The organism is Pseudonocardia sp. ICBG601 (assembly GCF_020496245.1).
Genome location: NZ_JAHLJA010000175.1, coordinates 1 through 57,671 on the forward strand (window position 1 = coordinate 1; position 57,671 = coordinate 57,671).

The 57,671-nt window shown below is 67.7% G+C and carries 47 protein-coding genes and 1 pseudogene (1 of these 48 running past the window's edge); 25 read left to right on the plus strand and 23 right to left on the minus strand.

Annotation, left to right across the window (positions count from 1 at the left end):
• Positions 1–278, plus strand: a 278-nt coding sequence (locus tag KPL57_RS57100) for a DUF3631 domain-containing protein (RefSeq protein ID WP_226358495.1), incomplete at its 5' end; no start/stop codon positions are given.
• Positions 279–476: 198 nt separating this feature from the next.
• Here the strand turns inward: KPL57_RS57100 and KPL57_RS57105 are convergent.
• The 3 genes from KPL57_RS57105 to KPL57_RS57115 all read right to left on the minus strand — a co-directional run bounded on the left by KPL57_RS57105 (position 477) and on the right by KPL57_RS57115 (position 1,695).
• Entirely contained in the window at positions 477–776 is a 300-nt protein-coding gene (locus KPL57_RS57105) for a sigma factor-like helix-turn-helix DNA-binding protein (protein ID WP_226358491.1), read from the minus strand.
• Positions 773–1,231, minus strand: coding sequence for a hypothetical protein (locus KPL57_RS57110; RefSeq protein ID WP_226358496.1), 459 nt, complete (start codon positions 1,229–1,231; stop codon positions 773–775). Before KPL57_RS57110 ends, KPL57_RS57105 begins: the two co-directional genes overlap by 4 nt.
• Before the next feature lie 98 nt (positions 1,232–1,329).
• On the minus strand, positions 1,330–1,695 hold the full coding sequence (locus KPL57_RS57115) for a replication initiation protein (protein WP_226358497.1): 366 nt from the start codon (positions 1,693–1,695) through the stop codon (positions 1,330–1,332).
• A gap of 118 nt (positions 1,696–1,813) precedes the next feature.
• On the opposite strand from KPL57_RS57115, the gene KPL57_RS57120 reads away from it, so the two are divergent.
• The 3 genes from KPL57_RS57120 to KPL57_RS57130 all read left to right on the plus strand — a co-directional run bounded on the left by KPL57_RS57120 (position 1,814) and on the right by KPL57_RS57130 (position 6,674).
• A complete protein-coding gene (locus KPL57_RS57120; RefSeq protein WP_226351132.1) occupies positions 1,814–4,783 on the plus strand; it encodes a Tn3 family transposase in 2,970 nt (989 codons plus the stop codon).
• Positions 4,784–5,029: 246 nt separating this feature from the next.
• A complete protein-coding gene (locus tag KPL57_RS57125) occupies positions 5,030–5,614 on the plus strand; it encodes a recombinase family protein (protein ID WP_226351775.1) in 585 nt (194 codons plus the stop codon).
• 115 nt (positions 5,615–5,729) lie between these two features.
• Positions 5,730–6,674, plus strand: coding sequence for a ParA family protein (locus KPL57_RS57130; protein ID WP_226358493.1), 945 nt, complete (start codon positions 5,730–5,732; stop codon positions 6,672–6,674).
• Here the strand turns inward: KPL57_RS57130 and KPL57_RS57135 are convergent.
• Complete coding sequence (locus KPL57_RS57135) at positions 6,649–7,368, minus strand: hypothetical protein (RefSeq protein ID WP_226358498.1); 720 nt, start codon at positions 7,366–7,368, stop codon at positions 6,649–6,651. The genes KPL57_RS57130 and KPL57_RS57135 overlap by 26 nt on opposite strands.
• 226 nt (positions 7,369–7,594) lie before the next feature.
• Positions 7,595–7,996: a hypothetical protein gene (locus KPL57_RS57140; RefSeq protein ID WP_226358499.1), complete on the minus strand. Its 402-nt coding sequence runs from the start codon at positions 7,994–7,996 to the stop codon at positions 7,595–7,597.
• Between the two features lie 275 nt (positions 7,997–8,271).
• Between KPL57_RS57140 and KPL57_RS57145 the strand changes: the two genes are divergently transcribed.
• The 8 genes from KPL57_RS57145 to KPL57_RS71110 all read left to right on the plus strand — a co-directional run bounded on the left by KPL57_RS57145 (position 8,272) and on the right by KPL57_RS71110 (position 17,152).
• Complete coding sequence (locus KPL57_RS57145) at positions 8,272–8,733, plus strand: hypothetical protein (protein WP_226358500.1); 462 nt, start codon at positions 8,272–8,274, stop codon at positions 8,731–8,733.
• A 38-nt stretch (positions 8,734–8,771) separates the two neighbouring features.
• Positions 8,772–9,095, plus strand: a complete 324-nt coding sequence (locus tag KPL57_RS57150; protein ID WP_226358501.1) for a hypothetical protein — start codon at positions 8,772–8,774, stop codon at positions 9,093–9,095.
• A gap of 66 nt (positions 9,096–9,161) precedes the next feature.
• Entirely contained in the window at positions 9,162–10,415 is a 1,254-nt protein-coding gene (locus tag KPL57_RS57155) for a hypothetical protein (RefSeq protein ID WP_226358502.1), read from the plus strand.
• Entirely contained in the window at positions 10,412–11,914 is a 1,503-nt protein-coding gene (locus KPL57_RS57160; protein ID WP_226358503.1) for an SCO6880 family protein, read from the plus strand. Before KPL57_RS57155 ends, KPL57_RS57160 begins: the two co-directional genes overlap by 4 nt.
• Before the next feature lie 115 nt (positions 11,915–12,029).
• Positions 12,030–13,460 (plus strand): hypothetical protein, encoded by a 1,431-nt coding sequence (locus KPL57_RS57165; protein WP_226358504.1) that lies wholly within the window; start codon positions 12,030–12,032, stop codon positions 13,458–13,460.
• Complete coding sequence (locus KPL57_RS57170; protein WP_226358505.1) at positions 13,460–15,412, plus strand: TraM recognition domain-containing protein; 1,953 nt, start codon at positions 13,460–13,462, stop codon at positions 15,410–15,412. The genes KPL57_RS57165 and KPL57_RS57170 overlap by 1 nt, the downstream gene beginning before the upstream one ends.
• Positions 15,396–16,097 (plus strand): DUF4913 domain-containing protein, encoded by a 702-nt coding sequence (locus tag KPL57_RS57175; RefSeq protein ID WP_226358506.1) that lies wholly within the window; start codon positions 15,396–15,398, stop codon positions 16,095–16,097. Before KPL57_RS57170 ends, KPL57_RS57175 begins: the two co-directional genes overlap by 17 nt.
• A complete protein-coding gene (locus KPL57_RS71110) occupies positions 16,094–17,152 on the plus strand; it encodes a C40 family peptidase (RefSeq protein ID WP_226358507.1) in 1,059 nt (352 codons plus the stop codon). The genes KPL57_RS57175 and KPL57_RS71110 overlap by 4 nt, the downstream gene beginning before the upstream one ends.
• A 969-nt stretch (positions 17,153–18,121) precedes the next feature.
• Here KPL57_RS71110 and KPL57_RS57185 read toward each other — a convergent pair.
• Genes KPL57_RS57185 through KPL57_RS57195 form a run of 3 tightly spaced genes read right to left on the minus strand, consistent with a single transcriptional unit; the run spans position 18,122 to position 21,935 of the window.
• Positions 18,122–19,948 (minus strand): hypothetical protein, encoded by a 1,827-nt coding sequence (locus KPL57_RS57185; RefSeq protein ID WP_226358508.1) that lies wholly within the window; start codon positions 19,946–19,948, stop codon positions 18,122–18,124.
• Positions 19,945–21,522: a relaxase/mobilization nuclease domain-containing protein gene (locus KPL57_RS57190; RefSeq protein ID WP_226358509.1), complete on the minus strand. Its 1,578-nt coding sequence runs from the start codon at positions 21,520–21,522 to the stop codon at positions 19,945–19,947. Before KPL57_RS57190 ends, KPL57_RS57185 begins: the two co-directional genes overlap by 4 nt.
• Positions 21,519–21,935, minus strand: a complete 417-nt coding sequence (locus KPL57_RS57195) for a MobC family plasmid mobilization relaxosome protein (protein WP_226358510.1) — start codon at positions 21,933–21,935, stop codon at positions 21,519–21,521. Before KPL57_RS57195 ends, KPL57_RS57190 begins: the two co-directional genes overlap by 4 nt.
• 351 nt (positions 21,936–22,286) lie before the next feature.
• Between KPL57_RS57195 and KPL57_RS57200 the strand changes: the two genes are divergently transcribed.
• Positions 22,287–22,739 (plus strand): hypothetical protein, encoded by a 453-nt coding sequence (locus KPL57_RS57200; RefSeq protein WP_226358511.1) that lies wholly within the window; start codon positions 22,287–22,289, stop codon positions 22,737–22,739.
• On the plus strand, positions 22,736–23,605 hold the full coding sequence (locus KPL57_RS57205; RefSeq protein ID WP_226358512.1) for a hypothetical protein: 870 nt from the start codon (positions 22,736–22,738) through the stop codon (positions 23,603–23,605). The genes KPL57_RS57200 and KPL57_RS57205 overlap by 4 nt, the downstream gene beginning before the upstream one ends.
• Positions 23,606–23,724: 119 nt before the next feature.
• Here the strand turns inward: KPL57_RS57205 and KPL57_RS57210 are convergent, their stop codons facing one another.
• The 10 genes from KPL57_RS57210 to KPL57_RS57255 form a co-directional block, all read right to left on the minus strand.
• Complete coding sequence (locus KPL57_RS57210; protein WP_226358513.1) at positions 23,725–24,924, minus strand: hypothetical protein; 1,200 nt, start codon at positions 24,922–24,924, stop codon at positions 23,725–23,727.
• A gap of 148 nt (positions 24,925–25,072) precedes the next feature.
• A complete protein-coding gene (locus tag KPL57_RS57215; RefSeq protein ID WP_226358514.1) occupies positions 25,073–27,217 on the minus strand; it encodes an FtsK/SpoIIIE domain-containing protein in 2,145 nt (714 codons plus the stop codon).
• Between the two features lie 183 nt (positions 27,218–27,400).
• The gene (locus KPL57_RS57220; RefSeq protein ID WP_226358515.1) at positions 27,401–27,958 is read right to left on the minus strand and encodes a hypothetical protein; all 558 of its coding nucleotides are present in this window, start codon (positions 27,956–27,958) and stop codon (positions 27,401–27,403) included.
• Positions 27,959–28,463: 505 nt separating this feature from the next.
• A complete protein-coding gene (locus KPL57_RS57225) occupies positions 28,464–28,910 on the minus strand; it encodes a hypothetical protein (RefSeq protein WP_226358516.1) in 447 nt (148 codons plus the stop codon).
• Positions 28,907–29,365: a hypothetical protein gene (locus KPL57_RS57230; RefSeq protein ID WP_226358517.1), complete on the minus strand. Its 459-nt coding sequence runs from the start codon at positions 29,363–29,365 to the stop codon at positions 28,907–28,909. Before KPL57_RS57230 ends, KPL57_RS57225 begins: the two co-directional genes overlap by 4 nt.
• Before the next feature lie 44 nt (positions 29,366–29,409).
• On the minus strand, positions 29,410–29,709 hold the full coding sequence (locus tag KPL57_RS57235; protein WP_226358518.1) for a hypothetical protein: 300 nt from the start codon (positions 29,707–29,709) through the stop codon (positions 29,410–29,412).
• On the minus strand, positions 29,706–29,981 hold the full coding sequence (locus KPL57_RS57240; RefSeq protein WP_226358519.1) for a hypothetical protein: 276 nt from the start codon (positions 29,979–29,981) through the stop codon (positions 29,706–29,708). Before KPL57_RS57240 ends, KPL57_RS57235 begins: the two co-directional genes overlap by 4 nt.
• A 316-nt stretch (positions 29,982–30,297) precedes the next feature.
• Entirely contained in the window at positions 30,298–31,425 is a 1,128-nt protein-coding gene (locus tag KPL57_RS57245) for a hypothetical protein (protein ID WP_226358520.1), read from the minus strand.
• Between the two features lie 2,742 nt (positions 31,426–34,167).
• Positions 34,168–35,595, minus strand: coding sequence for a hypothetical protein (locus KPL57_RS57250; RefSeq protein WP_226358521.1), 1,428 nt, complete (start codon positions 35,593–35,595; stop codon positions 34,168–34,170).
• A gap of 532 nt (positions 35,596–36,127) precedes the next feature.
• Entirely contained in the window at positions 36,128–36,340 is a 213-nt protein-coding gene (locus KPL57_RS57255; protein ID WP_226358522.1) for a hypothetical protein, read from the minus strand.
• An 817-nt stretch (positions 36,341–37,157) separates the two neighbouring features.
• Between KPL57_RS57255 and KPL57_RS57260 the strand changes: the two genes are divergently transcribed.
• From KPL57_RS57260 to KPL57_RS57275, 4 genes are all read left to right on the plus strand, one after another.
• On the plus strand, positions 37,158–37,547 hold the full coding sequence (locus KPL57_RS57260) for a hypothetical protein (RefSeq protein WP_226358523.1): 390 nt from the start codon (positions 37,158–37,160) through the stop codon (positions 37,545–37,547).
• Positions 37,547–38,803, plus strand: a complete 1,257-nt coding sequence (locus tag KPL57_RS57265) for an MAB_1171c family putative transporter (RefSeq protein WP_308253171.1) — start codon at positions 37,547–37,549, stop codon at positions 38,801–38,803. Before KPL57_RS57260 ends, KPL57_RS57265 begins: the two co-directional genes overlap by 1 nt.
• 71 nt (positions 38,804–38,874) lie before the next feature.
• The gene (locus KPL57_RS71115; RefSeq protein WP_226358525.1) at positions 38,875–40,080 is read left to right on the plus strand and encodes a cytochrome P450; all 1,206 of its coding nucleotides are present in this window, start codon (positions 38,875–38,877) and stop codon (positions 40,078–40,080) included.
• Between the two features lie 261 nt (positions 40,081–40,341).
• Positions 40,342–42,018, plus strand: a complete 1,677-nt coding sequence (locus tag KPL57_RS57275) for an IS1634 family transposase (RefSeq protein ID WP_226350710.1) — start codon at positions 40,342–40,344, stop codon at positions 42,016–42,018.
• Positions 42,019–42,141: 123 nt separating this feature from the next.
• Here KPL57_RS57275 and KPL57_RS57280 read toward each other — a convergent pair whose 3' ends face one another.
• The gene (locus KPL57_RS57280; RefSeq protein WP_226358526.1) at positions 42,142–42,909 is read right to left on the minus strand and encodes a hypothetical protein; all 768 of its coding nucleotides are present in this window, start codon (positions 42,907–42,909) and stop codon (positions 42,142–42,144) included.
• A gap of 327 nt (positions 42,910–43,236) precedes the next feature.
• Between KPL57_RS57280 and KPL57_RS71120 the strand changes: the two genes are divergently transcribed.
• The 5 genes and pseudogenes from KPL57_RS71120 to KPL57_RS57305 form a co-directional block, all read left to right on the plus strand.
• Positions 43,237–43,443, plus strand: a complete 207-nt coding sequence (locus tag KPL57_RS71120) for a DUF4333 domain-containing protein (RefSeq protein WP_226358527.1) — start codon at positions 43,237–43,239, stop codon at positions 43,441–43,443.
• Between the two features lie 632 nt (positions 43,444–44,075).
• Complete coding sequence (locus KPL57_RS57290; RefSeq protein ID WP_226358528.1) at positions 44,076–44,549, plus strand: hypothetical protein; 474 nt, start codon at positions 44,076–44,078, stop codon at positions 44,547–44,549.
• Positions 44,550–44,954: 405 nt separating this feature from the next.
• Positions 44,955–45,878, plus strand: coding sequence for a MinD/ParA family protein (locus KPL57_RS57295; RefSeq protein ID WP_226358529.1), 924 nt, complete (start codon positions 44,955–44,957; stop codon positions 45,876–45,878).
• 379 nt (positions 45,879–46,257) lie between these two features.
• A complete protein-coding gene (locus tag KPL57_RS71125) occupies positions 46,258–46,986 on the plus strand; it encodes a glycoside hydrolase family 16 protein (protein ID WP_226358530.1) in 729 nt (242 codons plus the stop codon).
• Between the two features lie 1,717 nt (positions 46,987–48,703).
• Positions 48,704–48,925: pseudogene (locus KPL57_RS57305) on the plus strand (transglycosylase family protein); the annotation flags it as partial.
• Positions 48,926–49,154: 229 nt separating this feature from the next.
• Here KPL57_RS57305 and KPL57_RS57310 read toward each other — a convergent pair.
• Both KPL57_RS57310 and KPL57_RS57315 read right to left on the minus strand, forming a co-directional pair.
• Positions 49,155–49,562, minus strand: coding sequence for a hypothetical protein (locus KPL57_RS57310; protein WP_226358531.1), 408 nt, complete (start codon positions 49,560–49,562; stop codon positions 49,155–49,157).
• Positions 49,563–51,002: 1,440 nt separating this feature from the next.
• A complete protein-coding gene (locus tag KPL57_RS57315) occupies positions 51,003–51,578 on the minus strand; it encodes a hypothetical protein (RefSeq protein WP_226358532.1) in 576 nt (191 codons plus the stop codon).
• A 1,163-nt stretch (positions 51,579–52,741) separates the two neighbouring features.
• Between KPL57_RS57315 and KPL57_RS57320 the strand changes: the two genes are divergently transcribed.
• A complete protein-coding gene (locus KPL57_RS57320) occupies positions 52,742–53,563 on the plus strand; it encodes a DUF3631 domain-containing protein (RefSeq protein ID WP_226358490.1) in 822 nt (273 codons plus the stop codon).
• 198 nt (positions 53,564–53,761) lie between these two features.
• Here the strand turns inward: KPL57_RS57320 and KPL57_RS57325 are convergent, their stop codons facing one another.
• Positions 53,762–54,061: a sigma factor-like helix-turn-helix DNA-binding protein gene (locus KPL57_RS57325; RefSeq protein ID WP_226358491.1), complete on the minus strand. Its 300-nt coding sequence runs from the start codon at positions 54,059–54,061 to the stop codon at positions 53,762–53,764.
• Complete coding sequence (locus KPL57_RS57330) at positions 54,058–54,981, minus strand: replication initiation protein (protein ID WP_226358492.1); 924 nt, start codon at positions 54,979–54,981, stop codon at positions 54,058–54,060. Before KPL57_RS57330 ends, KPL57_RS57325 begins: the two co-directional genes overlap by 4 nt.
• A gap of 118 nt (positions 54,982–55,099) precedes the next feature.
• Between KPL57_RS57330 and KPL57_RS57335 the strand changes: the two genes are divergently transcribed.
• Positions 55,100–57,671, plus strand: partial view of a Tn3 family transposase gene (locus KPL57_RS57335; protein WP_226351132.1) — the 5' portion only. 398 nt of this gene lie beyond the right edge of the window; 2,572 of the gene's 2,970 nt are visible here — the first part of the coding sequence; its start codon is at positions 55,100–55,102; the stop codon falls past the right edge of the window.

A 57,671-nucleotide genomic window follows, 5' to 3' on the forward strand; every position in this document is an offset into this window, starting at 1 on the left:
GCCGCGTTGCCGACCATGCGACTCCTCCAGCAACTCCGCGCCGACCCGAAGCGCCGTGGGCGGACTACGGACCACGCGGCGAGGGACTCACCGCCCGACGCCTCGGCGTCCTGCTGAGCGAGTACGACATCCGCCCGGCGACCATCCGGTTCGCCGGGCTCGGACAGACCAAGGGATATCGCCGCGAGGCTTTCGCCGATGCCTGGCGGCGCTACACGCCTGATCTCGTCACCAACAGTGACGATCGTGCCCAGGTGTCCACCGGATCAGCAGAATAGCTGGTCAGGCTGCCTTCAGGGCGATCTTCGGCGCGCGTGAGCGCGCTGTCCGCTGAGGGGGTGGTACGGATTGATCCGTACCACCCCCTCAATCCGTACCACCCATAATCAGAGCCTGACCTGCACAGTTAGCATTGCTGTTACGGATGGTACGGATTGGTACGGATTGAGGGCCGTTTTGGGACATCCTTCGAAATCTCACTCTGCGTGATCAGCGGTATGGCGAGCCACAGCAGCAGCCCAGTCGCCGTTGCGGCGGGCGGTATAAAGCACGTGCCCGACGGACCCGATGCTGGTGCCGAGCCGTTCCGCGATCTCGCGGTAGGTGAGTCCCTGGAGGCGGAGCTGCACCGCAGCGGCACGGCGTTGTCGCGCCCGCCGTTCGTAGTCGTCTCGCGGTTCGGCCATCATGCGCACGACAGTGGCGCGAGTGACGCCGAACTGTTCAGCGAGGTCGCGAGCAGACTTGGTTCGCCGCTTCGGAATTTGCGCAGTCATGAGTAGGCCACCTTCGCCATCATCTCTCGAATCTGCTGCGACGCCTCAGCCTGGTCTCCGCCGCGCGCGAGTCCTCCGGGTCGGCTGTTTCCGGCGAGTCCTCCGTTGCGTCCGGAGCCTACTCGGCCTCCTTTGCGTCCGCGGGCGGCTTGGATGGCGGAGAATGCTGCGTCGTAGGCGGCGGGGCCGTCGTTCCACATGCGGGAGTAGTTGATGGTCCAGTCGGAGATGGACTGGGAGATGTGGCCGAGTTCGTTCCCGCCGAGGGGGATCGGGAAGTCGGCGTTGAGGATGGCGACGTGTTTGGCGACGGCGGCGCGGTAGCCGTCGGCGTCGCCCCAGTGGTGCCGCATTTCCCGGTAGGCGAAGCGGCGGACCATGTGGAACAGGGTTTCGTTGCGGGAGTAGCCGACGGGTTCACGCCGCCGCTGGTTGTGCCAGCCGCGTCCGGGCATGTGTCCGGCGGCGGTCAGGATCGCCCCGTATTGGTTGAGGGTGGAGGTTTTGTCGTGGAGGAAGTGGGTGATCCAGCGGGAGTGGAACGGGTTTTTGATCAGCCGCCGGGATAGGACGGGTCCCCGCCGACGGCGCGCCGTAGTGCTTCTTCGATGGAGAGGCCGTAGCGGACCGCGCGGCGTGATCCGTAGTTGGTGACGTTGATCGGTGTCGTGATGCCGAATCCGGCGTGGGCGTGGCCGTTGACGGGGTTCTCGATGATCACGTTCGGCATCGGGTGGCTGTCGACGGTGGAGACCATCCGTAGGACCGCGTCGGCGCTGTCGCCGTCGATGCCGATCAACCCCCACACCTGCTTGGGGTGCAGCTCGACGTGCATCCGGGTCATCGCCTCCTCCCGGGTCTGCCGCCACACGCCGTCGTCGAACTTGTCCGCGGCGAGTGGGTACCGCGACGTCCACAAACGCCCCCAGATCGGGGTGCCGGTAAGGATCGTGTCATCAGCCGCAAACGAGCGCTGGGGGCTTGACCCTGAATCTCTGGTCGCGGCGGTGTCCGGGGGGTGGGAGTAGCGTCCGTGCGTGGCGCGTGAGCTGGGTCAGGACGAACTGATCGATCGGTGGACGCTGGTCGAGGCCGAGCTGGCGATGGTGGCCGGCAAGCGTGGCGCGACGCGGCTCGGGTTCGCGGTGTTGCTGCGCTTTTACACCGAGCACGGCCGGTTTCCCCGCAGCCGGAGCGAGATCCCCGACGCCGCTGTGGACTACGTGGCCCGGCAGGTCGGTGTGCCGGTGACCGAGCTGGCGTTCTACGACTGGTCCGGCCGCACGATCGAGTTCCATCGCAGCCAGATTCGCCGGACACTGGGGTTCCGGGAGTGCAGCGTCGCCGACGCCGACAAGCTCACCGAGTGGCTGGTCACCACCGTCACCCAGACCGAGCGCGGCGCTGAACGTGTCCGTGACCAGCTGCTGGACCGGTGCCGGGAGGAACGTATCGAGCCGCCCACCGGCGGCCGCGTCGACCGGATCGTGCGCTCGGCGCTGCACCGCGGCGAGGAGCTGCTGTTCGCACGGGTGGCGATCCGCTTATCCGAGGCGGTGCGCGTTCGGCTGTTCGCCTTGGTCGCGGCCGGTGCCGATGACGACGGCCAACCCGGCGGGGACGGTGACGGGCCGGCGGTGCTGGCCTCGATCCGGTCCGATCCGGGCAACGTCAGCCTGAACACGATGTTGACCGAGATCGCCAAGCTGGAAGCGGTACGGGCGGTCGGCCTGTCAGCCGGCGTGTTCGCCGACATCGCCCCGAAGGTGGTCGCCGCCTGGCGGGCGCGGGCGGCGGTCGAGGCGCCCAGCCACCTGCGCGGACACGCGCCTGAGGTGACGCTGGCCCTGCTGGCGGCGTTGTTGCACTGCCGGGAACGGGAGATCACCGACACGCTGGTCGAGCTGCTGATCTCCACCGTGCACCGGATCAACGCCCGCGCCGAGGTCCGGGTGACCAAGGAGCTGATCAAGGAGTTCAAGCGGGTCACCGGCAAGGAGAACTTGCTGTTCCGGGTCGCCGAGGCGACCGTGAACGCCGGCGACCAGCTCGTGCGCGACACCGTGTTCCCGGTCGCGCCGCAGGCCGTGCTGGCCGACCTGATCGCGGAGTTCAAGTCCTCCGGGCCGACCTACCAGCGCACCGTGAAGGCCACGCTGAAGGGCTCCTACACCAACCACTACCGGACTGGGCTGATCAAGCTGCTGGACGTGCTGGAGTTCCGCAGCAACAACACCACCCACCGGCCGGTGCTCGACGCGCTGGAGCTGATCACCCGCTACGCCAGCGCCGGGAACCTGCACTACTACCCGGCCGGCGAGCACATCCCGGTCCATCGCGGCCTGAGCGAGGACTGGGAGGCGCTGGTTTACAAGGACGACAAGCGCCGCCGGCAACGGGTCGTGCGCATGGTCTACGAGGTGTGCACCTTCCAGGCGCTACGCGAGCAGTTGCGGTGCAAGGAAATCTGGGTCGTCGGCGCGGACACCTGGCGCAACCCGGCCGAAGACCTTCCGACCGATTTCGAGGACCATCGCGTCGAGCACTACCAGGCGCTGCGCAAGCCGCTGGACCCCAGCCAGTTCATCGCCGACCTGCAAGCCGAGATGCGCGCCGAGCTGGAGGCCCTGCACACCGCCCTGCCGGGCTGCGATTGGTTGTCGATTAGCGACCGCGCGGCTGGCGCGGTCAAGCTGGCCCCGCTGGAGGCCTCGCCGGAGCCGCGCAACCTGCGCCGGCTCAAGCAGGCTGTGCAGGCCCGGTGGGGCACGGTGCCGCTGATCGACATGCTCAAGGAGGCGGTGCTGCGCACCGGCTGCCTGTCGGCGGTGACCTCGGTCGCCGACCGCGGCACCTTGCCCGAGCACGTGCTGGCCGAGCGGTTGCTGCTGGCTATCTACGGGTACGGCACCAACACCGGCATCCGTGCGGTCGCCGGCGGCGAGCACGGGCATTCCGAGGACGAGATTCGCTACGCCCGGCGCCGCTACCTGAGCACCGAGGCCGCGCGGCAGATCGCGATCGAGATCGCCAACGCCACCTTCGCCGCCCGCCAGCAGACACTGTGGGGCGACGGATCCACCGCCGTGGCCAGCGACTCGACTCACTTCGGCGCGTTCGACCAGAACATCTTCACCGAGTGGCACTCCCGCTACGGCGGCCGAGGGGTGCTGATCTACTGGCACGTCGAGCGCGGCTCCGTGGTGATCCACTCGCAGCGGCTGAACTGCTCGGCCTCCGAGGTGCACGCGATGGTCGACGGCGCGATCCGGCATGGCACCGACATGCAGGTCGAGGCCAATTACGTGGACACGCATGGTCAGTCCGAGATCGGGTTCGGCATCACGAAGCTGCTCGGGTTCGACCTGCTGCCGAGGATCAAGCGGATCAACAAGGTCAAGCTGTACCGCCCGGCTGCTGGCGAGCCAGACGCCTGGCCGGGTCTGGCACCGGCGATGACCCGCCCGGTCCGGTGGGACCGCATCGCTGAGCAGTACGACCAGATGCTCAAGTACGCCACCGCGATCCGCGTGGGCACCGCCTCGACCGAGGCGATCCTGCGGCGATTCATGAAGGCCAACGCAGCGCACCCGACCTACCAGGCGATGATCGAGCTGGGCCGGGCGCAAAAGACCATCTTCTTGGCCCGTTACCTGCACAGCCGGGCACTCCAGCGAGAGATCCACGAGGGCCTGAACGTGGTCGAGTCGTGGAATCGGGCCAACGCGGTCATCTTCTACGGCAAGGGCGGGGACCTGGCCACCAACCGGCGCGACGAGCAGGAGATGAGCGTGCTGTGCCTGCGGATCTTGCAGGCCGCCCTGGTGTACGTGAACACCCTGATGATCCAGGACCTGCTCGCTGGCTCCGAGTGGGACGACGCGCTCACCGCTGAGGATCGGCGCGGGCTGACGCCGCTGTTCTGGGCGCACGTGCTGCCCTACGGCGAGGTGCGGCTGAACATGGACGCCCGTCTTCGCCTGGCCGCCGCCGCCTCCAGCGGCTGACTGGCCGGTCTCGAAACCAAGGTTCCGCGACAGCGTGCAGGCGAGTTCGGACATCGACATCACCCCAGGTCACGCTGTCTCACAATCTAACGTCGAAACACCGCCTCGAAACACGGCCACATGGTAAACTTATGAGACAGTTGCGGGAGGAAACGAGACGATCATGACCGGCGAGTCCGCCATTACCGACCCGCGGATCGCCGCCGCCCTGGATGCCGACCGGGACCAGGCCAGGACGGTGACGTGATGGAACTGGGCTACGCCCGCGTCTCGACCACACACCAGGACCTCGAACGACAGCTCGACGCCCTGGGCCACCACGGCATACCCGACGAGCGGATCTACACCGACAAGAAGACCGGCGCCACCATCGACCGGCCCGGCTTCACCGAGCTGCGCCGCTACGCCCGCTCCGGCGACACGATCATCGCGACCAACCTCGACCGACTCGGCCGCAATCTGCGCGAATGCCTCAACGTCGTGCACGAGCTGCGCGAGCAGGGCATCGGGATCAAGACCCTGAAGGACCCGATCCCGATCGACACCACCGACGACTCGCCGATGGCCGAACTCGCCGTCGCGCTACTGGCGCTGTTCGCACACATGGAACGAGTGTTCATGCGCGAACGCGCCGCCCACGCCCGCGAGGCCACCGCAGCCACGGGCAAACTGCCCGGCCGACCCCGCAAACTCGACCCCAACCAGCTCGCCGCGGCCCAGGCCGCCCTCGACACCGGCCAGACCGCCGACCAGATCGCAGCCGCGTTCGGCGTCAGCCGCGCCACCCTCTACCGCAACCTCACCGAAAATAAACCCGCTGACCAGCAATGATCGACTCGTTTGCGGCTGGTGACAACTCCCTTACCGGCGCCCCTACTTGGGGACGACGTAGAGGTCGGCGGTGCCGTCGGGGCGTGTAGACCACCCAAAATTACCGTAATCGATCATGCTGACACTGCAGCTTGCGTATATGCTTGCGTATATGCTTGCCGAATCGACGAGGACTGCCTGGGCGGTACTGGAGCGTCAGCAGAACCAGGGGACGGTTCAGCTTCATTGGCCGGATGAGCTTGACACGGTGCTGCTGGCCATCGACAGCGAGAAAGGTGGGGTCGGCAAATCCTCGCTGGCCGGTGGCTTGGTTGCTGTCATGGCGGCTGCTGGGCATGAGGTCCTGGCCGTCGACCTCGACCCGCGCGCCACTCTGACCGCTGAACTCGACGCAGTAGCCCCAGAGGGCGTCACAGAGATGCCTAGCCTCAACGACCTACTTCACGAGGACCAGGGGATCGATCCCAGCGAGCTACCGGAGCTGCGTGGTTTAGCTAGCCAAGCCGTGCGGCCTGCTGGGGCACACTGGGGGGACCGGGTCCGAGTTCTTGCCGCTGAACGGGCACTGGCGCACCGCGAGTCCGACTTGACGACACCGAACATCGAGCACCGCCTTGCTCTATCCCTAGAGGGCTTCAAAAGACAGTTCCGGCTGGTAGTCATCGACCTGCCACCGCGGGCCGGGGGCAAACTCGTCGGGGCCGGCCTGCTCGCGGCCACGCATGTGTTGTTTCCCGGCACTCTCGACGAAGACGGTTTGATCGGAGTCCGGGACGCCCGCAAGACCGCTCGGCGGGTCTCTCGCGCACATCCGGCGGCGCTGCGCCAGGTAGGGGTTCTGCGGACCATCGTCGAGCCCCGAACGCGACTCGCGGAGCTGAGCGATCGGCGCTTCACCGAGGAATTCGACGACGTCCTCGACGTGGTCATCCCCAAACGCATCGTGCGCCGTGAAGCCCGCACGGCGTGCGTGCCGATCACCACCGCCACAACGCGGGACGCGCAAGATCTGGTAAGCGCCTACACGGCGGTGCTCAACACGATTGCGGAGGCCCCCTGATGGCTGGGCTCATCGACAAAGCAGTCCAGCGGCCCCGTCTCCGCAAGGCCACGGACGCCCACCAGGACCCTGCCGATATCCAAGGTCCCCCACTGCGGCTGAGCGGCTCCGCCAGCGAGAAGACCAGCGGCTCCGCCAGCGAGAAGACCAGCGGCTCCGCCAGCGAGAAGACCAGCGGCTCCGCCAGCGAGAAGACCAGCGGCTCCGCCAGCGAGAAGACCAGCGGCTCCGCCAGCGAGAAGACCAGCGGCTCCGCCAGCGAGAAGACCAGCGGCTCCGCCAGCGAGAAGACCAGCGGCTCCGCCAGCGAGAAGACCAGCGGCTCCGCCAGCGAGAAGACCAGCGGCTCCGCCAGCGAGAAGACCAGCGGCTCCGCCAGCGAGAAGACCAGCGGCTCCGCCAGCGAGAAGACCAGCGGCTCCGCCAGCGAGAAGACCAGCGGCTCCGCCAGCGAGAAGACCAGCGGCTCCGCCAGCGAGAAGACCAGCGGCTCCGCCAGCCAGCGGCTCCGCCAGCGAGAAGACCAGCGGCTCCGCCAGCGAGAAGACCAGCGGCTCCGCCAGCGAGAAGACCAGCGGCTCCGCCAGCGAGAAGACCAGCGGCTCCGCCAGCGAGAAGACCAGCGGCTCCGCCAGCGAGAAGACCAGCGGCTTGCTGCGACTTTCAGAACCAGGGCAGACTGAAACAACACCACGCAGACAGCGGAGACCCCGCCGCACAGGCCGTCCGCGCGGCCCGGAAAGAGTCCCGCTTTCCAGCCGGATCCTTGTCGAACTTGATCAGGCAATGGACGCGGCAGTCGAGGCCAGCGGGTTGTCTCCTCAGCCCATTATCGAGGAAGCTCTGCGAGACTGGTTCGTGGCTCACGGCTACCTGGAGCGGTGAAACGACAACTGAGGCTCGGTTGTCGCGCCCGCCATTCAGAACAGCTGCTCGGTGACCCGCCAGGCCCCGTCTGTGCCATGCTGCACGGCTACGGTCGCCGCCACGCGCTCCGGCGGTATTGGCGGTGCGCCAGCGGCGTGACAGCTGGTTCGTACGGTACCTACGACCTGTATGTAGACCTGCTGGTCAGTGCGTGGTGCTTCTCGCGGGATGATGGCGTCGATGTCGCTGACCTTGACGGCGCAGCGTCCTTGAATCAGCTGGCCCCAGCCTGCACCGGAAGCGTCGTCATGGGTGAGTGCCGCGTTGGCCTGCGCTACCGCTCCGGTCACGAGCGGCGCGACGCGTTCAGTCCAGGTCAGCGGCCCCGGATCCGTATAGCTGATAGTCCGCGACGCTTCCAGCCAGAGGCGGGCGCTGACCAGCGGATCCGTCACGGCGCCAGGAGGCAGCGGGGCCCCGTTAGCTGCGGTGGATTCGGAAGATGCATCTGGTGTCGTGGTGGATGTGCATGCTGCCCAGAGCCCACCGCCTAGGGCTCCGACGGCCAGCCCTGCGCTGAGCCAGCGAGTAACACCTCGCAAGGGCCCATTCCCCGACCGTCTTACCTCTGACTCGATCAACGACACCACACCAGGGTATCGTCTCAGATTTTCTAACGATACGATCTGTATCGGCGTCAGAGTCAGAGCATGACAGTAGGGGGTGGGCGGTGGAGCCGCCGATCGTTGCGGGAGTTGCCGGAGGTGTCGGCACGACCCTGGTCGCCCAGGCACTACGTGGTGCCGACCACGGCATCTACGGATGCTCGACCGCAGTGGATGTCCTCGTCTGTCGATCCACGCTGTACTCGGTCAGCGCGGCCCAGAGGGCGCTGCAGACCACTCCTGCGCCGCCGATCCTGGCGATCGTCGACGATGTCCCGCACGCGACCTGGGGCACGAACACCACCAACAAGATCCGCCTGACTGAGCCGTACGTGTATCGCTATATCCGCATTCCGATGGTCGCCGAGTGGCGCGACAATCCCCATCCACACGCAGTGGCTGGCAACGTTCTAGTCGACGACGAACGGAGTTTACCGAAAGGTATCCGCTCTTTCGCTGAGGCTCTTCGAGAACTTGTCGACGTCGTTACTGAAGCTGCGACTGCACATTGTCCCCAGAGCGCTTGATTCACCCCTTTTCCTGTTGAGTTGTTATGGAGTGTCAAGTGTTAAATATTGTCGCTGCTGCTATGGATTTGCTGCCATTGCAAGCCCCGTCGCCCCCAGGGGCCGAACCCCTCATTCCTGACGCCGATCCCCGCAACCTTCCCGGCACCCTCGGTGAGTCAGTGAAAACAGTCATAGGCACCGTCAAGGCAGCCCTGCTGGCGGTGGCTGTCGTGGCAGGATTGATCGGTACGGGGTTCATCATGGCCGGAGCGCGCGGCCGCAGCGGCTTGGCGGTAACCGGTTTAGAAAAGGTCGGGTACGTGGTTCTTGGCCTCGCAGTCATGGGTGCTCTTCCAAGTATTCTCGAGCTGTTCGTCTGATGTGCCAATTCAGTATTGGCAATGAGGTGGTGTAGGGTGTTTAACCCTCTTGACCCTCTCGGATCGTTGGGCGCACAGTTCGGTGAGACCGCCGGGGAGCTGCTTGGCTACCTGATGGCCTGGTGGCTCATTTCCCCTTCGCCTATCGACAGGGTCACTCAGAACCCCAGTATCGCGACGCTGGTCGGCCCGATCGCGGTCACAATTGTAGCTGTCGCCGTGCTCGCCCAGCTCGCCCGCGTCATGATTTCCGGACGACGTGAAACACTGGTAGAGATTGCGCTCGGCCTGGTGAAGTTCGGGCTCATCAACGCGACCGCGCTGGCGGCGATCAACCTCGGCATCGAGGGGGCTGATGCTGCATCTGCACATCTGGTAACCAGCCAGGTCAAGCTGTTCGGGGAGCAGGTCAACGCTGCCCTTCAAGGGGATATAACTGGAACACTGCGCCTCTTTCTCGCAGCAGTCGTCATTCCGCTCGCGGGCCTGCAGTGGTTGTTTCTGTTCGTGCGCCAAGCGGGTATCCTTGTGCTTGTTGCGATGCTGCCGCTGGCAGCGGCAGGGGTGATCTCAAAGGGCACTAGTCGCTGGTTTCCGACGATCACTACTTGGCTGATTGGGTTGATCATCTACAAGCCGCTCGCAGCGGGGATTTATGCGATCGGAATGGCGTTGTTCTCCGATAAGGAGAAAGATATCGCGACCGTCTTGACGGGGATCATGGTGCTGACCCTGGCGATCATTGCGCTCCCCGCGATCTTGACCTTCTTCAACTGGGTAGGAACTAACGTCAGCGGCGGTGCATCGATCGGCGGCGTTGCCGCAGGTGCGGCCACCGGCGCAGTGGCGCTGGGCTCGCTGAGCAACTTCCGCCGTCAGGAGACCACCGGCCCCCGCAGCGCCCCTGGTGCAGCGCCACCGGGCGCGTCGGGAGCGACCCCGTCCCCAACAACGCCTCCGGCCACCGGGCCCGGACGTTCCAGCCCAGAGCCGCAGGCCGGACCGTCCACCCCCGGCTCTGCTGGAACATCGTCCTCCGGAACGGCGGCGGGGACACGTGGGGGAGGCGCTGCAGCGGCTAGGGGATCGGCTCCCGGCGGTGCCGCGGCCACGAGCGGCGGTACTACCGGGACGGCTGCAGCCGCTGCGGGCCCCGCTGGCGCTGCTGCTGTTGCGGCAGGGGAGGTCGCGGGCCGCGCGGTCCAGGCGAGCCGGGCGGCGGCAGACCAATTCACTCCGCCCTCTGACAGCGGTAGCGAGATACCGCCGAGCCGGGGCCCCAGCGGCGCCGATCCTGCGAGAGAGGAGACCACGAGGTGAATGCGCCGCGCACCTACGGCCACTGGCGCCCGCCGCGCGGATTCGGGATCGGGCAGCTCAGCACCGGGCAGACCCTGACTGTGTTCCTCGCCGTCACCATCCCGGTCATCCTGCTCAACTTCTCCGGCCTGTCCGGAGCCATCGCGCTAGCGATCGGCGCACTCGTCTTCACCGCTGTAGTCGTCAAGATCGGCGGCAGCTCCGTCTCCGACGTGCTCCTGCGCCGGATCCGTTTCACCCGTGCCCGCGCCGCAGACTGGACCGAGCTGACCGGCGGTATGGTGACCGATCACCCGCGCCGCCACGACCTCCCCGGTGTGCTGGGAACAGTGGTGCCGTTATCGACCGACGACGGCCGCGGCGGCCACCAGGGTCTGCTGTGGGACCGCCGCACCGGCACCCTGACTGCGGTCCTACGGGTCTCCCCAGTCGGGCTGGACCTGGCCGACCGCGGCCAAGCCGATGCGTGGGTCGCGAACTGGGGAGCGTTCCTGGGCGATCTGGGGTACAGGCCGATGGTGGCTCACATCGCTGTCAGCATCGATACCTCCCCGACGGGCGGGACGACACTGCGTGACCATGTCACCGCCCATGTCGATCCCCAGACCCCGGCTCCCGCCCGGGCGGTGATGGCTGAGCTTGCCGCATCCGCACCGGCGTCGAGCGCTGAAGTCGACGCCCGGGTCTCGGTCACCTTCGACCCGAGCCGTGCGACACCTCGACCAGCAGATCTGGCCGCTGGGGTCGCCGAGGTGACCCGGTGGCTACCCGGTTTGGAATCCCAGCTCGGGATGGCCGGCGTCGCGGTGCGGCGCCGCGCCAGCGCAGCCTGGCTGACCGGGCGGCTCCGCGTCGCGTTCGACCCGGCCACTCGCTCGGACCTGACCGGCTACGGCGACCACCCCACAGAACAGACTGCCAACCACATCGGCGATCATCCCGACGAGTTGCTGGACTGGGCCGAGGCCGGCCCGATCGCCGCCCGGGAGCTGTGGGATCACTACCGGCACGACTCGGGGATCTCAGTGACCTGGGCGATGGTCGAAGCCCCACGCCAGGCAGTCATGGACAAGGTCCTCGTGCCGTTGCTGGCGCCGGGTCCGTTCCCCCGCCGGTTCACTCTGCTCTACACCCCGTTGTCCGCTGGGGAAGCAGCCGATGAAGTCGAGCGCGAGATCACCAACACCCAGGTTCGGCGGGCATGGTCGCGCCGGACCCGCCGGGACGAGACCCAACGCGACCGCGACGACCTCGCCCGCGCCACCCAGAGCGCCCGCGAAGAAGCCGAAGGCGCCGGAGTCGGCCGTTTCACCCTGTATGTGACCACCACCGTCACCGACGAGACCCTGCTGCCCGCCGCGACCGCAGACGTCGAACAACGCGCCGGGCAGGCCAAGATCCGGCTCCGACGCCTGTGCGGCTCCCAGGCCGCCGGATTCGCCGCCTCGCTCGGGTTCGGAATCAACCCGACCGAACTCGCCCGGCGGCCCCGCCGATGACCCCACCCCACCACGTTGCCGCAGGCGACGACCTGATCTGGAAGACCCGGTGAACGCCATGTCTCCGCCTACAACTCCCGTCGCTGATCCTGGCGCGCGCTACCGGGGTCGGCCGGTGCCCCGCCCGTTGGGCTGGCCCGTCACGGGCGCGGGGCGCGCGGCGAACGTCGAGGGCGGGGTGATGTGGCAGGGCACAACCACCCAGCTGTGTGGGCTCTTTCCGTTCGCGGTGTCCTCCGGGGCGGCACCGCCCGGTGTGCCGATCGGGCACCACCTGCACACCGCCGAGCCGATCGGGCTCGATCCGGCCGAGTGGCTCCGCCAGGGCCTGATCACCAACACCGGCATGTGGATCCAAGGCCAGCCCGGGATCGGGAAGTCGACCATCGTCAAACGACTGATGACCGGGCTGGTCGCGTTCGGCTACACCGCTGTCGTGCCCGGGGATGTCAAAGGCGAATACACCGCTCTGGTCGAACACCTCGGCGGCCGCGTGGTGCGCATCGGCCGAGGACACCACGCGCTCAATCCGCTCGACCCCGGACCGCTACGCGATGCTCTCGCCTGCACGACTGGCACCGAACGCGAGCGGCTGCAGGAGACGATCCGCGCACGGCGTCTGACACTGCTCGAAGCGCTTGCGGTGATCGTGCGGCGCGCTGAGGTCACCGTCACCGAGCGCCGCCTGCTCGGCGCCGCCCTCGATCTGACCGTCGAGGGCACACGACACGCCAGCAGCACCGACCCGCGCGCCGAGCCCACGATCCCCGACGTCGTCAAAGTCCTCACCACGCCCCCGGCACCGTTGCTCGACATCGCCGCCGTCGACACCATCCTCGGGTTCCGCCGTGACACCCGCGAGCTGATCAACACCTTGCAGCTGTTGTGTGACGGCGCGATCCGCGGCCTGTTCGACCGGGCCTCCACGGTCACCGCTGACCTCGACGCGCCCGCGCTGTCGCTCGACATCTCCGAACTCGACAACGACGAGGACGACGTCGTCGCCGCGGCGATGCTGTCGTCCTGGGCGTGGGCCGCGGCCGTCATCGACGGATCAGCCACGCTCGGGCACCGCCGCCGGATCTTCCGGATCCAGGACGAGCTGTGGCGGGCCCTGCGTGTCGCGCCCGGCCTGGTGGAACGCTCGGATCGGATCACTCGCCTGGGACGGTCCCGCGGCGAGATATCCGCGCAGGTCACCCACTCACTCGACGACCTCGAAGCGCTGCCCACCGAAGCTGACCGCGCCAAAGCCCGCGGGATGGCCGCCCGCAACGCGATCATGATTCTCGGCGGGATGGCGGACAAAGAACTCGACGCTGTCCGCCGCATCACCCCTCTGACCACCTCGGAAGCGGCGATGGTCCGAGCCTGGGCTGCGCCCCCGACCTGGGTCACCGGCAGTCTCCACCCCGGCCGCGGCCGATACCTCATCAAGTCCGGCGAACGGATGGGACTACCGGTCGCGCTATCGCTGATGCCCAGCGAACGCGACCTCTACAACACCGACCACGCCTGGACCCAGACCACCCCCGGAGAGCGCTGATGAGCAACGGACCCATGGAACCGGCGCCCTGGCGCCAACTCGCCGTCCCCGCGATCGGCCTCGCCGTGATAGGAGCGGGGTTCACAGCGATGGCCTGCTGCTGGGCCGCAGCTCACGCCGCCGCAACCACACCTCCGGCCTTCGGCGGTCCGACCCTGCGAGCCTTGGCCACCGCCGCAGCGTCCAACAGCCTCGACCCGCTGATCGGGGCTTCCGGCTCCCGATGGATGTTCTGGACAGTGCTGGCGGCGATCACGCTGCCGCTGCTGGGATCCGTCGTCGCCGTCGCGTCCTGGATCGCGCACCGGAGAGCCGGGCCAGGACAGGCACGCACGGCCATGACCGGCCGCCGCGACACCCGCGACATGCGCGGCCGCGGTGCCCGTGCCCGTGCTGTGCAGCTGCGGCCCACCCTCGGTGACCCGAAGCATCTCGACCCGCGGGACCTCGGTATGTGTCTCGGCCGCAGCCTCACCGGATTCGGCGCGGGCCGGCTGCTCTACGGCTCCGAGGAAGACGTCGTCCTCATGCTCGCCGGGCCGCGGTCGAACAAGACCTCGGCGGTGGTCGTGCCCGCGATCTTGTCCGCGCCCGGCCCGGTCGTCGCCTCCAGCAACAAAGTCGACATCTACATCCTGACCATCGGGCTGCGCGCCCGTCTCGGTCGAGTGTTCATCGCTGATCCCGAGAGGATGACCGGGGCGCCGCACGACTGGTGGTGGAACCCGCTGAACGGCATCACCGACGTCACCGACGCCGCGACCATGCTCACCCCGTTCACCCAGATCATCGGCGCCGGAGGCGAAACTCGCGGGGACCCGTTCTTCTCCCAGGGCGCCGCCCGGCTCCTCGCCCTGCAGACCCTGGCCGCCACCTGTATCACCGGCGACGGGAGCCTGCGCGATGTCCGGCGCTGGCTCGCGCAGCAGTCCACCGAACCGGTCACCCTGCTTGAGAACAACGGTCATGCCGACGCTGCGGTCGGATTGCAAGGCCTGCTCGAAACACCGGTCGAGACCCGCGGTGGGCTGTTCGAGACCGCGCTGACCGCGCTGGGCGCGTTGGAATCCGAACCCATCGCCCAGATGATCACCCCGCCCGCGACCTGGAAGAACCCGCCCCGACACGAGGTCGTCGAGTTCGATCCGTGGCGGTTCCTAGTCGGCTACACCAGCGACGCCGCCGGTCGGCCCGTCCCTCACGACACGTTCTACCTGCTGACCCGGGCCAGCTCCAGCAACGGCGCCCCAGGCACGACCGCGCTGGTCGACACGCTGCTCCGCACCGCGATCGACGCCGCCACCGCCCAGGGCGGACGTCTTGACCCGCCGCTGCGCGCGGTCCTCGACGAAGCCGCGAACACCTGCCCGCTCCCGCGGCTGCCCGACGACTACTCCTTCTTCGGATCGATGTCGATCCAGGTCATGACGATCCTGCAATCGTTCAAGCAGGGCGCGGCCCGGTGGGGCGAGACCGGGATGGCCAAGCTGTGGTCCGCCGCGACGATCAGACTCACCGGCGCCGGTGTGCAGGACCCTGACCTCGCCCGCATGATCAGCGATCTGATCGGCCCGGCCGAGGTGCCCACCTACACCCACCAGCACGGCCGCAGCGGCACGTCGACCTCCAGCTCGACCCGGGACAAGCCGATCATGACCGTCGCCGATATCGCCGCTCTGGACAAACGCCACGCGATCCTGATCTCCGCCGGCCGCCGACCGGTACTCATCGAGCTGATGCCCTGGTACCGCGAGCACGACGCCGACGACATCTCCACTTACGCCAAGCAGGCCACCGCCCAGGTCCGCGCCGCCGCAGTAGCCGCCCTCGGCCCCGACAATCCCCTCGCCCAGAACCTCGCCGCGAGCACCGAGGACGGTGCCACCGGCAACAACACCAACGATCCCGAAACCCCGGGCGCGCACGAGATCCCCCGTGACAAGCCCCGATAGCAGCGCCGCTCCGCCTGGGGAGGCGGCCAGTGTTCTCACCCAGCTCGACGAGCTCCGTCGGAAGATCGCCGGGCTCGACGAGCTCCACCGCCTCACCCGGCAGATCAATGCGCGGCTCACAACCCTCGACACTCGAGTCGAATACTTGAGCTCCGGCCTCGACGTCGCTGAAGACACGGCCGTACCGACACCAGAGCCCGCCGCCACCGATACAACCGTTGTCTCCGGAGGGCCCGGTACAGCGGTGGACATCGGCGCGCTGGTGAGCTGGGTCCGTGACCATGTCGCGCGGCTGATCGAGAAGAAGATCCCGCAGAACCAGGGCCGGGTGCGCTGGTGCCGGTCGTGGTGGCTACACGCCGAGGCGATCGCCCGCTTCGATGCCCTGCACCGCTCCTGGTCCGACGCCATCTATGGGGACGAGAACGCGCTGGTCGTCTACTACGACCATCTCGATCGTCAGCTCGCGGTCCTCACCAGCGAAGACGGCCCGTTCGCCGCCTGCCGCGGCGGCGACCACGCCTACGACTCTCGCGTCGGCGCCCTCGGTCATGTCGACCCCGGTCCGGACTTCTATCGCGACCACGCCCGCGCCCTAGAACAGGCCCGTCGCGCGGCGCGACCAGCCGCCTCGCCACCGTCGACACCCCCGCCCGCAACGAGCGAGGAAGCAGAACAGCGGTGAAGTGGGCAGCACTCGCCGGGATCGTCAGCGTCGGCATGGCCGTGCTGCTCACGTTGGTCCTGCTCGTCACCGTGATCGGCATCCCCAGCAGCGGCCGCACGGGACTACCCGGCGTGGTCTGCGCGCCCCCTGGGGCGGACCCCACGCAGCTGGTCGCGGGTTTCGGCACCGACCAAGTCAGCAACGCCGGACTGATCGTCGCCACCGGCGCCGAGATGGGCGTCCCTGTCAGGGGACAGGTGATCGCGGTCGCGACCGCGATGCAGGAATCGACCCTGCTCAACTACGCCAACCACACTGTCGCCGAATCGTTGACACGCCCGCATGAGGCGGTCGGGGCCGATCATGACTCGGTCGGATTGTTCCAACAGCGCGAAGCAGGGTGGGGCGACGTCGCGACCCGGATGGATCCGCGTCAGTCCGCGCGGTTGTTCTACGACGCGCTGCTGCAGATCCCCGGCTGGGAGACGATGCCGCTGACCCGCGCGGCCCAAGCGGTGCAAATCAGCGCATTCCCCGACGCCTACGCCAAATGGGAACGCCCCGCCTCGACTCTCGTCGGAGCTCTGCAAGGCGTCTCCTGCAGTCCCGACGACACCGGCGACGGACCGATCCCGCCGGTCGATCCGCAGATCCAGCGCGTCATCGACCGCGGCCTGTCCCAGCAGGGCCGCCCCTATGTGTGGGCCGGGGGAAACGCGCGCGGACCGACGCTGGGCGGCTTCGACTGCTCCGGGCTCATGGTCTATGCCTTCGCCGAGATCGACATCTCCGTCCCTCACCAGACCCAGGCGATCTGGGACGCTTTCCAGCCCGCGATCACCGACCCTGCCGCGCTCGCCCCCGGCGACATGCTCTTGTTCTCCTCGAACGGGCGACCGGGCGGGATCCACCACGTCGGGCTCTACCTCGGCAACGGCCGCATGCTCCACGCTCCCCAGACCGGTGATGTCGTCAAGATCGAACCTGATATCTGGTCCAGCACCTACTACAGCAACGAATTCCTCGGAGCAGTCCGCGCAACCAACCCAGCTTCGCCGCCCCGCGCGACATGACCCAAGCCTAAACAATTGCTGCTATCCGCCCTCCTCGGGGGTGAAACGTCATCTTTTTTTCCGCCACCAGACTGCCGCTTTCTTTCCGATGAGTGTGACGAATAGCCAGCCAGTCAAGAGCACAGAGAAGATGAGAACGACATAGCCAGCAACCCCCAAGGCTCCATACCCCCAGGGAAGTCCGTTCTTGACGGACAGGAATGCGGTCATCAGGGTCGCGTAGGAGAGAGACTCGAAGCCTCCACGCCGAGAAATAAAGAGCGGAGCCTCCGAGGCCTTTGGGGCCTTCCCCTCCGACTTTCCCCTCTCCTTACTCAAGGGCGGCTCAGGCGAATGATGATTGCGGTGATCGCTGCGACAATGTGGGGCTTGGCCGCCTGAGCAGCAGCGCGCACTGGGGCCGGGACGACTGCCATGATGCATCCACTGATGGCCCCCTCAACCATCTCTTGAGTTGTCGCATGGTCCTGGCCCCATACTGCGGAACCAACTTCCGCCCCCGGAATTCCAACGACGGCACCCTTAACGCATTTAACGAGTACCGGAATTAGCCGAGCCACTAGAACGGGAAGGACGCGGTCCTGACTGTTCTGAGACGCGCTAGCGGCGCGATCGATTTCGTGAGCGAGGTCAATGTACTCAGCCTGTCCCACAGGGTCGCTCGGATAGATAATCCGAGCAGCTTCCTCTATAGAAGCATCCGGAGGTACAGAGTCTAGAATCCTGTCGATCTCGACTTCAGAGTGGGCCGCGTTTGCCTGGTAGATACTTGCGGACCCGCTTGGCCTAGCTGTGGCCGCTCCGGTGGTAAGCGCCATGGACATGGCGGCGATCAGCGCCACAGCGACGGCTCGTGATACACGGCTAATCGTCACTTGCAGAGTGAAACAGATTACCCGCTTGGACACAAGATCCAACACTGCAGCCCCGAAGATCGCGAAGCGGCGGCAGGACTGGGTGGAGTAGCGGTCAGCGCGGCCGCCGCACCGTGTGGCTCACCGTCCGCGAGGGCCCCGGGCCCGGAGCCGGTGTTTGTGTTGTCTCTGGCACCGTTCGGGGCGTCGATGAGACCGAAGGGTGGTGAGCGAGTTCGGCCCTCAGAGCTCCCGCGATCGGGGAACCATCACGCTCGGCCTGGGCCACCACGTGCTCCAACCCGGGCCGAGCGGCCTGCCCCTCTACCTGCTCCGCCGCCGCCGCCACCGCCGGCGCCAAGACAGCGAAGCCGGTCTGCACTTGTTCCTGCGGCGCCGCCGAGCTGGTGCTCTGCGGAGTGCCTCTGAGGTCAAGCCAGGTGCGGACCGGATCGTCCGAGGTGAGGATCGCGTCGATGTAGCGGTCATCAGCGACGGTGCCCGCACCCCGGGCCATCTCCAACTGCTCGCGTTCCACAGCGTTGGTCGGGTCCAGCTCCCGGATCACGAACGGCACCTCCGGCACACCGTCGCGATCCGGACCGGTCACCGGTTTCGCGGCCCCGTCGTTGAGCGTCTGCCGCTGCTCGCCCCGGTCATGCTCCTCAGGCACATCCCCCATCACGCTTGCGGCAGCGGACTGCATACGAGCGGATTCTTCTTGATCAACCCAGCTCCGGATGATGGCCTTCGCATACGCTGCTGGAACAACCGCTTCCTGCACGCGAGCCTCCGGCAGGTGCCCCAGGTAGCCCTCGAAGTCCACACCAGCGGCCTGCCACTCCAGCACCTGTTTGGCCAGCCCCGGCCATGTCCGGCAACCGATCATTGCAGCAGCCGTGGCCGGGGCGAGATGACGACGCAGCAGCCGTTCCGCCGGGCCCAGATCCGCGCCCGTCCGCCGGACGAGCCCCCCAGCCGACCCCGCTGTCCGCGGCTGTTCATGTCCCGGCGCTGTGACGCCGACGACGGCTGCGGCGGGCCCTAGCAGCAGCTGCGTGTCGGCCTCCTCCTCTCGAACCTCAGCGTCAACGCCCCTGATCCGGTCCCGCAACGCCGCGACCTGACCGAGAAGCCGCCCAGCCAGCCCAGCATCGGGATCCCCCGCATAGGCCTCGCGCAGGTCATCGATCAGCACCGCCTGCCCGACCGCTTCCATCTCACAGCCATGGTCTTCCAGCTCCCGCAGCGTCATCGCCAGCCGGTCGACCTCGTCGTAGCTGACAGCACCACCACGCTGAATCGGCCGTAGCACTGCCGCGACGAGTTCCGGATCGTTCGGCCACGCCCCAGCCAGACTGTGCGCCATCCGCACCCGCAACTGCTCCGGGGCTTCCCGGACCTCGGTGCGCGCGTGCTCGGCCCGATAATGGCCGTAGGTGCCCAGCTTCCCGAGATCTTTGAGAGTGCGCTGCTCACCCCGGGTGATCTCGTCACGCAGCTGCACCGCAGTCTCACGGTCCCCGACCACGACAAAGACCGACAACGTCTTCTCTTTACCCCACCCCCGAGCGTGCAGCCCCCATGCGCCCCGGGTTCCCGACGGCGAGTTCTCCGGCATCGGCCCGATCGTGGTCTCGACATGCCAGCCGAACTGGGACTCCTGACACGCCAGATACTCGAAATCCGGCGCGGCGACCTCCGCCGCCGCACGGAACGCCGCCTCGTCCGCAGCGGCCATCGCCCGCACTCGCGGGTCCAGATCCCGGGCATACTGGTCGCTGGCCCGCGACGCCGCCCGTTCCAGACTCCACGCCCGCTGATTCAGCTCCGCACGGCGAGCCCGCAACGCGCTCGCCACAGCGAGCGACGCCTGACCCCACGCCTGGGTCTGCTCCCGCCCGAGTCCCAACAGCGGAACATCCTCGACCTGACCACTCACCGGCGCCTCCTCGGCGGACCCGTACCTGCCGCAGGTGCCGGACCCGGCCCCTGCCTCGTTCCCCGCTGCGGCCGCGGCATCTCCGGCTGCGGCGCACCAGCCTCCGGAGCCCCAGCACCGACCGACGACAGCGCCATCTGTCGCAACTCCGTTTGGCAGCGTTCTGCAGCGCGGGCTTGCGCCCACCGCGACTGCGCCAGCCGCAACGCCGCGATCTCTCCGACCAACGTGGTCACCGCCTGCGTCAACCGCGCCGCGTCACCGCTCCCACGCCGCCCGACCGTGCGGATCGCGGCCAACCGCCACGCCGCCTGTCGCAACGACATCGCCTCCGGCGACCACCGCACCGGCTGCCCCTGCCCCGGGACCCGAGTCGCCCGATCAAAATCACTACCTGGACGGCCCGCCATTACATCGATCTGCAGCTCCGACACCGACTGGACCGCAGTGAGCATGTCCCCCGCAGCATGAGCGATCCCGTCCCCACCCGCATCAGCCGCGCCGGTCGCGCTAGACGTCAATGCTGCGGTCGCGCGCTCCATCGCCGAGATCGCCCCCGCGATCGCCGCCGCCCGTTCCTGCGGACCCACCCGCGCACGATACGGCCGATCCTCGACCGCCACCGGTGGCGGCGGCGCCGAAGCCCACCGCCGCTGCAACGCAGGAAGAGACAAATCCGGCGCCAACGTGCTCCCCGAGAACCAGACCGGATCCCCAGAAGCGTTCACATCACCCGGGACAGCCACGCAATAACCGACCATAGACGAACCATCATCACCTGACTCACCACGGCCGCCCGTCCGCGGACGGACCATCACCCCGACGTCCTCCAACGACGCGACAAACGCCATCGGATCGCGCGACACCACCGCAGCCGACCGCACCATTCGCCGCAACCACTCCCGCGGCGTCTCCCGACTACCCACACTCACCGAAGCAGCTGAGACGAGCGGACTGGCAACACGTTTCGCTTTCTCCAACTCCCCATACTTCGGGGCGCTCACCGCCGTCAGATCCGACGCGACCGCCGTCCGCACCAAACCCAGACGCTCCTCCCACACCTGACACGTCTCCCGCGCCCGGCGCTTATCAAACGACGGCGAGAACTTTCGACCGGACTCCTGACGCACCAGCACCGCCGCGACATGCACATGGTCATCGGCGTGCCGGATCGCGACCCACCGACACCCATCCGGATCACCACGACGCGCGATCCCCGTCCGATCCATCAAATCCTCGACCACCCGCGCCCACTGCTCGTCACTCAACACCGGATCCTCCGGCGAGTTACGCAACGAGCAATGCCAGACCGGCCCCTGCCGCATCCGCTTACCCTGTTCCGCCACCGGCTCACCCAGACCGACCCCGGCCGCCACCGCCGCAGCGCTGAGCCCATCGACCAAAGCGCGCACATCGAAAGAACCGTCACCGGCCTGCACGGGCTGATGCATCTCGGGCGCCCCGTCCCAGCTCGCCACGACCCGCTGCCCCGTGTGCTCGTTCGCCCGGCCGGGCCCCATCAAGTAGTAGACGAGCCCGGACGGCCGCCACCCTCGACTGATCTTCACGATCACCGCCGACTCCTGCTCCGCCGCGCCTGCGGCATCGCCCCAGACACCTGCTGATCAACCTCAGCCACAGTCCGGTCGATCCGCTCCACCGACCGCGCCACCAGCGCCATGACCTGACCTGTCGCCGACTCCAGCGCACCATCGGTGTTCGCGACCCGAGCGATGTCGTTGAGATTCCCGCCGATATTGCGCAGCACCCGCCGATCCTCCATCAGCTCCGCACGCAACCCCATCAAGCGCTGCATCCACGCCCCAGCAGCCCCGGCCGAAACCCGAACCCCCGAACCCTCCACCGGCGCGGACAGCTCCGCCGCACGCCCCGCCGACACGGCCACCCACGCACCCGGAGCCAGCACCTCTCGAGCAGCCGCCGCCCCGATCGCCGCCCACTCCGACTCCGAGAACGACACGGTCATGGTGTGCGGCCGCCCACCCTCAGCACGAGGGCGACGAGTCCGAGTCATCGAAGGCTCCTCCATCGGGCTGAGCGATGGCACCAGCAGGACCGGCCCTGTCGGCGTCTGGATCACTCAGGCCTGACGCTGACAGTCTCACACCTCCTGCCCATCAAGGCATTTTCCTTAGGAAAATACACATCTTGCTGCGCGGTGAACGCACGCTGCGCTGCGCCGCAGGCGCACGCAAGCCGTACCGCACAGCTCCGCACCCGACAGCACCCCCACCGCCCAGCACACGAAGGGACCCGACGGCGTCCAAGGCCGCGCTAGGCGCTCACCAGAAGACCCCAGACCCGATACACTCCGCACATGAACGCGCGCGCGGCGACAACACAGACCAAGACCCACGCGCGCGCAGCAGCCCGCGAACTCCTCCGCGCACGCATCCAACCCATCACCGAACTCGCCGAACTCGGAACCGCCGTCGACACCGCCCGCGCCCACCTCGACGACGCCCGACAACGATGGCGCGACACACAAACCGCCTACGCCCACGCCTACCGCACCGCACGCGCCGCCGGCTGGAGCCCCACCGAACTCCACGACATCGGCTGCGGCACCCAACCCGCCGGAACAGCACTACGCACCACACGCACACGCCCCGACAGCGACAGCGACAGCGACAGCGACAGCGACAGCGACGAGACCACCACCACACCGACACCCGCACCACCGGTGACCACCGACCCGGAACCGAACCCCACCGACAACACCGACAACACCGCCGCTGGACACAGCACTCACGAAACAGGACCCCGATGAGCACCGACACCGCTGCCGAGACCGCTGCCGACAACACGGCCGTCGACTCCGCCGCTGGCGACTCACAACCGGTGTTGATCTTCGGGCGGGGAGCACTCACCCGACTCGCCGACGGCCGCAAAACAGCCACCATCAGCAGCGAAATCCCCGACGCAGCACCCGGCGACACCGTGACAGCAACACTCCCCGCCGGAACACCCCGACTGCCCCTCCAGATCACCCACCGCTACCCCGTCGACGAACTCGCCGCACTCCCCCAGATCGCCACCCAAGCCGGACTCGAACTGTCCGCATTCACAAAATGCCGAACATGGTCGGCATACCTCGACAACGTGACCACAACCGGAACCGTCACAACCCCCGCGCACATACTGGTCCTCACCACGGTCGGGGAGCTCGAAGGGGAATTCCCCCCGAAGAAGCGCCCCACCCCTAAACGCAAGCGCCAACCCCCGACGCCCCCCAAGCCGAAACCCGCCCCGGAACCACTCAAAGCCGTGAAAAACGGTTGGATGCAGATCCAGGGCACCGGGCCAGTGAAACTGACACCACTGACCATGGTGCACCCACAAGACACACCCGAACTTCAACAACGGATCGCAGCCGTACTCGCCCGACGCGCACCATCACTACAGGAACGCCGAGCACTAGCCCCCGTCATCGGAGCACTACTCGAAAAAGGGAAAGCCGGACCAGCCGGGCTAGGAAAAGACGACCGAGAACGACTCCGGAAACAACTCCACACAGCAGTCGCCTGGCTCACCCAACACCAACTACTCACACACGGACACTGGAACCCGAAACTCCTCACCGGACTCCGCATCAAACACGCAACCACCCGCGGCGGCGCACCCACCAAACAATAATGAGTTCATGCGCTATTGAAACTGGGGCGTGTTATCCCTCCCATTTGAGAGACACGCCCCAGGTCCGACCCTGAGATACCACCAAGACTCCCGAGGGAGCGGCGATCACCGATCGCCCGTCAACTTATCGCCGGCACCACGACCTGCCTCGACCGATTGGTGTAATTCGGCTTGCCCTCCGGGCGAGAACCGGGCGCAGCAGAGACACCAAAATACTCGTTGACCAAGAACGGGGCTGCCGCCGCAGTAGGAGTCCGATCCATACCGGTCCGACCATCGAGCACTACCGGACCAGAATCGGTAAACCCGTACACCGCGCCGTGCCACGTCGCCGTCACCTGCGGCGGCACCCGACCGGCATCAGCGACGATCCGCCACAGCTCTGCACCCGAGTCACGATCGAGACCCACCAGCGCGTAAGGGTCAAGCCCCTTCATCAGCTCGCACACGGTCACCGAACGCTCATCATCGTGGCACTCCCACCCCGCCTGCCCGCTCAACGGCGAAGCCACCGACTTTCCCGACCCGACGTCGACCGCAGTACTACGGCCCCCGACAGCAACCAACGTCGACGAGTCATGTCCCACCAGCACCTGCCGAGACCCTGACACCGTCACCGAGCCACCCGGAACCCCCGCCCAGCGCTGAACGCCATCACGGACACCGATCCCTCGAACCTCTGGCTCCAGCGCACTCTGGCGCTGAACGACGACGACATCGCCGACCACCTCCTGCGCCACGACATCCGCAGGAGTCGTCCACAACACCTGATGCGTCACCAGATCGATCCCCGCAGACAGCCCGTGCCTGCCGTCCGGGTCCGTCCCGATCACCACCGCCACCGAGTCCGCGACACCCACCACCCGTGTCGCTACCGGCTGGATCTGCTCTCCGGCGCCCCAGCCCGACTCGGGTGCCGGGACCGCAATCGAGAACGCTTTGCGCGCCGACCCTGACTCAGCCGCGACCAGTTCCACCGCATGCCGCGACGGGCGGGTGCCCTGCCCTGGGATCGTCACCGGGAACGCCGCCAAGACCAAGCGGCCCGCCGCCGAGTCCACCACCACCGGATCCCCCGGTGACGCACCGCTAAACTCCCTATCGAGATTGACATGCTCAGAGAACGGATTCTCCGGAAATACTCCCGGGTGAACAACATTCGCCGGAAAGTCGATTCGCGTCAGCCCGGACGATCCCACCGACCACCCCGACAACCCGTCCAACACATCCACCGCAGGCAACGGCCCACTATTACGCTGCAACGACACGACCGGCGCACCGAAATTCGCCGGAGGATCAAACGCCTGCGGCGCAGCCATACCACCCCCAACCGCCGGATCCCCAGGAACATCTCTGCTACTACTGCACCCCGCCAGTAACAACGCTGCCACCAACCCGGTAGCCAAAACACCCGAACGCCACGTTCCTCGCATAAGCCCCATCATTCACCCCCGCCTTGGAACAAGATCACGCCCCCACCTGCACCTCGGCGAACACCGCACTCCAGTAGCGCCCGGTCTTGACCGCCAACCCGGCACTCGCCAACGCAGTCAGCGCTTTCGACACCGCCGGGGCCTTCCGACCCGTCACCGCAGCGATATCCCCGGTCCGGGTGTGCCCAGCGGCCAGGGCCGCGTAGACCTCCCGCTGCGCAGACGACAACCCGGCATGCTCCGCGACCTCAGCACTGGCGACGGTCTCCTCAGCCGGGGCAGGAAGGGGCACGACGTCGGCGGCGGTCAACGCCGCCGGCACGGCGACACCCGCCCATCCCGGTAACGCCACCACCGACACCACCGACGGCGCCGAGAGCTCCGGCGCCGGTGCCTCCGGGGCCAGCTCCCCGGCGGCGCCGGCGCCGGTGTGGGTGGTGCGGCGCCAGGCGGCCAGCTTCGCCGTCTGGGTCTCCCACCGCGCCTGCGGCGACACACTCTGCACCGGCTGAAACGGCCCAACCGCCGCCGCCGTATCCGGATCCAGGACAACGCCACCCACCGCACGCACCCACGGACCCAGATCCTCCGCCCAGGCGACGCGGCCCATCGTCATCCGCCCACCGGAGTTCGCGAAGCAATACCCCCCACCCGACGGCAGAGAGGTGGGGGCGACCGCGAGACCATCGATCACGGCGTTCTCACTACGGTTCATGTTCCGGAACGCAAACAAGTTCCGGGCGGTCAAGAAACTCCGCAACACCGTGGACCCGCCGAAGTCCGGCGCCAGCAACGACTGCGTGCCCACCACCAGACCCACCCCGTACTTCCGGCCGATCCGCACCACCCGCTCCAACCGACCGATGAAATCCGCCGCGACCATATGCGGATGCGTCGAGAGCCGATGCAACTCATCGATAATCCACATCAGGCCCGGCAACTCCGGGGTGGGCAGCAGCTTGCGCGCCGGGGACTGGACCGCCGGATCAGTGATCGCCACCAACGCCCCCGGACCACCATCCTCCGACGGCGGACCCTCGGTGAGCGTGGACTTCAGCAGCGACCGCACCTCCAGAGCGGCCTCGACCGCGGCCAGCTGAGCCAACACACCGTCCGGGCCCGACTCGGCCCAGTCGGCGACATCGTTGAGGACCGGGCTGGAGCCGCCGTCGGGGTCGCCGTCGCCGAAGAACACATGCCACCGGCCCGACGACGCGAGGCCGAGGCCGATCGCCTCCAGACACGCCGACTTCCCCGACCCCGGCTCCCCGGTCACCAGACCGTTGCGGACACCGACCGCCTCGACCGCGTGGAAGACCATCTCGCCCTCCCCGTCGGCATACGGCCCGAGAGGGACGGTGCCGGACTCATACCGCGGCCCGGTATAGGCGATCCCCACCGAGAGCACGTCCGCCGTGATCACGGTCAGCTGAGCCCAGCCCTCATCGTCCGGGAACGGCTCCACCACCAGGTGTTTCCCCGACACACCCAACGCCGAAGCGATCCGAGACCGACGCCCCAGGATGTCGTCGAAACACACCTCCCCCGGCGGGGTGCGGACCGTCCAGCGGATCGACCGCGCCGTGTCCACCCGATCGGTGAGCAACGAGTCCGGGAGAGCTTTCCCGCGGCGGGCGACGTTGTCAGCCCACCGCCGCGCCAACCGGTCCCCCACATCACCTGCGCCCTCGTCCGGCAGGACCGGACCTGGCGACGGCACGGTGACCGGATGCGCGGCCATCCACCCCGACCAACACGCCGCCGCGCCCGCCGCGAGCGCGGCGAGCAACGCCGGATCCGCCGGGCCGGTCAACGCCGCCGCACCGACCCACGCACCCGCACCGGCGACCCCCGCCCACGACGCCTTCGTCCAGGCCGCCGGGATACGGCGGCGCCACCATCCCCGGGCCGCGGCCAGACCGGCCGCCACCGTGACCCCGAGACCCCCCGCGGCCGCAGTCGCCACCGTCGGCCCATCCGAAGCGGCAACGAGGTCGCACAGTGCCCAGCCCAGGGTCCCGGTCGCCGCGGTCGCCGCCGTGGCCAGATACGGCACCCGCCGCGCCCACACCCCCGCCCGAACCCGCTCCGCACGCTCACTCACCACCACCTGACCAGGCGTTTCCCGCCGCAACACCGAACCCGATCCGACCGTCCCTGACTCGATCGCCGCGCTCATCGGCCCCTCCGGGTGTTCGTTCACGACTCATTCTGATCGGTTCTGTTCGGAATCCGGTGGTGCCCCGCACCGCCGCGACACGGACGCCCGACAACCAGTACACGCGTACCGATTTCGAGGACGGGGCTGCTGACCGGTTCTGACCTGCGCGTTCACAGGCCAGAGCCTGGCGCAGGGAGTGGGTCAGGTGCGGGTGCCGATGTAAGTGCCCGACACCGTCGACGCCAGCGAGTCATCGGCCAGGACCTGGTCCTGGGTCGACAGATGCCGCGCAAAATGGGCCTGCGCACTACCCGCACTGTCCCGGAACAGCGCAGCGTGCTCCTGCATCTGCGACAACAGCTGGATCGGAGCGCCCGACACACCCGCCGCGGACAACGACGACACCGACTGCTCGATCTCAGAGAACATCCGCTCCCCCAACGACCGCATCTGCTCACAAAAATGATGCGCACTACCCGGATCCAGCGTCTCCCCACTCGCCAGCGCCGCACCCGCGGCGCCGACACTGCTGCTGCTGGTGGTGGTTGCGGTCATCGGGACATCCTTCCCATCGTTACTGCTGGTCACAGGACTGCTGGTCGTGCTAGTCGAGGCGGGGCGGTGGAGTGGATGCACCGTCGCCCACCCCGGACCGGTCTCGGTCTCGGTCTCGGTCTCAGAAACGCTGCCGCTGGCGGGCGGCTCCTCGGCCTTCTTCTCGGGCTCCTTCTCCGCGGGCGGGTCGACGGTGATCACCATCGGCCCGGGCGCCGGGGGCCGGTCGGTGTCGCGTTCCGATGCCGCCTGCGGGGCCCGTGGCGGGCCTGGGCGGGGCCGCCGACCCCCCGCACCGGAGCGGTGGGACCTCTGCCCGACGCGAGCGCGGACAGCGCGTGCCCACCGCTGCCGACGCAGCTGTCCCGCGGCGGCCTGCTCATGACGGCGGCGGCGACGGTCGGTGGCGTAGCCCCAGCCGTCGGCCCACCACGCACCCAACGCTTTCCGGGCCGGCCCCGGGGCGCGCCGGCCCCGCGGGTGCGCGATCCGCTCCGCCACCCGCGCGGCCAGCGCCTCGGCGATCGTCGGACCCGACCGACGCGCATCGCGGGCCATGCGCCGTTCATGCGCGCGTTCGGCCCTGCGGCGCCGATCCGCCAGACGCGGCGGCTCCGTGCCCCGCGCGGTCGCGATGACCTCGGCCCCCGCGTATCGCGCGAGGCCCCACACGACCAGGGAGACCAGCAGGATCGTCTCCACCCCCGCCTCACCCGGTGATCCAGGTCGAGGCCACCGCACCAGCGCCCCCGACCCCTCGGGCCAGGACGCTGTAGAAACCCGCCAGCAGCGGTGCCCCGGAGGCGACGGCGAGGGTCGGGGCGGTCAGCGCCAGCCACGGATGCCACGACTTCGGCTTCGCCGTGCGCGGCAGAATGCCCTTCACCACGACTTCCAAGGTCGCGATCACGCACACCGCCGCCAACACCGTGCCCCCGGCGACGCCGAGGAGCTGGGTGACCGTGGAGGTCGCCCCCGACAGCGTCGTGAACACCCTGCCCAGCAGCGTCCCCAGCACACCACCGATCCCGGTCCCGGCGACCAGGAACAGCGCGTTCGTGGTCTTCGCGCAGTTCTGGTTGTACTTCAACCACCCGCCCAGCACGAGCGCCAACGCCGCCACCACACCCGTCGACGCCCACCCCGCCGCGTTCACGACGCACCTCCAGCAGAAGCCCCGGACAGCCACACCGACAGCCAGGTCGGCGTCCAGTAGGACCAGGTCACGAACTCCGGCACCAGGACTCCGACCAGCGGAATCTCGTTCAGCACCGACGCCACGGTGACCAGCAGCGGCCCGACCGTCCACAACCGGCCCGGGGTCCGCAACGCCCACCCCGCCACCCCCGCGATGACCAGGGCTGGGGCCTGCAGCAGCCAGAAGTGCGCGACCGCGGCCTGACGCACCATCGGGTGCTCCGAGGTCGTCCAGTCCCCGCGCCGCGCCAGCTCCAGACCCTCAGCCAGGGTGACCGGCCGTTCCACCGCAGCCCGGCAGCCCGTCACCGCAGCCGTGGCGACGCTCGCCAGCGTCCGGGCGAGGCGCGCCCACAGCGGCGGCCCCGCCACCGGAACCGGGCCCCACCCGGCCTTCCCCGCCACAGCCGACACCGCCGCACCCGTCGGGGACTCACTCCTCGGCGTACTCGTCGTCGTCACTGTCGGCTCCTTCCCGCGCTCAGCGGCTCCCGGGCCTGCAGCTCCAGGAGCCGATCCCCCGCTGTGACCAGCGCGGAGACCACCGACTCGACCACCCGCGAGGCTTCGGCCGGGTCCGGATGCCGACGCGACGCCGCACCGCGGGCGTAATCGAACGCCGCCGCCAGCCGCTCCACATCCGAGCCCGCTGCGGCGAAGCGCACCACGAACCGGCCGCGACGCCGATCCGGACGGCCACGCCGCACAGCGACCTCCGTACCCGACAGCGCGGCGGTGCGGCGCCGGTAGCCGCTCACCGCCCGCTCCGACGCTCACGGCCACGCCGGTCGAGGGCGCGGACCACCAGACCGGCGACGCTGCACCACACCGCCACCGCGGCGAGGCCCATGACGATCCGCGGCGCCGACCAGTCCGCAGCCGCCGGGAACAGCGCCTCCACCAGCACGAACACCGCGAACCCGACACCACCCAGGCCGATCAGCACCGGCACCGACGACACCACCGACCCCAGCCGCGACACCCACGCCCGCACCGGGTGCGGCGCGAACCGCGGACGACGCACCCGCACCCGCTCCGGCGGAAACAACGACAACTGCCCCGGATCGCTCGGGAGACCCGACGAGTACTCCAGCGACCGGCACGACGACCGACGCGGCACCGGACGGGACACTCCAGATGACGACACGACAACAGACACGCAAACCTCACCCCAAAAAGGAAGAAGCAGAACAAACAGGAGATAACGGACACCATCGGCTCCGCGGCAGCCCCACAGCAGCTACAGCACGCCGCTACAACACGCCGAAGACGACCCGAGAAAGACCTAGACAGACCTGCCCGGCAGAGCGAACGGCAGAGCCGAACTGAACGCCGCTGCGCTAGGACTATGCGAGGGCGGCGACCCGGGCGCCGTTCACACGCCCCGCCACCGACGACACCGGCGCCGACACAGCAGACGACGCGGCAGACCCGGCAGGCGCGGCAGGCGCGGTGCGGGGCAGGAACGCGGTGACATGGTCATAGGCGTCACCGGCGAGCTGGGCGCGGGACTTCCCGATCCCGAAGGTCTTGCGGATCGCTTCCCGCGACACCGACCCGGCCCGCTCCCCCGACACCGCCGGAGCGGGAATGTCGCCGTCGACGACCGCGCGCCGGGTGCGTTCGTAGAGCACGACCGTGTCCGCCGCCGTCTCATCCAGCCGGGCGGGAGCGAGTTCGTCATACAGGTCGGCGAAGATCGGCCGGAACACCGAATGCAGCACATGCTGCACCACCACCGCCGCAGCGACCAGCAGCGGCGGCAGGACATGCGCCAGGGTCGAACCGAGGTCGAAGCCGTAGCGCACTCCCCACGGCACGACCGTGAGAGCGAGGGACGCGGCAGCGAGGCCGGCGTCGAGGACATACAGGCCGCGGGGGATCCGGCGGCCGTGCTGCACCGCAGTGAACCCGACGAACAAGCTCACGACCAGCAGCACCGAAGCAAGCGGTTCGATCAGGTAGCCGTACCACGGGCCGTCGACACCGACGACGCCGTCGTGGACGGTCACCGCCATGAACAGCACACCGGCGGCGATCAGCAGCGGCGGCACCATCGACAGGCCCACATAACGGCGGTAGGTCGAGGTGAGCCGACGGTCCGGGTTGAGCAGACGGTCGCGGTTCGCCACCGCACGGGTCGCCCAGCCGGCCTCGCGGCGCTCACCGCGCGCCGTAGCGATCTCGGCCATCCGGGCCCGGCGGCGCTCCGCGCGCTCAGCGCCCCGCAGCTTCTCGGTGACGCGGCGGTCGGCGCGGCGCTCGCGCGACGACCGGGCGTCCAGCAGGGCGGGATCGTCCTGCAGCGCGACGACGGCGCGGGCCTGCTCCAGCTCCTTGGCCAGGAGCCGGGCCTCGCCGATCAGACGCGGCCCAGCAGCAGTCGCACCGTCAGAGTCACCACCGGGGGTCGGGGCGAGGATCAGGTCCTCCAGCCACGACTCCGACCGGGAACCGTTCGACCGGGTGCTCATCGGGCCCACCCCGGCGCAGAGGTGCGCGGCAGCGGCATCGTCGCGACGGTCGCCCACAGGCGATCGATGAGCTTCTCGGTCAGACCATCCGGGAACCACCTGGGCTGCTCACAGCCGGGGTCACCATCCAGAGGGGAAACCACGCCACCCGGGGGTGGAACAACATGGGTCGTGCAGGCAGGATGCCACATAGCCGATCACCTGTTTCATAGCGCAGGTTGGTTGGTCAGACCGGCGCCCCGAGTTTCTTCTCGGGGTGTCGGTCGCCCACCCGGCAGAAAGCCAGACGGACTTCTTCATGTCTAACACCCCGGGGCTGCGGTGACAAGACCGGGCCTCGACCCACTGTCACCGGACCGACACCCAGCGCACCCGACAACCCGACCGAGGACGCCACCGGCGGGTCGCGGCGAGCCCGCACCGGGCGAAGGAAATTCCGGGGTGCCTCGCGTGCGCGCGCGACGCGCGCCTACGCGCACATCGCGTTGAGACCGGCCGCGAGCAGCCGCCGCCGGGGAAATTTCCCCCAGGAAAACTCCGACCACGTCGGCGGGCAGCAGCCCCCAGACCGTCGCGCCGTGCCCCGGCCGAACCGTGAGCCGGTGACCGCCCCGGCCCCGGGCCGGGCGCGCGGCCCGAACACGACCACGAGCCGGCGGTGCCAGTGGCAGGCGCAGCGACGGCGCACCCGGAAGGTCGCGCTGCCGCCACGGGCTGCCCACCCGCGGCGGCCGCGGCGGCAGCGGCGACCGCACCGACCGATCCGGTCCCGACGAGGGGAGCCGCTGCGAGCCGGTGCCCCGACTCGAGGCGCGAGCCAGCACGGCCCAGCACGGTCACGGATCGCGGCAGCAACCGCCGAGCCCGCCGACCCTCGCTGCCGCCGGGCGGCACCAGCCCGGCGGTGCCGGTCGAGTCGTGCCGGCCGAGTTTCCAGCAAGGAAATTTCCTCGCCGGGAATCCCCGTCGGGCGGGTCTCAACGCGATGTGCGCGTAGGCGCGCGTCGCACGCGCGCGCGAGAGCCCCGGGAATTTCCACCCGACTTTCCCGGGCACGGCCGCGCACGACGACCGCCGACGACGATGTCCCCGAACGCCCCAGCCAGCCGGGCTCGGGACGGTGCTCGTTCGCCACGCCCGGGCGCCGCTATCGGCGACCTCGACAGCCTCGCCGTGGTCCCCATGGGCCGCGGCCCGGCACGCGACCACGCCCGTGCGATACCTGCTCGATAACGCCCTCCCGGGGCCGGGCCGGAACCTGCGCGACACGCTCGCCGCGGTCCGCGGCGAGCGCCGCCCCGGCGGCCGAGTCAGGGTCCCGGCGGCTCGGCGATCCGGTCAGAGCAGCGCGCGCCTGACCGGGGCGCTGAGCTCGGCGGCAGCGACGGTGCCGACCCCGCGAGTACGGGCTGCCGGCGCGGTGTCCTGCTCTGGCAGCGCGTGGCGAGGTGTCCGGGTGCAGCCCGGCCGGGCTCGGGTCCAGCGCGGTCGGGATCGACCCGCAACGCCGCGCCGCGCGCACCTCCACGGCCGCTGCAGCGAGCGTGACCGCGGCGACACCAGGGGGGCAACGGCGCGCGGGCCGGCGCGCCGGTCCCGCGGCCGGGTCCCGGCGGCCCGGGTTCCACCGTGATCCACTCCTGGGGCCGTGCGGACATCCGACCCGCCAGCGCCCCAGGGGCCTGCGTCAAGATCGCTCTACAGGTATCGGGACCAGCACCTTTACCGCGTGCACCGTTCACCGTGCAGCGGCGCGAAGCGACCCGAACAGCACCAACAACAGCCACACTGCCGAAGAGAATCCCCTGGTCAGAGCGTTGTCACTCGACCGCTGCGGCCAGTGTCTGCTGTCGCCAGCCACTCAAGATCGTTTCATTGCGGCGTTTCCGCTGGTCCCGATACTTGTCGACACCTACTCGCCCAGGCGCGTGAGGGAGGATGGTCCAGGCGAAGATCTCGGTCCCCGCGGCGCGCGAGCGAACATACCCCCAGGTCAGAGGCGCGATCCGAGCGGGGCGGAGGCCTGGTCGGCGCCGCGGAGCGACCCACGGGACGATCATGAACAAGGCTGTTTCCGCTGGTCCGGATACTTGTCGATATCCACTCGCAGGAGTGTTCCGGGAGCGAGCGTCCAGGGAGGGAGGTGTTCAGCACGGTCGACCTCGACAGGATTCCCCAGGTCAGGGGCGCAATCGTGACCAACAGGGAAGCCCCGGAAGGGGGCCGCGGCGAGGCAGAGGTTGATCATGCGCCGGGGTGTTTCTGCTGGTCCCGGCGCTTATCGAGGGTGTATCGCGCCAGTAGGTGGGAGAGGTCGTCGGTATCGATGACGCGGCGGAGGCAGCTCTGGTTCCGGGGGAATCCGCAGGTCAGCGCCCCCGCCAGCTATCCCGAGTTGCCCTGGGAGCAGCTCCGGCGCGACCACGTTGTTGATCGAGAAGTGGGGTGTTTCCGCTGGTCCGGGTGCTTGTAGGTGGCTGTCTGCGGCATCCTGGCGCCGTCGACACGTCGGGTCTTCGGTGTTGAGGCGGGCGTTCCGGTACTGGCCGGGCACGTTCACCGGCGGTGACGGACGGGCCTGTAGCGGGCGCTGAGGGCGTTTGTGACGGCTTCAGGTGACGTCGGTGGTCGTGGGCAAGTCGACCCGGACCGGAGCCCGCTCTGGCGGGCGAGGACCGGAAGCGGCGCGGCAGCACCGTTCGTGCGCCTCGAGAACGGGCGGTCGGGCGCGAGTGCCGGTGTTCAGCACGACGCCCCGGCCGAGACGAGTCGTCGGGAGCGCTGGGTTTGGAGCAGAGCGGCGATCTGAGCGCGGGCGGCCTCCCGGGTGCTGACGCGGGTGGGGTCGTGGTCGGAGACGAGCCCGCTGAAGCGCGCGTGTCGATCTCGGGTCTGGTTACCGGCCAGGACGAGGCGGGCTTCAGCCCGTTGCTGGTCGTCGGCCCGCAGGGCCGCGGCGGGCAGCGTGGTGTCGCCGTAGGGCAGCCGCTGCGCGGCGGCGCGGCCGTGCCGGGCCGCGATAGCGGCTCGGGCTTGGGCGTCGGCGTGCGGGGCGCTCAGGGGCCCGGCGGGCCTGGTCCAGGGGGTCAGGCGGTGGCGTAGCCACGCCGTCGGCCAGCGCACCTGGGAAGCGGGGCAGCGTTCGACGGGCCGGGACGGGCCGTCGGGGGTGGGCTGGTGTGCCAGGGCGTGGCGCAGGTCGTTGTTGGTCCATCCGGCCCGCCAGAACGGCTTCACGGCAGCCCGGATTGCTCGTGGTGAGAGCCGCGCGAGCAGCGGGTCGTCGTGCAGCTGGCGGGCGGCGGCGAGCATCTCCCCCCGGGTCACAGGCACCCGCTCATCGAACCAGTCCCCCCACCGGCGGCCCTGGCGGGGCGGCTCCGGCCGAACAGGCCGCACGGACCGCGCCCCGTCCCGGCCCGGAGCCCCCGACCGGGTCTGTGCGCGGTTGTGGATGATCGTTGTCGCGCGCGTGTGAACAGAACTCTTACCTTCGGTAAGAGTAAACCCCGTTGGGGTCCAACTTTCGCCGAACGGGGTCGCGTAGGGGCTTGCGGAGGGGGTGTCGCCGGTCTCGGTGAGCGGCCGGGCTACGTCGCGGGCGGTCGCGGTGTTGGTGTCGGTGATGGCGTGGTCGGGGAGGTGGAGTTGGTAGACCGCCGCGCGGTTGCCGCGCCGTCCGTGGAGCATGCTCTGGAGCGGGCCGCGGTACTGCGGGGTGCTACCGGGCTCGACGAGGATCAGCCAGTCGGACGCTTGGAGCTTGGCCAGCCAGGACGCGACCGAGGACCGCGCCCACCCGGTAGTCTCCTGCAGACGTTTCCAGGTCGGCCAGGTCAGATGATCGGTCCAGTCCGCCCGGCGGGCGAGCTCGACGAGTAGCGCGTCGAGGCGTCGTCGGGCATCGCGGCGCAGCCGCTGGTACCAGGTCGACGCGCGGATCGCTTCGTGCCAGTCCTGAGCCGTGCGCGGCAGCCCCCGGGGCGTTTCGTTGGCGCTGTCGCTGGTGGTGTCGTCGGCCAGCTCGACCCAGCACGGGCCGCAGACGATCGAGGCGAGGATGGTGTCCCGGGTGACACCGGAGCGGCGGAGGCAGTGCGTACACAGCCGCGCCGGCGGCGGCGGCCCGGCGGACAGCCCGCCGGCGGGCGGCCAGCCCGCCGCGGTCATCGCCGCCGCGGTCGCGGCCAGCTCGCCGGGGGCGAGTGGGGTCAGGGGCCAGAGGCCGGTGTCGAGCCCGCCCCGGACCAGACACCCGCAGACGCTCGGAGTGTCCCCGACCGGGGGGGTTGATGGGCCTTGACGGGTCGAGCTATCGTTGTCCTGCGCATGCAAGGCGTATCCGCCCCTCCGTGAGGGGGCTGAAGGAACTGGAGTTTGCCGCTCCGTTGCACTTCCTGCGTCGGGCCCGACCTCTTAGAGGGGTCGGGCCCGACGTGGTTCTAGCGTGCGTCTGGTCCTCAGCCCGGGATGTTCAGTAGTTGGGTAGCTGGATGCGTCTAGGTCTGCATCGTGCTGGTCCTCTCATCGCGCTGGTTGGTCAGAAGCCGAGAAGCCGAGAAGCCGAGAAGCCGAGAAGCCGAGAAGCCGAGAAGCCGAGAAGCCGAGAAGCCGAGAAGCCTCTCCAGGATGGGATCCTAGCGGTTTGTTCCTGGTTGTGGAGAGGCGACGCGCGGGCTCGGTGGGTGATCCTGCGCGCCTGTCACGCGATCATCTCCATGAGCGGGTCCAGGATGTCCTGGGCAGTGCGTAGGTGTCCGACGGCGGTGGCCTGTGCGGTGGCCTCGGCCAGCGGGCTGGCGACGGTCTGTGCGGCGTGAAGGACTTCATGGGCGGCGCGGAAGAGCTCGCCTTGGAGCCAGTTGTCACCACTGTCACCGGCATTGCTTGAGAGTCGAGCGGGAACGGGGTGCATGTCGGGGCCTCTTCGTCGTCTGCTGGCTGTCGGGTCTTACCTGCGTTCAGCACGGCGGGCTTGCTAGGGGAACGACCGCCGGACTGCGGAGTGACGCTCGGTAGCGCACACTTCACCACCTGGCACCCACAAACGTCAAGTAGGCATGGCATGATGAGGGAGCGCCCAGCTTCTCCTGCCTGCGGCGCAGCCCTGCGGCGAGCGGGAGAAGCTCCGTCTACCGCAGTTGATGGCGCAACTGAGAGGGGCAGGTAATGTCAGACCCGACGGCGATTGGTGAGCGTCTGCGTCTTTTAATCAAGGAGTATGAACAGCGGACGAGTCAGCCCTCATTGTCATTGCGGAAGTTGTCGAGCCAAATGCGCGACGCGGGAATCATATTGTCCCATGAAGGACTACGGAACGTGTTGTCGGGACGTTCGGTGCCGTCGGCGACAACGCTGCAGGACTTAGCTACATTCTTCGGTGTCAGCCTCGGCTCATTTGACGGAAATTCCGATTCGCGGCGTGTGCGAGTTATGGGGCGCTTGGCCTGCCTGGACGATTCGAGTTGTGCTGTAGTGGAAGATGTCCTAGATGCCCTAGAGGGTCGAGATTCTGATTCGGCACCGTCGTGACACAGCGGTGGAGTCGGAAACGGGCACCAGCTGGGGTGCGTCGACAAGGGGTAAATATTCGGGCGGCGAAACGCTCGTTGCGGTGGGCTCGTTCTCATCTGAATAAAGTTCCGGAACTTCCGCATCCCTGGGATGTCGATAAGTTCATCGAACGTCTCGCGGAGAGTCGAGGTCGGGAGATTCGCATAGTGCCGGTCCAGATGGCGGATGACGCGGGATCGCCGTCCGCGCTATGGTACGAGTATCCTGATTTCGATGAAATCCGGATCGACAAACGAGACGGAGACTGTCTGGATCGAGACAACAACATCATTCACGAAGCCTCGCATATGATTGCAGGGCATCATGGAGTCGTCGTCGAAAGTCTTGGCATGGGGTCTCCGGATGCTGTCGCGGGAGATGGTCGATCCACGATCAACGTCTTGCATCGAAATCATTACTGTAGCTACATGGAGGTGCAAGCTGAGACCCTCGCGTTCTCGATCTGGGAGGCGGCCGGGGCCCGCTTGTTCCCGGACGGAGACGTGGACGCTGCCCGTCTCGTCGGCGCGTTCGAGTACCGGCTCGGCCGTGCAGGTGAAGGGTGGTGATGTTGCACGACGCGATCCAGTTCATGTTGGTCGGACTCATCATCGGTGCGGCGATCGCGAAACTTTTCCAGCTGCGCTTCCCGGGAGCGGAGACGAACCGTCCAGCGGCTATCGCGATGTGCGCAGCGATCATTTTCATGGGGATCGCCACGTTCCAGGAGGGCATGGTTGTCACTGACTTCCTGGAACGCTCACTCGACATCAACATCGCCTACGCGCAACGGCACGCTCCGGCCATTATTTCGTTCGCGTGTGTACGTATTGCGTTTGTGTGCTGGACTTGGCCATCGAGCCTGCGCCGCCGACGCCGTGTGACCATGCACCTCGTTGTCCTCGCAGTGATTCTAGCGACGCGATGGGCGATCGCTGCGGTGTCGTCACCGCACGATGCTGCTGCTGGCCTTGCAGGGGATTGGGCTGCTGCGCCATGGACGACGATGGCAGCGCTGCTCTACATCGTGTATGTCGGGTCCACTTTTGTTTCGGTGGCAGTGATGGCGTCAGGCTGGGCACGTGAAGAGACCGTTGCACATCGATGGACTGCCACTGGGTTAAAACTGATCGCCGCATCAGCATTCGGATTCTGCATGTATGTCGGCCACAAGATGCTGTTTCTGCTGGCAGCACACACGGTGGGGCGGCCGGGATATGATCCACTGGCGGCGGAGCGCCCTATTTTGGTGGTATCGGTCTTCCTTCTTGTGGTTGGTTTGGCGGTGCCGCTGGTAGCAACGGGAGTCCCGGCCGCGGTTCTGCTGGCCCGCCAGCGAGCGGTGTATCGGGAAATAGGCAGTATGTGGCTGTCATTGGTAAGCATCCGCCCCGATGTGGTGTTGATGACGTGGGCCCCGACATGGCTCCCTGATCGGTGGATCGGGTTGTGGGAAGCCGTAGACGTTCGAGAGATGGCGTTCCGGCTGTTCCGCCGTGTTATCGAGTGCTGGGACATCGTTCGGCGGCTTCGACCTCATCTCGATGCGTCGCTGCGGGCATGGGCACTGACTCGAGCTCGGGCAGAGCTCGATGAAGCCACCGCTGAGAGTGTCGGTGACGCAGTCATGCTGCGTGTTGCTCTTGCCCGAGCCCGTTCTGGTGCCGCTGTGCTGGACGAGGCGCAGCGGGCCTTGACCCCGGCGAGTCTTCGCGAGCTCGGGCAGAACGCGACCTGGTGGCAACGCGTCGCCCGAGCGTGGGACCACCCGCTTACTCTGCGTCTCACCGACGAGGCCACCGCTCATTCACCTGTGTCTATGTGAGTGCGACCGCGGTCTGCTGGGCGGGGCGGTCGGCATTGGCGCTGGGGCGGGCCGACGGCATGATCAGCGGTGTGATCACCTTCGATGAACAGTTCCTGGCTGATCTGTACGCGAGCTGGGCTCGGCTGCGGCGCCGCGGTCCTGTTCATCGTGCTGTGACGCCGGATGGCGCCCCGGTGTGGCTAGTCGTCGGCGACGAGCATGTTCGGTCCCTGGCCGCTGATCCGCGCTTGACCCTGGACCGCAGCTACTCCCGTTGCGGCTACACGGGGTTCTCGTTGCCGCCGGATCTAGACCGGAACCTGTTGAACATGGACGGTGCCGACCACCGTCGAATCCGCCGCCAGGTCGCCGCAGGATTCACCCCAACCCGAGTCGACGCGCTCCGACCAGAGATCCATGCGGCTGCGACCGAACTAGCAATGGATCTACAAGGACAGCTACAGGATGGCGGCCCGGTGGACGTGATCGCCGAATACGCCTCCCCGTTCGCTCTACGAGTAATCGCGATGATCCTGGGCATCCCGACGACGGATCTGCCTGAGTTTCGTGGATGGACCGATGAGCTGCTGGCTCCGTCGAGCCCGTCAGCGGCGGCTGACGCAGTGAAGGAAATCTATCACTACATCCGCGACCTGATCGAGGGTCTACGCAGTGAAGGAGACGACAGCTTCCTTGGGAGGCTGACGCGTAATGCCGACAATGATCCCGAGCGACTGTCGGCAGCAGAGCTGGCCTCGTCGGCATTCCTGCTGTTATTCGCCGGATATGAAAACACGATCAGGGTCATCGGGAATGGCTTGATCGCCTCCGTCGATAAGGATGGGTGCGTGACCGTTTTGCGAGAAGCTCTGACGGATGAAGTGTCGTCACGATCCGTGATTGATGAATTACTGCGCTATGATCCGCCGCCGCAGCTGGCGATCCGCCGATTCGCCTGTGAAGACATCATGATCGATGACGTGACGATCCTCAGGGGAGACACCGTGATGCTGTCGTGGGCGTCGGCCAACCGAGACCCTGCCGCCCATCCCGATCCTGACCGGCTGCAACTCGACCGGAATCCGAACCAGCACCTGACATTCGGCCATGGGCCGCATGCCTGCCTCGGCTCCACCCTGGCCCGCGTAGAACTGGAGATCGGGCTCACGACCCTGCTTGCGGAAATCCCCACCCTGCGGTTGGTGAACCCAGCTCGTCCCGCGTGGCGCCTCTCTTTCCGGAACCGGGGTGTCACAACTCTGCCAGTCGTCATGTCTGTTGCAGGGAGTAGTTAGATGCGGCACAAAAACAGGATCTGAAGCGCTCGGGGTAGAGGACTGGAGAGTCGATCGGATCTGGGTTTTGTCGTCGCCCGACTCATGGAGGCTCATTCTGGGTGATCATGAAGTGCGGCATTTCCTCAGGTCGTGGTGGCCGTTAAGGCCTGACTTTGGTCACCCGAGCCTGGTTTCGCAGCTTGTACTGCGCTGAGCTGCGGTGATGTGTTTGCGCGGGAGCGGTGTGAGGCACTAATTCGGTGCTCTACGCTCGGTCAGGTGGCGTGGGTGAGGCGGGTACGGACGGCCTCCGGGGCGACCGCGGTCCAGATCGCCGAGTCCGTGCAGGGCCATCGACGGATCGTGGCCCATGTCGGGTCAGCGCACACCGAGGCCGAGCTGGGCCTGCTGGTCGAGCAGGCCCGTGGGCTGATCGACGACGCTGCACAGCAGGCCCTGGATCTGGGCGTCGCGCCGTCACCCCGGCGGGCCGAGCTGATCGCGCCCACCGCGGCCGGCGGTGCCACGCAGGAGGGGCTGTTCGGCCAGATGCCGCGGCGCGCCCCGAGCACCACAACCCGGCGGGTGGGTGCGCCGCAGGTGATCACGACCGGGTCGCGGGTGCTGTTCGACATCCTCGCCGAGGTCTACGCGGGCCTCGGGTTCGCAGAGGTCGCTGATGACACGTTCCGCGACCTGGTGATCGCCCGGATCGTCGAGCCCACGTCCATCCTGGACACCGGTCGGGTGCTGGCCGGTCTGGGCGTCACCGCGGCGAGCGAAAAGACGATGCGCCGCACCCTGCTGCGCTGCACCGGGCGCAGCTACCGCGACGAGATCGCGAGGGCCTGCTTCACCCACGCCCGTGGCAGTGGGGATGTGTCGTTGTGTCTCTACGACGTCACCACCCTCTACTTCGAGGCGGAGAAGGAGGACGACCTGCGCAAGGTCGGGTTCTCCAAGGAACGCCGGGTCGACCCGCAGGTCGTCGTCGGGCTGCTGGTCGATCGCGCAGGGTTCCCCCTCGAGATCGGCTGTTTCGAGGGCAACAAGACCGAGACCGCGACGATCCTGCCGATCATCGAGGCCTTCCGGGCCCGACACCAGCTGCCGGTCGAGCCGGGCGGGATGGTCGTGGTCGCCGACGCAGGGATGCTCTCGGCCGCGAACCTGCGCGACCTCGACGAGGCCGGCCTGCGGTTCATCGTCGGCTCCCGACTCACCAAGGCCCCGGTTGACCTGGAGTCGCACTTCCACTGGCACGGCGACGCCTTCGTCGACGGGCAGATCATCGACACCCTCACACCACGCGACCGCCGCACCGGGCGCAGCGAGAACAGCCCGAAGGTCAAGGCCGAGCCCGTCTGGAACCCCAACCAGCATCCGGGATCCTGGCGGGCGGTCTGGGCCTACTCCACGAAGCGGGCCGTCCGGGACCGGCGCACGTTGACCCTGCAGGAGAACCGGGCCCGCGAGGTCATCGCCGGCGAGAAGCCCGCGCGCACACCGCGGTTCGTCAAGGTCACCAACGGCTCCCGCGCCCTGGACGAGGCCTCCTTGGCTCGGGCATACCGGTTGGTCGGGTTGAAGGGCTACGTGACCAACATCCCGGCCGGCGGCGCAGCGGCCGGGGAGATCATCGGCGACTACCACGACCTCTGGCACGTCGAGCAGTCCTTCCGGATGAGCAAAACCGACCTACGCGCCCGCCCGATGTTCCACCACCAACGCCAGTCCATCGAAGCGCACCTGACCATCGTGTTCACCGCCCTCGCAGTCGCCCGCGAGATCCAGAACCGCACCGGGCTCACCATCCGCAACGTCGTCCGCCAGCTCCGACCACTGCGCTCGGCCACCATCGCCATCAACGGCACCCAGCAGACCTTCCCGCCCGCCGTCCCCGCCGACAAACAGGCCCTCCTCGACGCGCTCCGTCAGCCCGCGGCGAAGCACTAAGACAAGTGACCGAAGTCAGGTCGCCCGACTCATGGAGGCTCATTCTGGGTGATCATGAAGTGCGGCATTTCCTCAGGTCGTGGTGGCCGTTAAGGCGGCCCGCCAGGCGTCTCTGAATAAGCCTCATGGGGTATTTTCGGCCGCGTTGTCGGAGACGATCTTGGTGATGAGTCCGTGGACGGCGTCCTGTTGGCCGGGTGTGAGCTGTGCGTAGAGTTGCACCAATTCGGCTATGTGGCGGTTTCGGAGCAGGATCACGGCGCTCTGGCGGAGGCCATCGATGGCTACTGGCCGCTCTTCTAGGAAAAATCTGACATCAATCTCGAAGAATCTACTGATCCATCGGAGGTAGTCCTCGCTGGGATTTTTTCCGCGTTCCCCGGTGAGGAGTTTCTGTATGTAGACGGTGGTGATTTTTCCGCCGTTGGAGTTGATCCAGCGTGCTACCTCGGCGGTGGTGTAAGGACGCTTATCTGCCCGGACGATGGTGGTGAACAAATAGTACAGTCGCTGTGGAATGGTTCCTGCTCTGTAGTCGGCAAGGCGCTGTTGGATGAGACGGTCCTGGAGTGGACCGTCGACGGCTGCAGGCTCAGGGGTAGTGAAATACGTCGGGGACACGCAGAAGAACTCGGCCAGGGCCGCGGCCTCAGCGGGGTCTGGTTCAGGTGCTGACTGTGAAGTGTCGGCCCGCCGCAGGGTGGCGACGCGGTCACGACTGGTGGGAGACCGGTGGGCATTGATCCAGCGCACGACCTCGTCGACCGAGTAGGAAGTTCCATCGGCGCGTCGGGCGGCGGCGAACAGATGATTCAACCGCTCGGCGAATCCCTGAGCTGCTTCAGGTTGACTCTGGACCTCAGGCACGGCCTTCACCTTCGTGGACAGCATCGATGGACAGTCGGCCGATGCTAGACCGCTGACCAGATAGCCCTTTCGAGGAGACGTGAGCGCATGACGAGCGAACTTCCCGAGCCTGCCCCTGTGGGCGGTGTCCCACCCGGCGGCTGGGGTAGTTGTGGGGCGACACCTACAGCTGGCCCTGCTGCACTCCCGAGCTGGGGCGCTTCGAGCGATGCATCGGCAGTAGAGCATCGCACTCAGAGTTCACCAACGTCGCGGCCTGTCAGCCCAGCAGTACGGCAACCGGGGCCGCGATACCGAGGGAGGAGGCAGCGGGCATGGCTCGCGACCTCTTCCGCGGTTGCGGTCGTCGGGGTGGTGTTCTCGGCTGCGGTGTGGCCGGGCTGGGCTGTCACCGTCGTCCTTGAGCAGGAAGCGTTGCAAGCTGGCGTGCGCACGGTCTTGATCGAGAACTACGAGCTGACCGTCACCGCCGACGTGCAGTGTCCCGCCGGGGTGGCGATCATTCCGGGCAGCGGTTCTCGTGCCAGACCGCGATCGACGGCGAAGCGACCGAGGTGACCGGCGTCGTGCTGACCGCCGACGGCATCTATCAGGTCGACTGGGCCTGACGGGATGGCCGCCCGTCGCTGATCTCCCGCCCACTGTGCTCGGCGTTGACAGGCTGCCGACAGGCCATACCGGTGTACTATCTTCCAGGTTAAAGACCTACATCTTGCCGGGCGGTGGAAGGGCGGGCGGTGATGGTGAAGACGCGGCGGACACGCACGGAGCCGTCGGCGTTGCCGCCGTGGTGGTCGAACACCGGTGCCGGTGAAGCCCGGGGCAGGCGCTCCAGTGATGCTCCGACGGTGCTGGAGTCAGTCGCGGTTACTGAAGGCGCTGGCGATCCGGCTGCGGAGCCGGCGTTGGCGCTGTGGGAGCAGAGGGGAGGCCAGGCAGCGTGCGGTGACGATGTCGTCGGTGACCACTATCCGGTCGCAGGTACCACGGACGCTCCGCCGTCGAGGGGGCTGATGCCGGCGGAGCTGCCTGGGCTTCGAGCTGCGTCGCCCGAACCAGGGGCTGTGTGCTTCCCTTCGTGGCGGCCTGCTGATGACGAGCGCAGCACCCGGACCACGGTGGATCGGCCCGTCGCGGCGCTGCGTCCGATCGACCCAGCCGAGGCTCGTCAGCTTGCGGAGTGCTTCGCGATGGACTACTTGTCCTGCGATGCTGATGACCCGGATGGTCGTCGTCGGGCGTTGGAGCCGTATCTGTCGCGCCGTCCGGATGCCCTGCTGGGGTGGCCGGGTGGCGAGCATGGCCACGGCCGTCGCCGCGCAGTGCACGCGAGAGCGGGCGAGGTTCTGGCTCACGGCCACGTCCTCACCGTCGACGTGAAAGCGTTGGTCGAGATCTTTATCCCTGTCTCGCCACATGTCGGATCCGCCAGCATCGGTGGTAGCGACAGCACCGGCGATGACGCTGGACCGGGAACGCCGGACATCCCGCAGACTGCGCCGTTACCAGCGGGGGCCCGATGGTCTGCGGTTCCTCCTCCGATCGCGCCCGGCTGGGCATCTGCGACGAGCGTGTGGCAACGACTCGGAGTCCCGATCCGCCGCCACGATCACGGCCATCTGGTCGTGGAGCTGCAGCAGTTGCCCTCCACCAGCGATGACTGACCACCGGTTGAGAGCCCCTGCTGTGTTCTTCCGTGACCCTGGGACCTGCTGATGACCGACGCCTCTGCTCCAGGCCGTGCTGATGCCGCACCGCTGCACCGCACCTGGGAGCATCCCATCCACGCATCTGATTCTGAACCGCTCGTGTCAGCTGAGCTTTCATCGCAGTCAGCACAGCAGCCATCGCCGCTGGATGTTCGGCGTTCTCGGCTGCGGTCGACATCGTTGCCGTGGGACAACGACGCCTCCACGAGCCGTGCACTGGATGAGTGTCTTGGCGTCGTCCCGATCAAGCCGGTGGGGGCGAGCTCTGGGGAGTTGCCGACCCGGGCCGTGGGGGCTGAGTCGAGGCTCAATGCGTTGCGGCCCCGGCAGAGCGCGCCGACAACAGGGTGGCGGTCTGCAGTGTTCAAACTCAGCGGCGGGAGGTGGAATCCCGGCCCGTCGGCTGCTGAGGACCGCTACACCGACCTGGTCCGGCGGATCTGCAATACCCGTTTGGAAGGACCGCATTCGGTCATCGTCGGTTCGATGAAGGGCGGCGTCGGGAAGACCACGATGTCGGCGTTGCTTGGCCTGTGTCTCGCTGAGCACCGCGGTGATCGAGTCGTGGCCGTCGACGCCAACCCTGATGCCGGGACCCTGGCCGACCGGCTGGTCGGTGAAGAGTTCGCCGCGCAGGTGACTGTCCGCGATTTGCTGGCCCACCTTGATGAGGTCGAGACTTTCACCGATCTGTCGAAGTACGTCCATCTGACGCGTCGGCTGCAGGTCGTGGCTTCTGATCAGGAGCCGGAGTCCAGCGAAGCGTTCTCGCTGACCGACTACGAATCGGTCGTACGGGTGTTGTCGCGGTTCGCGCAGGCGATCATCACCGATCTGGGAACCGGGATCGTGCACTCGGCCGCCCAGGGCGGTCTCAAACACTGCGACAGCCTGGTCATTGTCGGAACGCTGACCCAGGATGGAGCCTCACGAGCTCAGCGCACCCTGGACTACCTGGCGAACTACCGCGACACGACCGGCAGCTTCCCGCACCGTCACCTGGTCAACGACGCGGTCGTGGTGCTCTCCGGCGATCGGTGGAGCGAATCGATCGACGCCGACGTGATCCGGGACTACTTCCGTGGCCGGGTCCGCGCGGTCCTGGAGCTCCCTGCAGACCGGCATCTGGCCAGCGGCGGCCCGATCGACCTGGCGCTGTTGCAGCCTGCCACCCGCGCCGCCGTTTTGGAGATCGCGGCGACGGTCGCAGACGGTTTCTACGGCCGCGCCACACACGGTCTGGCCTCGCACGGCTTCAGGGGCAACGGCCATGGGTCTGGCTAGCGGCATCACAGCGGCCGCCGCCGCTGCACTCGTCCTCGCGCCGGCCCCGGTCGTTCCAGCGGTCGAGCTGGAAGCGAAGTGCGGATGGCGGCTCACAGCAACCCGCGTCTTTGCCGAACTCGGCTCCAGCAGTAGGAACGGTCCCGGAGCTGAGGCGTTACGGGCGACTTTGATCGATCTTGGCGTCGCCAAGCCCGGGTTCGTGCCCGCTGGTTGCTATGAAGACAACCCCAGAGGTCGATCCGATGACCAGGAAAGCGGATCTGCTGATCAATCGCCGCGGACCGGACAGACCGCACAACTACGCCCGCCGCCATCGTCAGCTGGCTCTTCCCCGCCGCCTACGCAGGACATAGGCCAGGGCGACACCGCTGGTGAGGTGTTCGGGTGGGGCGCCCCGGACGTCGTCGACGACTTCACCGGCACCACGCTCGGACCGGGATGGAACGCCTACGACGGCCCCGGGCATGCCGGGAACGGCACCCGCTCCCCTGCTGCGGCGACCGTCTCCGACGGTGTCCTCACCATCGACGGCACCGGGGACGGCACGACCGCCGGCCTGGCCTGGACCGCGCACTCCCAGAAATACGGACGGTGGGAGACCCGGATGCGCGCCCCGACCGGCTCCCCGTCCTACAACGCCCTCGCGCTGTTGTGGCCGACCGAGGAGAACTTCCCGGTCGGCGGGGAGATCGACTTCGCGGAGATCATGGACCCGTCGAGGGACAAGGTCGAGTTGTTCCTGCACTACGGCGCGGACAACTCCCAGGTCCACGGCGAACTCCAGGTCGACGCCACCGGGTGGCACAACTACGCGGTGGAGTGGACACCGGACGGTGTGACCGCGTTCGTCGACGGTCGCGAATGGTGGAAGACCACCGACGCCTCCATCTTGCCGCCCGGTCCGATGCACCTGTGTCTGCAACTGGACTGGTTCCCGCGCGGCGACAGCGAGACCGGGCAGATGCGGGTCGACTGGGTCAAGCAGTGGAGCCTCGCCGCAGGCGAGGGCGCCTCCACCGACTCGGCGGGCAGTGAGGGCTCCACCGATGCCGACTCCTCGACCTCGATCACCGACGACATCAACAACGTCCGGGGACGCCGATGACCCTCCTCCGCCCTGCGCTACCCGTCTATCTGTTGATCATGAAGGAGGTCTTCTGATGCCCCCTCGCTCTGGTGCTTCTCGATCGTCCTCGTCGGTGGTGGTGCGTCGTTCTGCGGTCGCCGCGCTTGCGGCGGGAGCGATGCTCGGCGGGACCGCGTTGACTCCCGCCCTACTGGCCCCCGCCGTGGCGGCGAAGGAGTACGCCACGGTCGCGTGGCGGGCGGCCGCCGCCGGCCCGATCCCGGCGGTGACTGCGGCGCAGGTGCATGCCCAGGCCCGCGTCCTACTCACCGACCTGACCTTGTCTGACAGCCCGCGGGCCCAGGAGCTGGCCCGGAAACTGGTTGGGCTCGGGGTGAGCCCGGCGACCCAGCCAGCGGGCTGGCGCCAGCAAGCTGTGGACCTGTCTGATCACCTCCACGCAGTGCACGGCACCTACGAGTCTCTGGACGCGGTCGCGGTCGAACTCGCCGCAGCCGGCTACGGCGCCACCCCCGCCGACCTGCGCATCCTGACCGAGACACCGCCCACAGTGCCTCCGGAGCAGGGCGCGGGAGGCATCTTGGGGGGGCTGACCGACGCAGGCCACACAGCTGTGGACGCGGTCGGCGCGGCCGGTGGCGCGGTCACCGACGTGGTGAGCGGACCTGCCCCGGTCCCTGCATCTGAGCCGCCCCCGCCCCCGCAGGCAGCCCCACCGACGCCAGCGGCTCTTGCTCCGCCGTCTGTAGCGCCGCAGCATGTCCCACCGTCGCCCGCCGCTTCGGGGCCCTCTCTGGCACCGTCCGCGTCGCCGTTGCCAGCCGCTGATCCGTCGTCGCCGGTGATGCCATCGGCTACCCCGGTCCCGGACAAGGCCGTTCCGGTGCACGCCACAACGACGGCCCCACCCGGTCCGAGCACCTTTGACAGCCCTGCTGAGCCGATGTCCAGCACAACCACGAGTCGGCCCGAGGGCCAGGGCAAGGAACACGGCAAGGACCGCCGGTCGGGCGGCGCCGACCAGGGCGGCGCTGCCACCGCCACACCCGATGACGCGCGTGCTGCACTCGCGCTGCTGGGTGACTTCCTCGCTGCCCTAGACACCGGACCGGTCAGTACGAGCAGCACAGTGGGTGAGATGGATCGGGTGCGGGGCGTGGTCGGTGCGGTGCTGAACCGGCCGGAGGTACGCGCCGAGCTGGAATCCCTCGGCGCGGATCCCGCCCTCTTCGACGCCGCTGCGGATCGTGTCGGCGGCACTGCCGCCGACCCCGGTACCGATGCGACTGCAGCGGATACCACGTCCAGCCCGGCTGCCCCGCCGTCGCCACCGGAGGCGGGGCAGCCGGAGAGCAGCGCTAGCGCTGACACTGCTGATGCCGGTAAGCCGCGCACCAGGGACTCCCATACGGCTGAGCGAACCACCGGGGAGAACATCGGGTCCGGTCAGAGTGCCGGGCAACGGGCTGAGGGCCTGGCCGCTGGTGTGGAAAAGTTGACCGAGCAGGCCGCGCGGGCGGCCGTGGCTGATCCGGACGCGGTCGCGCTGCTGGAGACTCTCACCGACCCGGAGCTGAACCTCGACGACCTCGACACCACCAACACCAGCGGTACTAGTGCTGACAGCGTTGGTGAGACGATCTCCAGAACCAGCAGCCCCACCGCCGCCGCGCCCGGTTCGCCTGCAGACAACGACCAGGATCCTGGTGCGGAGAAAGGCGCGGTCCCGGACCGAGTGTGGGATGAGCTAGCCGAGTGCGAGTCGGGTGGGAACTGGTCGACCCGAACCGGGAACGGATTCGGCGGCGGTCTGCAGTTCACGCCGTCGACCTGGGAGGCCTTCGGCGGCACCGGTGCCGCCCACGAAGCGTCCCGGGAGGAGCAGATCGCGGTTGCGCAGCGTGTGCGGGAAGGCCAGGGGTGGGGGGCCTGGCCAGCGTGTAGCAAGCGGCTCGGCCTCACCGACTGACATGAGCTTGGCTTGAACGGTGCCAGTTCCACCGACTGTCGGCTTTCCCAGGCCCGAAGCTGGGAGCCCGGGCCGACCGGCCGACGGCTTCTCGGACGTGGGCGGGTCTCGGCCCGGACTTTCCGCACAGTAGCAAGCAAGCCCAGCTCGTGTTGAACCGGAGCGCCTGGAGAAGCGCGGAACCAGCCGCTCGGCGCCATGTGCGCCGGATCGGTGGTCAGCGGTCGGGGAACTGGGCTGCGATGACGCAGTCGGCGAAGCCGTAGGCGGTGACGGTGTCTGCCCAGCGGTCGGTGTCGCCGTCGACGCGGTGCAGGGTGATGGTGCTGATGGCGTCGCTGAGCGGGGAGAACTCGACGTAGGTATCGACGATGGCGATGACCTTGTGGAAGAGGGCGTGGGGGTCGGCGTCGCCGATGGTGACTGGGCTGGGTGCGCCTTCGGGGACGACGGTGGCGCTCCAGGTGCCGTCGTCGTGCTGGTGGTAGTCGGCGTTGACGACGATGGTCCCGTCCAGGGCGTGACTAACGAGGTCGAGGGCGTGGTCGAGCTCGCGGGCTTTGAGCTGCGCCCTTCGTCGGGCTTTGCGGTCCGGGTCGGCGCGGCGCTGCTTCTTCTTGCTCATGACGATCATTCTGCGTGTTCGCCTCTGCTGGGTGGCGGCTACTCGCCGTAGCCGCCTCAAACGGCAGCCCCCCGACTAGGTAGCCCGGGGGATCGAACGGGGCCGCACAGGGGCTCTCAGAGCCCCGGGGAGGGGTATCGAGGACAGCGCCTGGGGGAACCCACAGGTCAGAGCCGGTCATCCGGGGGAACTCCTCACCACCGCCGCCAAGGGGCGCGGTGCCGGTCCAGGGCATTGAGCTTCGCCCTGTGTTGTCTCCGGCCGCTGACGCGGCCGGAGGGGTGCGGGCTCGCTCGCGCTCACCCGAAACTCTGACTTGGCTTGTTGCTGCTGTGCCACTCAAATACTCCCAGGTCACAGGCCCGTCTGTCGCGTACCCCCAGGTCAGCCGGGCGTGTCACCTCATCCCGCCCCGGCCTCGACAGCACCGACCACAGCAGCAGCGCACCCGAGCCGACCAAGCGACGACGCCGAGGCGACCCGCGTCTTTGGAACAAAACGCATATCTTGCTGCGCCGTGAACCGGCAGCCCGGGGACCACGACCAGCCCCGGACCAGAGCCCGGCGCCGACGATCATCAGAGGATGCATATGTTCTGTGGGGTGTTGAGCGTCGGTGGCGGAACGCCACCGACTCGGCCCACCGGGCCGACAACGCACGCGCGCTTCGCGCTCGACACCGCCACCCCAAGATCAACAGCCACCACACCTATGCACAGTGCTGTGATCGCCGGGCCGGGTGCCGGTCCCGCACGGACGCTTCACTCCCGGACGCACCACCCCGGGAGGACGGCCACGGCTCCGCCTGCGGCGGAGCAAGCTAGACACTTAGCCCGGCTAAGTGGGTATCGCAAAGAAGCGGCCCCCGCTGGGGCGGAGTCGCTGCGCTGAGCCGAACAACCCCGGGCTGCCGCGCCGCTTCCGGTCCTCACCCGCCCCGGGGGCGGGCTCCGGTCCGGATCGACTTGCCCACGACAGGCGGGCCGGTCGCTACCGGCCCGCGCCCAAGATCGCCCCAGCGGCCGCCGTAACTGCCATGCAGATCAACCGAACGCCGCGCGTTTCGAATTTCTTAGGTAGATGGAAAAGCGCAGCGGCGGAACATATTGCTAAAGGCCCACAGTACACCATTGCCTCTGCGCCATCGACTGCCCTGCCAGCAAGCAGCCAGGTACCTGGAATCCACCCCAGCACAGCAGCTCCGAAGCCAGCAAAGAAACTGTCATCTGCCCACCACGACGCAGCCACTACACCGTCAAGACCGACCCTCGAACGAAGCAATCGCGACACTCTTACCGCGTCCCAAGCTAGCACAAGGAAAGCCGACGCAATGATTGCCCATTCCAATGCAGTGTGAATTGCGGAGAGATTCATAGATTTCCATCGATCAGCGACTTACTACCTCTGGGTCAAGACTTCCGCCTGCGAATTGGCGCTGGGCCTACCAGCAATTCTGGATAACTTTGTCGACTCCGAGGATTTCCGCAGCAAGCGCACCCACTCCGATCCCCCCCTCCTCGAAAACCTCCACTAGAGCAGTCTTGAACTTCTTTCCCTGCTTTTTCTTCGCTTGCAGCTTATCGATGACCTTGCCGACGCCGCCAAACTTGTCCACAATCCGCTTAATCTTAATAATCTTCGCGGCGGCTACCGCATTAGAGCCAATCGCAATAAGAATCCCGTACGAGCACTGCGCGAGATTGAAAGCATAAGGCGCCGCGCCAGGCGACGTCTTGTAGTTACTTTCCAGCCACGCGATAGTAGCTTGATCTCCCTGGCGCAGAACGTCCTCAGGGATTGAATCGATAACACGGAGAGCGCTCTCCACCGCAGTCACGTCTTCCCCGACTGAAGACGCCACTAACTTCAAATCTTCCGCGGACACAATGCCCGCAGCCGAAGCAGTCACCGACTGAGTCTCAGCCGAAGCGATCCCCGTAGCCGACCCCATCGCAACAGCCACAACCAACACAGTCCCGATAACACGAGACGCAGATGCGAACTTCTTTGTACTCACGACCGCATCCGAGCACGCCCCCCCCCCGTTGGTCAAGAACCACTACCGGAAGCAATCAGACGAACACGCTCAGCCACTACGGACAAATACGCCGAAACCAACTTAAACCACCCACCCACCACGCCCCACCAACAACAGCCACCGCCAATGCGCAGCGAGGCGAACAACCACCTACACCGCAGATACGCCCAAACCAGCTCAAACCGCCCACCCTTGCCGCAGTCAGTTGACCTTGACCTTGACCTTCCTTCTCTCAAAGCATGGAACTACGTACTGATGATCATGGCCGCTCCGCGCCCACCGGAACTCACTCAACCATCCACACAACAGCAGGTCACAGCGATGACTGACTCGAGAACGCCCAGGGGGCAAGTCCAGAAGACGGCCCCGAAAACGATCTTGTGCTCTCTCGGGAGTAACAAAGCCTCTCTCGGGAGTTACTGGGCCACCCGTCGGGCCGACAGCACCGAGGACACGCGACCTCAACGATAGCGCGACAACCCCCGCATCCGCCGGATCGCGCATCGGGCGGATGCGGGGGCTCCTGCACGCACCACAACACCGTGCAAGCAGATGCTAAAACCATCCTGCGGCACCTTTGAAACCGCACAACCAGTCACATCAATACCGTGCCCGGCACCACCCCTGCCCTAGCGCAAAAGAGCACTCATCCGTAGCTCTGACAACGCCCAGCCCTCCGGCACCACAAGCGGCAGAAAAGGCGGCAGGGGAGCCCTCAGCAACACCTGCAGAGCGCCGCAATCTATAGCGCCGGAAACGCAACCACGCACCACCGAAAACCGTGACCGCCGCCGCGCGCCACCCCAGCCCCCGACTCGTCACGCAGAGTGAGATTTCGGGGGATGTCCCGAAGCGGCCCTCAATCCGTACCAATCCGTACCATCCGTAACAGCAATGCTAACTGTGCAGGTCAGGCCCTGATTATGGGTGGTACGGATTGAAGGCCTGGTACGGATCAACCCGTACCAGGCCCCCGGCGAGCCTGCCGCTCAGACGGCCCGAAGACCGGTCAACACGCGGTCTGACCAGTGCAAATATGCGCCGGAGCCCCTCACGGGAGTTGCCGTCACGGTCTGTGACCGAAGTGAGGCGGCGACGGACCCGCAGCGGTCTACCGCTCCATCACCGCCGACCCACCCACGATGCTCGTCGACGAAGCCGACACGATCTTCGGACCCGCCGCCACCGGCCACGAAGACCTCCGCGGACTCCTCAACGCCGGACACCAGCGGAACCGGCCCGCGAAGCGCTACGACCTCGCCAAAAACCGCGTCGAGTCGATCTCCACGTTCGCCATGGCCGCCCTGGCCGGGATCGGACGCATGCCCGACACCATCGAAGACCGCGCCATCGTCGTCCACATGCGCCGCAGAGCACCCGGAGAGACCGTCGCGCCATACCGGCACCGACGCGACCGACCGAAGCTTCAACGGCTCGCTGAGCGGCTGCACGGCTGGCTCCGCAACGACCTATCGGTCTTGGAGGCGGCTGAGCCGGTGATGCCGGTCGAGGACCGCGCCGCGGACACCTGGGAACCACTGGTCGCCATCGCCGACCACGCAGGCGGGCACTGGCCCGACCGCGCACGCACAGCCATCCTCGCGTTGCAAGCAGAAGACGCCGGGGACGACCGATCCGAACGCATCCGACTCCTCGCCGACTGCCACACCGCCTTCGGCGACGAGGCCGCGTTGCCGACCATGCGACTCCTCCAGCAACTCCGCGCCGACCCCGAAGCGCCGTGGGCGGACTACGGACCACGCGGCGAGGGACTCACCGCCCGACGCCTCGGCGTCCTGCTGAGCGAGTACGACATCCGCCCGGCGACCATCCGGTTCGCCGGGCTCGGACAGACCAAGGGATATCGCCGCGAGGCTTTCGCCGATGCCTGGCGGCGCTACACGCCTGATCTCGTCACCAACAGTGACGATCGTGCCCAGGTGTCCACCGGATCAGCAGAATAGCTGGTCAGGCTGCCTTCAGGGCGATCTTCGGCGCGCGTGAGCGCGCTGTCCGCTGAGGGGGTGGTACGGATTGATCCGTACCACCCCCTCAATCCGTACCACCCATAATCAGAGCCTGACCTGCACAGTTAGCATTGCTGTTACGGATGGTACGGATTGGTACGGATTGAGGGCCGTTTTGGGACATCCTTCGAAATCTCACTCTGCGTGATCAGCGGTATGGCGAGCCACAGCAGCAGCCCAGTCGCCGTTGCGGCGGGCGGTATAAAGCACGTGCCCGACGGACCCGATGCTGGTGCCGAGCCGTTCCGCGATCTCGCGGTAGGTGAGTCCCTGGAGGCGGAGCTGCACCGCAGCGGCACGGCGTTGTCGCGCCCGCCGTTCGTAGTCGTCTCGCGGTTCGGCCATCATGCGCACGACAGTGGCGCGAGTGACGCCGAACTGTTCAGCGAGGTCGCGAGCAGACTTGGTTCGCCGCTTCGGAATTTGCGCAGTCATGAGTAGGCCACCTTCGCCATCATCTCTCGAATCTGCTGCGACGCCTCAGCCTGGTCTCCGCCGCGCGCGAGTCCTCCGGGTCGGCTGTTTCCGGCGAGTCCTCCGTTGCGTCCGGAGCCTACTCGGCCTCCTTTGCGTCCGCGGGCGGCTTGGATGGCGGAGAATGCTGCGTCGTAGGCGGCGGGGCCGTCGTTCCACATGCGGGAGTAGTTGATGGTCCAGTCGGAGATGGACTGGGAGATGTGGCCGAGTTCGTTCCCGCCGAGGGGGATCGGGAAGTCGGCGTTGAGGATGGCGACGTGTTTGGCGACGGCGGCGCGGTAGCCGTCGGCGTCGCCCCAGTGGTGCCGCATTTCCCGGTAGGCGAAGCGGCGGACCATGTGGAACAGGGTTTCGTTGCGGGAGTAGCCGACGGGTTCACGCCGCCGCTGGTTGTGCCAGCCGCGTCCGGGCATGTGTCCGGCGGCGGTCAGGATCGCCCCGTATTGGTTGAGGGTGGAGGTTTTGTCGTGGAGGAAGTGGGTGATCCAGCGGGAGTGGAACGGGTTTTTGATCAGCCGCCCGGGATAGGACGGGTCCCCGCCGACGGCGCGCCGTAGTGCTTCTTCGATGGAGAGGCCGTAGCGGACCGCGCGGCGTGATCCGTAGTTGGTGACGTTGATCGGTGTCGTGATGCCGAATCCGGCGTGGGCGTGGCCGTTGACGGGGTTCTCGATGATCACGTTCGGCATCGGGTGGCTGTCGACGGTGGAGACCATCCGTAGGACCGCGTCGGCGCTGTCGCCGTCGATGCCGATCAACCCCCACACCTGCTTGGGGTGCAGCTCGACGTGCATCCGGGTCATCGCCTCCTCCCGGGTCTGCCGCCACACGCCGTCGTCGAACTTGTCCGCGGCGAGTGGGTACCGCGACGTCCACAAACGCCCCCAGATCGGGGTGCCGGTAAGGATCGTGTCATCAGCCGCAAACGAGCGCTGGGGGCTTGACCCTGAATCTCTGGTCGCGGCGGTGTCCGGGGGGTGGGAGTAGCGTCCGTGCGTGGCGCGTGAGCTGGGTCAGGACGAACTGATCGATCGGTGGACGCTGGTCGAGGCCGAGCTGGCGATGGTGGCCGGCAAGCGTGGCGCGACGCGGCTCGGGTTCGCGGTGTTGCTGCGCTTTTACACCGAGCACGGCCGGTTTCCCCGCAGCCGGAGCGAGATCCCCGACGCCGCTGTGGACTACGTGGCCCGGCAGGTCGGTGTGCCGGTGACCGAGCTGGCGTTCTACGACTGGTCCGGCCGCACGATCGAGTTCCATCGCAGCCAGATTCGCCGGACACTGGGGTTCCGGGAGTGCAGCGTCGCCGACGCCGACAAGCTCACCGAGTGGCTGGTCACCACCGTCACCCAGACCGAGCGCGGCGCTGAACGTGTCCGTGACCAGCTGCTGGACCGGTGCCGGGAGGAACGTATCGAGCCGCCCACCGGCGGCCGCGTCGACCGGATCGTGCGCTCGGCGCTGCACCGCGGCGAGGAGCTGCTGTTCGCACGGGTGGCGATCCGCTTATCCGAGGCGGTGCGCGTTCGGCTGTTCGCCTTGGTCGCGGCCGGTGCCGATGACGACGGCCAACCCGGCGGGGACGGTGACGGGCCGGCGGTGCTGGCCTCGATCCGGTCCGATCCGGGCAACGTCAGCCTGAACACGATGTTGACCGAGATCGCCAAGCTGGAAGCGGTACGGGCGGTCGGCCTGTCAGCCGGCGTGTTCGCCGACATCGCCCCGAAGGTGGTCGCCGCCTGGCGGGCGCGGGCGGCGGTCGAGGCGCCCAGCCACCTGCGCGGACACGCGCCTGAGGTGACGCTGGCCCTGCTGGCGGCGTTGTTGCACTGCCGGGAACGGGAGATCACCGACACGCTGGTCGAGCTGCTGATCTCCACCGTGCACCGGATCAACGCCCGCGCCGAGGTCCGGGTGACCAAGGAGCTGATCAAGGAGTTCAAGCGGGTCACCGGCAAGGAGAACTTGCTGTTCCGGGTCGCCGAGGCGACCGTGAACGCCGGCGACCAGCTCGTGCGCGACACCGTGTTCCCGGTCGCGCCGCAGGCCGTGCTGGCCGACCTGATCGCGGAGTTCAAGTCCTCCGGGCCGACCTACCAGCGCACCGTGAAGGCCACGCTGAAGGGCTCCTACACCAACCACTACCGGACTGGGCTGATCAAGCTGCTGGACGTGCTGGAGTTCCGCAGCAACAACACCACCCACCGGCCGGTGCTCGACGCGCTGGAGCTGATCACCCGCTACGCCAGCGCCGGGAACCTGCACTACTACCCGGCCGGCGAGCACATCCCGGTCCATCGCGGCCTGAGCGAGGACTGGGAGGCGCTGGTTTACAAGGACGACAAGCGCCGCCGGCAACGGGTCGTGCGCATGGTCTACGAGGTGTGCACCTTCCAGGCGCTACGCGAGCAGTTGCGGTGCAAGGAAATCTGGGTCGTCGGCGCGGACACCTGGCGCAACCCGGCCGAAGACCTTCCGACCGATTTCGAGGACCATCGCGTCGAGCACTACCAGGCGCTGCGCAAGCCGCTGGACCCCAGCCAGTTCATCGCCGACCTGCAAGCCGAGATGCGCGCCGAGCTGGAGGCCCTGCACACCGCCCTGCCGGGCTGCGATTGGTTGTCGATTAGCGACCGCGCGGCTGGCGCGGTCAAGCTGGCCCCGCTGGAGGCCTCGCCGGAGCCGCGCAACCTGCGCCGGCTCAAGCAGGCTGTGCAGGCCCGGTGGGGCACGGTGCCGCTGATCGACATGCTCAAGGAGGCGGTGCTGCGCACCGGCTGCCTGTCGGCGGTGACCTCGGTCGCCGACCGCGGCACCTTGCCCGAGCACGTGCTGGCCGAGCGGTTGCTGCTGGCTATCTACGGGTACGGCACCAACACCGGCATCCGTGCGGTCGCCGGCGGCGAGCACGGGCATTCCGAGGACGAGATTCGCTACGCCCGGCGCCGCTACCTGAGCACCGAGGCCGCGCGGCAGATCGCGATCGAGATCGCCAACGCCACCTTCGCCGCCCGCCAGCAGACACTGTGGGGCGACGGATCCACCGCCGTGGCCAGCGACTCGACTCACTTCGGCGCGTTCGACCAGAACATCTTCACCGAGTGGCACTCCCGCTACGGCGGCCGAGGGGTGCTGATCTACTGGCACGTCGAGCGCGGCTCCGTGGTGATCCACTCGCAGCGGCTGAACTGCTCGGCCTCCGAGGTGCACGCGATGGTCGACGGCGCGATCCGGCATGGCACCGACATGCAGGTCGAGGCCAATTACGTGGACACGCATGGTCAGTCCGAGATCGGGTTCGGCATCACGAAGCTGCTCGGGTTCGACCTGCTGCCGAGGATCAAGCGGATCAACAAGGTCAAGCTGTACCGCCCGGCTGCTGGCGAGCCAGACGCCTGGCCGGGTCTGGCACCGGCGATGACCCGCCCGGTCCGGTGGGACCGCATCGCTGAGCAGTACGACCAGATGCTCAAGTACGCCACCGCGATCCGCGTGGGCACCGCCTCGACCGAGGCGATCCTGCGGCGATTCATGAAGGCCAACGCAGCGCACCCGACCTACCAGGCGATGA

Bases quoted from the DNA above. Each gene is read 5' to 3' on its own strand.
- KPL57_RS57220 (WP_226358515.1), bottom strand. From the start codon at position 27,958: ATGGTGATCACCGTCGACCCGCCCGCGGAGAAGGAGCCCGAGAAGAAG.
- KPL57_RS57255 (WP_226358522.1), bottom strand. From the start codon at position 36,340: ATGCACCCCGTTCCCGCTCGACTCTCAAGCAATGCCGGTGACAGTGGT.
- KPL57_RS57310 (WP_226358531.1), bottom strand. From the start codon at position 49,562: ATGAGCAAGAAGAAGCAGCGCCGCGCCGACCCGGACCGCAAAGCCCGA.
- KPL57_RS57250 (WP_226358521.1), bottom strand. From the start codon at position 35,595: ATGACCGCGGCGGGCTGGCCGCCCGCCGGCGGGCTGTCCGCCGGGCCG.
- KPL57_RS57195 (WP_226358510.1), bottom strand. From the start codon at position 21,935: ATGACCGTGTCGTTCTCGGAGTCGGAGTGGGCGGCGATCGGGGCGGCG.
- KPL57_RS57215 (WP_226358514.1), bottom strand. From the start codon at position 27,217: ATGAGCGCGGCGATCGAGTCAGGGACGGTCGGATCGGGTTCGGTGTTG.
- KPL57_RS57205 (WP_226358512.1), top strand. From the start codon at position 22,736: ATGAGCACCGACACCGCTGCCGAGACCGCTGCCGACAACACGGCCGTC.
- KPL57_RS57125 (WP_226351775.1), top strand. From the start codon at position 5,030: ATGGAACTGGGCTACGCCCGCGTCTCGACCACACACCAGGACCTCGAA.
- KPL57_RS57245 (WP_226358520.1), bottom strand. From the start codon at position 31,425: ATGAGCACCCGGTCGAACGGTTCCCGGTCGGAGTCGTGGCTGGAGGAC.
- KPL57_RS57280 (WP_226358526.1), bottom strand. From the start codon at position 42,909: ATGCTGTCCACGAAGGTGAAGGCCGTGCCTGAGGTCCAGAGTCAACCT.
- KPL57_RS57105 (WP_226358491.1), bottom strand. From the start codon at position 776: ATGACTGCGCAAATTCCGAAGCGGCGAACCAAGTCTGCTCGCGACCTC.
- KPL57_RS57260 (WP_226358523.1), top strand. From the start codon at position 37,158: ATGGCGGATGACGCGGGATCGCCGTCCGCGCTATGGTACGAGTATCCT.
- KPL57_RS57110 (WP_226358496.1), bottom strand. From the start codon at position 1,231: ATGCCCGGACGCGGCTGGCACAACCAGCGGCGGCGTGAACCCGTCGGC.
- KPL57_RS57200 (WP_226358511.1), top strand. From the start codon at position 22,287: ATGAACGCGCGCGCGGCGACAACACAGACCAAGACCCACGCGCGCGCA.
- KPL57_RS57320 (WP_226358490.1), top strand. From the start codon at position 52,742: ATGCTCGTCGACGAAGCCGACACGATCTTCGGACCCGCCGCCACCGGC.
- KPL57_RS57210 (WP_226358513.1), bottom strand. From the start codon at position 24,924: ATGGCTGCGCCGCAGGCGTTTGATCCTCCGGCGAATTTCGGTGCGCCG.
- KPL57_RS57265 (WP_308253171.1), top strand. From the start codon at position 37,547: ATGTTGCACGACGCGATCCAGTTCATGTTGGTCGGACTCATCATCGGT.
- KPL57_RS57130 (WP_226358493.1), top strand. From the start codon at position 5,730: ATGCTGACACTGCAGCTTGCGTATATGCTTGCGTATATGCTTGCCGAA.
- KPL57_RS57290 (WP_226358528.1), top strand. From the start codon at position 44,076: ATGGACTACTTGTCCTGCGATGCTGATGACCCGGATGGTCGTCGTCGG.
- KPL57_RS57325 (WP_226358491.1), bottom strand. From the start codon at position 54,061: ATGACTGCGCAAATTCCGAAGCGGCGAACCAAGTCTGCTCGCGACCTC.
- KPL57_RS57170 (WP_226358505.1), top strand. From the start codon at position 13,460: ATGAGCAACGGACCCATGGAACCGGCGCCCTGGCGCCAACTCGCCGTC.